Source organism: Enterobacter sp. PI-10, from assembly GCF_027947695.1.
Classification (GTDB): domain Bacteria; phylum Pseudomonadota; class Gammaproteobacteria; order Enterobacterales; family Enterobacteriaceae; genus Enterobacter; species Enterobacter vonholyi.
On sequence record NZ_JAJNOG010000005.1, the window covers coordinates 115,344 to 172,014 of the forward strand.

Consider the following 56,671-nt stretch of genomic DNA (forward strand, 5'->3'; position numbering starts at 1 on the left):
GTCCGGCGTCGTAAATCATCTGGCGCAGGGACTCGACTTTGCCGTCCTGCAGGCGTTGCAGCATGTTCTGCTGGAGGGTTTGCCAGTTGTTGGTCCGTCCCGGCGTCGGGCGTTCCAGCAGCGGTTTGACCTGGCCGATCGGGACGCCTTTTTTGACCCAGTCGAGGATTTTGAGCGCCTGCTGGACGTCCTCATCGCTGTACTGGCGGTGGCCGCCTTCCGTGCGCTGTGGCTTGAGTAAACCGTAGCGACGCTGCCACGCCCGCAGGGTGGTGGCGGTGATGCCGCTGAGTCTGGCGAATTCGCCGATGGAGTAAGCCATGTCCGTGTCCAGAGTGGAGGAATACTCTCAATATACTACGAATTTTCCCGAACGGGATGAAGCGCCGAAACGGTGCACTACACTTAACATCCAACCGCGCAAATGAAAGGAATTCTCATGAAGCTATGGCCTGTTGTGACCGGTGTTGCGATTGCTTTGACGCTGGTCGCCTGTAAATCCCCCACGCCGCCGAAAGGCGTGCAGCCTATTACCAACTTCGAAGCCAGCCGCTATCTCGGCAAATGGTACGAAGTCGCCCGTCTGGAAAACCGCTTCGAACGCGGGCTGGAGCAGGTGACGGCGACCTACGGCGAGCGCAGCGACGGCGGCATCAGCGTGCTTAATCGGGGCTACGATCCGGTGAAGAACAAGTGGAATGAGAGCGAAGGCAAAGCGTACTTCACCGGCGAGCCGACCACGGCCGCGCTGAAGGTGTCGTTCTTCGGCCCGTTCTACGGTGGCTATAACGTCATCAGGCTGGACGATAAGTACCAGTACGCGCTGGTGAGCGGCCCGAACCGCGATTACCTGTGGATCCTGTCGCGCACGCCAACCATCCCGGATGCGGTGAAGCAGGATTACCTGAACACCGCGCGCAGTCTGGGCTTCCGGGTTGACCAGCTGGTGTGGGTGAAGCAGTAGCCCCTACTGGTAGGAAAACGTAATGCTGGCCAGCGCGTTGGCCGAGCCGGGGACCAGTTCACCGGTTCGGATGTACCGCGCCTGGAACGGTAACGTGAGCGTTTGTGCCGCCGTGGTACTCTGGATAAAGAACTGGCCGGTCGCACCCGCGGCCGAGCTGTCCGGCCCCATCATCAGCGGCCCGCTGCCGTTGTAGAAAAACTGCACCCCAACGCCGGACGCCGTGGAGTCTCCGGTCAGCGTCACCACCGACGAGGTGTTCGACGGCGTGGTCTGATCGGTCATCACCGCGTGAACCGCCACGTTCGCGTCGCAGGTCAGGCCGACGGTAAACGTCCCTGATGGCGACGTGCTTCCTACCGTGGGCAGGGTGCGAATATCAATGGTGCCCAGCGCCACGCTGGCGTTTTTGCTGCCGACCGTACACCCGCTGGCGGTCACCGTGATGGTGGTCGGGCTGATAATCACCTGCGCCGTTTTTGTCTCGTTGTTATAGGCGGTGAGCACCGCGGCGTTGATGGTCGGGATTTGATAGACGCCGGATTTAAGGGCGGCACCGGTTTTAATAAAGGTGACCTTTGCTGACCATCCCAGATCCTGGGCAAACCCACTGGTGCCCTCTGCCGGGTAGCTTTGCGTGATACCGGTCTGCAGGGGAATATATTGTGTACTCTTAAAATCCTTCAGCCCGATGATATATCCCACGCCCGGTACGCCGGTCTCAAAAATGGTGTAATTCGCGCCGTCGACGGTGACCGTCGCACCGCTTGAGATGGCGCTGCTGCTGGGCTGCAGCGTGCCTTTGCTGCAGGTAAAAATAAGCCCGCACCAGAACACCTGCTGCACGCTGGCGGTGGCGCTCCAGGTTGAGCCGATAATGCTTCCCGGCACCACGGAGTCCGCTGGCCCGCTGTAGGTCATCGGCTGAGGGGAGAGCGTAATATCCGATTTCCAGTCCAGCGCCTGTACGCTGGTGCAGAAAAGTAATCCGCTGAGAAGAAACGCTAAACGCATCATAGATACTCCGTTGTCCAGGTGGCGAGGGCTGACACATCACCGGCGCTCACCGGCGTAGCGGTGGCAACCAGCTGCGCGTAGAAGGTCATCTGTACGCTGTCATCCCCCGCGGTTCCGTATGCGGTGGTCTTTGTATTCAGGGGAATGAGTACGCTCTCTTTATCGAGGATTTGCACCGCCACGCCGGTAGCGCCACCGTCGGCAATTTTCAGCAGCTGCGGGTTGGCATCATCCGGCGTTCCGCTGAAGCGAATTTTTACGCCAGCAAAGGTTGGCCCGCACGCTTCAAGCCTGAGCGTGAAGGGCGTTTTGATATTGCTGACGGCCCCGGCACGGCTGAACTGTTTAATACCAATAGTGCCCAGCGGCACGTTCTGCTCCCCGGAGTCCTGCGCCACCACGCAGGTGTTGCCGATCAAATTGCCGGTGACGGAGACCAGCACGTCGTAGCCGCGAACGGGGAGCGTGAAAACCAGCAGCAGCGCAATGCAGCCGATCCGAAGCGTTACTGACATACCACCTCCTGAGAATAAAGACCGGTGCGGGCGCTATAGTTCTGCTTGTTTAAGGCATAGGTAACGGCGCAGCGCTGGCGGTTGCCGCGACCCCACACGGCGTTCAGCGTGCCCTTCTCTGACAAACCGGAGAGATACAGGCTGCCGCCATCGCCGACGATGCCGCTGGTTTTGTCATCATCGAGCGAGACCAGCGTGCCGAAGGGGAGTACGTCGTTGCCGTGACGCACGATAAACATCGCTTTTGCCCCCTGGTGCGTAGCGAAGGTGGCGCGAACCAGGGCGCCATCGGTAGGCGTTTTGTTGGCGATGGCGTTTTCCAGCTCCACGTCGTTGCCAGCGGTCGTCACGTCCAGCGCGACCTGGTTAACGCGGTACGGCGTGGCGTACGGGATCACCGCGTAGCCACGGCTGTCCGTTTTGATGCCCTTATGGTTAAGCACGGCAACGTTGCTGGCCCCCGGGGCTTTCACCAGAATGTTGGTGTTCCCAAGCGGCTGGCTCAGCGTCAGGCCATCTTCATGCACTACCGCGCCGCCGCTGATGCCGTAGCTAAGGTTGCGGGAGTCGCTGGTGTAGCTGTAGCCCAGGTTGTAATCTCCCCACGCGCCTTCGTATTGCAGAGTGGCATCGCCGCCGTAGTGCTGCTGCGCGCTGTAGCGCTGGTTGACGCTATAGAACAGGTTTTCCTGGCCCGGCAGGTAGCCGCTCACGCCCGTGCTGGCGGTTGTGCCGGTGGAGTCCGCATGGGTCGTGGTAAAGCGCGCACGGGTCGACAGCGTCGGGTTGCCCAGCGGGACCGAAATCGACATCGACAGGATGTTATCTTTCTTGTCATCGTACAGGCTCGAGCTTCGCTGGACGCTGACGCCAAGAGACACATTACGAAACGTGGCGTTCCACGCAAACTGCAGGCTTTGCGTGGTATTTGATGTGTTCCAGTAGGTCTGCTGATCCCACGAAAGTGACAGCGAGCCGTATTCTCCCATCGGCTGCGACAGCAGCAGCTGGTTTTTTGCCTTACGCGACATGCGCAGGTTGTACACAGTGTCGTATTGGGTGGTGACGGTGCCATCGTCTTCCACCGTCTGCTTTGGCGATCCGCCCGACATGCCTTTGTACGTGGTGTCGCTGAGGGTATAAAACCCTTTCGTGGAGTAGCGCAGCGAGAAGAAGTTAACCCGCGTGCCAATGTCGTTCAGCAGCTTGCTGTAGCGCAGGCGCACCGAATCACCGGTATAGTGCCGATCGTCCGCCAGCTGGCTGCGGGCGTGGGTCAGGTCGATGGAGTAGGCGCCAAAGCGGCCGAGGTTTTGCCCAAACCCGAGGGCCAGGCCGTTATAGCGATCGGCAAACTGCGCCCCACCGTAAAACGTCAGGCCGTATCGCCAGCCGTAGAACAGCTCGCCCTGCGCGAAAGAGGGCGCGTCCTGATTGCCCGTCGGACGGTATTTCCCGGCGCCCAGGGCATATTTCACCTGTCCGTTACGCACCAGGTTCGGCACGCTGGCAAAGGGAAGCGTGTATTGCGTTTTGCTGCCGTCGTTCTCCTGAATGGTGACCGCCAGATCGCCTCCCGAGGAGGTCGGGTAGAGATCTTTCAGCACGAACGCCCCCGGCGGAACGGAGGTTTGATAGATGATGTTGCCGTTCTGGCGAACCGTGACCGTGGCGTTGCTGCGCGCAATGCCCCGGACTTCAGGAGCATAGCCGCTGAGGCTGGCGGGCAGCATGTTGTCATCGGTTTTCAGGGCGATACCGCGCAGGCCCACGGAGTCGAAAACCTGCGCCGAGGTGTACGTTTCCCCGGCGTACACCTGCGCGCGCAGGGCGTGAATATCGCGCTGCAGCCAGGTCTGCACGTGGGCAAGTTCATTGCTGTCTTTGGTCCACGTGGTGAAATCACGCAGCCGCCACGCGCCCAGGTTGACGCCGCTGTTGAGGCTTGCAAACAGCTGCTGTTCCCGTGTGCGCGTCTCGCCGCGATATTCATTATTCGAACCATTGACCACGTAATTCAGCCACGCGGCAGGAATGCCCGCCTCCCAGCTTTCCGGGCTGACATATCCGCGCGGCAAATTGCGCATCGCACTTTGCGGTACGGTGAAGCTCAGGGTGAGCGTCTTCTGGTCCAGATCAAACTGCGTATCCGCAAACGCCTTCGTTAAGACGATGCAGCGTTGCGCCAGCGGCAGCACTCCGCCCTTCGCCTGATGGCTATCGATGCCCAGCGCGTCGAATTGCTCGGGCGTGAGGCAGGGCAGTGCTTCACCCGTACTGTCTTCAGCAAGGCGGAACGTGACGTTACCTGTGAACGCGTAGTTGGTATTGATATACACGTTGAGGTTGTAATCACCCGGCGGCAACGCGCTCCCGGCGTTGACCCAGGCGAGATCGGCGCTGTTCGCGCTCTCGCCGTTGAGGAATGCGGGGTTAAATTGCAGCTCGCTTTCAGCAGCCACGGCTTGCCGAATCACCAGGGAGATCACCGTGGCGCACAGGATTTTTATTTTCACGTGGTCACGCCTTACTTTTTTTATTGGGATAACGACGCGCGCGTGGCGGGAGTCCATGCCCCGTAATCGTTAATGGTCTGATAGCTCATGCTGCCCGCATGGCTGAAGGTTTCGGCCAGCGTCACGCTGCCTTTCGGGGGCACCATCACCGGCTGCACCGGCATGCCGTCAATTTTCACGTTGATGGTGGTGAGGTAGTACGGCGTGGGGTTGCTGAGCGTAACCTTTCCGGCACGGTAGACACCGGCCAGTTTTTTCCATGCCTCTGCCGGGCTCTCACTGAGTCCTTCTGGGCGATAAAAGACCTTGATGCGGTTAGCCGACGCAAACTGCAGCGTGTTCCCGGAGCCGCTTTTAGCCTGCTGGGGGATGGCTTTGACGGTCATCCAGTAGAGCGTCTCCCGATCCTCTGGCAGGGCTTTGCCGTTAAACATGATTTTTACCGCGCTTTCGCTGGCCGGTTTCATGACGTACAGCGGTGGCGTGATCACGAAGTCGTTGGTGCGTTCGCCTTTCTCATTCTCCATCCAGGACTGGATGAGGAACGTGGCCTCGGGATGGGTGTTTCTCACCTGCATCATGGCCTGGCTGGTGGCGCTGGAGTAGACCATTCGCGTTGCGCCCAATCCCACGCCACCGGCATAGACGGCGGATGAACATAACGCGCCCGCCAGGCAAATCCATGTATTTACGCGCATAGTGTTTCTCCTGAAAGCTAAGACAGGCCCGGCTCGCAGACCGGGCCTGAAGATTACGAATAGGTCACGGTGTAAGTCGCGACGGCGCTGGCATCGCCCGCGGTGGCGCCGCCCTTCGGCGAGTAATATTTCGCGCTGAAGTTCAGTGTGTTGGCACCCTTACGCAGAGGGATGGCCGATGCCGGTTCACCCAGCTTCACCACGTTGCCTTGCTCGTCATAAAGGCGAATAGCCACGTTTTGCGCAGAGTTGGCGCTGCCGTTTGCACCGACGGACAAGCTATTGACATCGGAACCGTCCGGCGTACCGGTGAAGGTGACGGCCACTGTGGTCGCAGCAATCGGGTTCTCTGCCGTTGAGGCTGAGGTATCGGCGATTTCACAATCTTCCAGGGTGATGGCAAACGCTTTTGCCGTGCTGGCTTCACTGCCTGCCGTCTTCAGCGTTGCGGTCCGCACTTCACCCATATCCACGTCAATGTTGGCGCTTCCTGCGCTGATGGCGCAGGCGGAGGTCACCACTTTGCCGCTAAAGTTCACCGTGCCGCCGCTGGTGCCGGCAGCCAGCGCCGAGCCCACTGGCAGTACTGCCGCAATAGCGATCGCAAGCAGCGTTTTATTATTGAATTGAGCTTTCATTGTCCTGATTCCATTATGGTGTTATGTCGAGATTTGCTCTGAAAGCAGCAGGTCTAACTGGTTAAAAAGACCAGCAAATCTGTCTTGTTCCTGAGCCCTAGTTTTCTTATCGCTGAGCTTTTTAACGCGCTGACACGACGGTAAGAAAGCTGCTCTGTTTCGGCGATGTAACGCATATCCAGACCCTTTCGTAGTTCCTTCAATACCCTCCATTCACCCGGCGTCAGCGATAACGCCGTGGGTTTTTTTATTGGGCGATAACGGCTATCGACCATTTTTAATACGCTGGCTCGCCAGTGATAAAGCGGGTCCTGTAGCGAGATATAGGCGTCTATTTCACCGCGTATCCACAGCCAGGAATTTGCCGGTGCGGAATACATGCAAATAAGTACGTCGGGATAGAGGACTTTCATCTTCCTGATATATTTCAGGCAATCATATCCCGCGTGATATTTCTCCGTACCGGATAAAAAAATTAAGTCTACCGGTGCGGCCGCGAGTATTGTTTCGATCTCCGCATAATTATCGATCGATGCTGTTATCTGCATGGTCGGGGTGATATTTTTTAATAACGCGGCGATCCCCTGACGCGCAAAGTGATCTCCACCCAATAGCGCGATATTTAAATGACGTGTGTTGTTGAGTTTATTCGCCATGTCATTCCCTCGATTTATAATTGTAATGAGACTCCTCTGTCGGGCAGAGCGATGCCTGTATTTTCGAAGCAATTAAGCATTGCACGGTGTGAGCCCACTATACTCAGGGCGTTAAATAGGTAACCTGAATTAATCTTAATTTGTTTTAAGTACAGTTTAGGTGTGGCATCAATTTCTCCTCGCTAAACCGGCTTTTGCTTATCTGCCTGTAAATAATCATACCGGTAGTTTTTATTGAAAAGTTAGCTTTAATAAATGTTTTGTAAGGAAATAGTCTGCTGACGTCATGTGATGAGGGTAGTTACTGACGGTAGCTAACAGTTTCGTGGCGAAATTGTTAATTAAGACGACAGCTTTCGAACTGGTTGTAATTTCGAAACCCGCTGGCAGAGAGCGTCCCCTCTGCTTTTTATCAAAAAAACAAATTAAGCACGCTGAATAATTCAGACAACAATGGCTAAAGCGTTCAACGGGCGCCTTTGTCGAGTTTTGTCAGTGTCAAGACGGCTTTAAATGGCGGTTAAGAAAACTTCAGACCGGTCAGATAAAGAGAAAGGAAAAATAAGATTTTTCGCCAGGTGCCAGGATATACAGTTGCGCAATTATCCGTCACATTAAGCCTTACACAGGCGAGGGATACGCAGGTTAACCGTGAAGGGAATCTACTGGAGCAACAGGCGTTGACCGGAGGTATTTAGCCTATTCTATGCATAAGCATTACATTATTAATGGCCTGGTAGAGTTTCACCCAGCCGCCAGCACATTACGCGATCTCAACAATCCTGACCGGGTGGTGGTATTAAATTCCCCGGCGGGCCGCTGTTTGTTGTTATTAATAGAAAGAGTCGGAAGTATTGTGACTCAACAGGAGTGCATGGATATTGTCTGGCAGCGCCGGGGGATGCTGGTTTCGCCTAATACCTATTACCAGAACATTTCTATTCTGCGCAAAGGTCTGAAGAAGGTGGGTTTCGAAACCGATCCAATTGTCACTATCCCGCGCATAGGGCTGACGCTCGCAAGCGATACGCAAATCACTATTAAAGAGATGCAGCCGCAGGCTGAAGAGGAAGAATGTGCTGCTCCGGATGTCTACGAAGAGACCGTCGCCCCGACGGTCTCAAGAAACCGCTTCTGGCTGTCGGGCGCGCTGGGGCTATTGCTGATGCTGGCTGGCGTGAGCGTTATCAGCCATAACCTGCTGCATGACAGCTATTTCGTAGACGGGTACCGCTTCGCGATGAAGATGGGCGAGTGTCAGCTCTATTTTTCTCGCGATATTGAAACGCAGCGCGACAGGGATAAAGCCCTGGCCTATGCCGCCCCGTTTAAGGACCAGTGCGCGAACTATCCCTGGGTGTACGTCAGCGGTTACATCCTGCTGCCCCGTGCATCGGTCATTCGCTGTGACAGACCGATGACGGAACCCAACCGCTGTATGTCCGATTATTTTATAGAGGATCGCTAGTATGGTTCGCTACCGTCAAACGCTTGTTGTGCTCTGCCTGTGCCTGCTGATAGGGGCTGTCGTGGCGACGTATTACCTCTTGCATCGCCATTACATCAAGCCCTTTTCCTGCCAGGCGAACTTTATTCAGCATCACCGTGATGAGACGCTCTCTCTGTGGCTGAATTACACCGTGGAGGGTAACAGCGGAATACTCAGCATGAATGGCCGGTTGAAAAGCGATCCTACGAAGACCCTGAATCGCAAAGTTTTCTTTCAGATTGAGCGCAAAGACAGCGTCTATAATCTGACGTCCATACGCAATATGAAATTTCCGGACGACAACATCAGCGACAGCTGGCTGGAGAAGTACGAGCCCTTATTTTTTATCTATCCGAATAAGAATATTTATATGCGTATTAAGAAACAGCAGAATGAGAATTATTTATTTATTCTGGGAACGCTGCCGACCTATGTGTGCCACACGTCAAAAAACGGATAGCGACAGGGAGAAATGTTTTTAAGTTTTTGCAACCATCATTTATGTTTGATTTAACAGCCAGGACCTATCTTAGGAAAATATAACAGCAACAACAATGTTGCGATAATGTAATTATTCTTCGGCAAGTTAATGAAAAATATAATTGATGATAGCGTCAGAATGACGCCTGCGCGGAAAAAATCCCTGCATATGGGGTTACTCCTGTGGCCTCATTTCTCGCTTTTCGCATATTCAGGATTGATAGAGGCGTTACGTATTGCTTCCAGCGTCCAGAAGCGTAGCCAGAAAATACGCTTTAAACTCAGCCTGATAAGCACTTACCCCGACTTACCGGTAGTGAGCAGCTCAGGGCTCAGCGTGCGGCCCGAGGCCGCCCATGCGCCGCCCGGCGACTTCGACTATATTGCGGCGATCGGCGGAAGTCTTGCTCATCTTCACCTGGGACACCGTGGCGACAGAGCGTTTCTCACGGATGCTCATCACAACAACGTTCCCCTGATTGGTATTGGTACCGGCAGCTTTATTCTGGCGGAGGAAGGCTTACTGAACGAGCGCCGCGCCTCGATTCATCCGCATCACCATGACGTTTTCACGCAACGTTTTCCGCAGGTTTATGCTGAGCAAAGCCTCGATTTTATCGACGAAGGCGATGTGCTGACCTGCCCGGGGGGGATCTCAACGCTCACCCTGATAACGGCGCTGATCCGCGCCCACGGGGGAGACGACATTGCGGCCACCACCTCCCAGCGGCTGTCCCTTCCTCCGCATGATGCCGCCACGCCGCGGCCCGCGAATATCGCCATGATCCCTGATTCGCGGCTGCGCAGGGCGGTGACGATCGTCGAACAGTATCTGACTCACCCGCTGAACGCCGCCAGGCTCGCGCAGGACGTTAAGCTGAGCGAACGTCAGCTTAATCGCCTGTTTCACGCCGAGTTTGGCAAAACGGCGCGGGAGTTTATTCGCAGCGCCAGGCTGCGCTATGCCTGCTGGCTGCTGAAAAACTCTCAGCAAAGCGTTACGGATATCGCGCGACGGATGCGGTTTAGCGACTGCGCCCACTTTATTCGTCATTTTCAGAGCGAGTACGGCTGCACGCCGGGGGTATGGCGCATGTCGCAGAACTGATGCACCTATTTCGTGCTTTCTTCGTAGGGTTTTACTGGCTCGCCTGGATAGACTTCCGTTAAAAGCCTAACGGAGGGAAGACGACATGAACTGGCAGCCTTTTCGCGGCGATGCGCCGGAAAATATGACGATTTTCAGCGCGTCATTTCCCGACGTCAGCGACCAGTGGCCGCTGAAAGACGACGCTGCCCGTGAGATCGCCTCCCTTGACCGCGCCCTGAAAGCCGAGCCAGCGCTCCGGCCTCCGAAGGTAGAATACGACGAAGGGGGGCTGGCCGTGCTTGTCACCCAGAACCGCTATTCCGAACAGGCCTTCCGCAACCGCCCGGCGCTCACCGCGTGGCGCACCCGGCTGGTCCCCTCCGCGCTGGCGCTGTTTGTGGTGCAAAACCCGCTGGAGGACCGCCTGCCCGACGGCGCGAAAATGGACAGCGACAGCCGCCAGTGGTTTATCCACGCTAACGATGCGGTTGGCGTGCGTTCCCGCGCCCGGGTGCTGGCCGCGCTGGTGGATAAGTACATTCACAATGAGAGCGAGAACAACTGGGTCAGCCTCGCGAGCGGCGCCGCCATCCCGGTGCTGGAGGCGCTGCGTGAAGCAAAGCTTGATGGCCAGCAGGTCTATCTCACGCTGGTGGACAAAGACCCGGTGGCGCTGAGCTGGGCGGAAACCATGGCGGCGCAGGAAGGCATTGTGGTGGGCGAACAGCTGACGCTGCTCAGGCGCAACCTGCTCCATACGCTGGTGCGTAACGAGGACCTGCTGCTGGAGCTGGGCGAGCATCAGGCCGAACTGGTCGACGCGCTGGGGATATTTGAATACTTCAACGACGTCGATGCGGTGACTTTCCTCCAGCGCGCGCTGCGGCTGGTCAAGCCCGGCGGGGCGGTGATTGTGTCGAACATGCTCACCAGCAGCCCGCACATTGACTTTGTGCTGCGCGGTATCGGCTGGGAGGATATTCACCCGAGGACGCTGCAGCAGCTGCAGGATATTCACCTCGCGGCGGGCGTGCCGGTGGAAAACGTCACCGTGATCGTGCCGAAGGACGGGGTGTATGCGGTGATGGAGATTAGGGGTTAGCGCGATCTTTTCCCTCTCCCTGAGGGAGAAGGTTAGGGTGAGGGGGGAACAGGGCGCACGGAGTTACTTGAATTAACGTCCTAAACCGCACATGATCCGCCCCATGAAAATTGAAACCGCACTCCCCACACACTTCGAACGTCTGGTCGCGATCTGGGAATCCTCCGTCCGCGCCACCCATCACTTTTTACAGGAAAGCGATATTGCGGCGCTGCGTCCGTTATTGCTTAACGCCTATCTGCCTAACCTCAACGTTTTCATTGCCCGTGATGAAACAGGCGTTATTCACGGCTTTTTAGGCGTGGATGAAAACCGCATTGAAATGCTGTTTGTTGACGACGCGAGCCGCGGGAAGGGCGTCGGGAAATTGCTGCTGAAATACGCCATCGCCGAGTTTGGCGTAAACGAGGTGGATGTGAATGAGCAGAATCCGCAGGGCGTCGCGTTTTATCGCCATATGGGATTTGAGCAGGTCGGACGCTCGGAACTGGACGGGCAGGGGAATCCGTTTCCGTTGCTGCATATGAAGCTGAGCAGGAATACCGGGATTAGCGCTTAGCCTGCTTATCCCATCTTAATAAGCCGACGATATCTTTCTCACCTTCGGCTTCTTTCAGCAGGCGCTGCTTTTTTTCAAACTCAATGAATTCTGAGCACGCCTTTTCATCAGCCGCTTTCTTGCTGACCTTTCCTGCTCCTTCTAAAACGTCCCGGTCGTTAAATTGCAGAAACTGATCGAGCTTGGTTTGCCAGTCTCGTAAAAATACCTGCTTCCGGCGTTTGGCCTGATCTTCGGCAAAATCGAGCCACATATTAACGACGCGATTAAGTTCGCTCACCTCATCCTGAGACAGATAATTTTTTGCAGTGGTGACATCGCTTTTACGGACTTCTTCGCCTTTATAGCTTGTCAGCTCCATATGCGGTTGAGTGGCGTCCGCACGCTGGTGAATCAACTCTGCAGCGGTGTGGCCCGTGCAGGCAAAATGCAGTTTATTCTGGATGGTCTGGAAGAATTGCGTGGTTTCTTTGAGCGACGGCTGATAGTCAGCGGCTAATGCAAAAATCTCCCTCACGCGGAGATAGAGCCGGCGTTCGCTGGCCCGTATATCGCGAATGCGTTCCAGCATTTCATCAAAATAGTCAGGTACGGCGGATGATCCGACAGGCGGGTTTTTCAGGCGCTCGTCATCCATAACGAAGCCTTTTACCAGATATTCCTGCAGCGTTTGGGTGGCCCACTGGCGGAACTGTGTCCCACGCGTGGAGCGGACGCGATAGCCGATGGCGAGAATGACGGGCAGGCTATAGTGAAGCGTGTTGCGATTAACCTTGCGCTGACCTTCTTGCTGAACTTGTAAGTAAGCCTTACAAGTTGCTTTTTGTTCAAGCTCACCCTCTTCGTAAATCGCTTTAATATGCTGAGTAATGGCTTGAGGAGTGACCTGATAAAGCGCCGCTATGGCTGCTTGCGACAGCCAGAGCGTTTCATGTTCAAAGCGACATGTGATGCGAACGGTTCCATCATCGCTGGCAAACATAATAAATTCGCTAGCCGGAGAGTGGATTACGTTTTGATCTGCCATGTCGCCTCCCTCTTTCGAGTGATTAACCTTACCAGCGTGTAGTATGCCAGAAACAGCCGCTAAGCCAGGTGGTTTGTATTTGATTTTGCGAGGCGCTTTCCAGGACGTGGAGTTTGAATCGCCGCAAGCGCGTTCTCTATCTCAATAAGCTTTGCTTTCGTCCGTTTATAATCATCCTGCAACCTCTGCTCCAGCTCGTTATACGCCACCAGAACGATGCATCCCTTCATCACCTTTACCGTGACCTGCTGCCCGGTATCAAAACCCGCCGCGCGTAGCCACTTGCCGGAAAGGATGATTTTCGGCGTGGATTTGTCGAAAAAATTCGGGCGGTATCCCACAATTAACGAACGCTCGGTTCCGGATTGGTCGGAGTCTGGGGTAGAATGCGAATCAGCCATAATCAACTCCTTGATAGTTGGTGAGGTTAGCTCTCGTCCGGTATTGCGAGTACCTTGCGAGGGCGTTTCAATTTGAGGTTTTTGTATGTTAAGGTACGTACCTCAGTGAAGATATCTTGCTCTTGTAGGTACGTACATGTCAACTGTTAAACGTGACCCAAATCAGTCAAAAACCGGAAAAGCACCGACTTTTCAAATGCGGATTACTCCTGAGTTAAAAGAGCAGTTCGAGGCCGCAGCTAAAGCTGAAGGGATGAGTTTAGGTAATTGGCTCAAGACCCTTGGAAGAAAGGAACTTGATGCCCAGCGAGCTAAAACCAAACATCATAACTATTAAAATGGTATGTTTAATTAAGCCTAACTGTTAAATAAGAATAAATATGCTAATAGATGAAAAATATCAAAATATTCTACCTAATGACGTTTTTATAACTGACGATGTCATCCTGGTTAATGCATGGAAAAAATCCCAACAGTATATTAGGAGTATTAGTTGGTATGTTGACTATTTAGATTTGGATAGATCTTCAGTTGAATTAAAAAAAAGAATTAGCCATTTAAAAAAACAACTTTTAAATAAAAATTACACCCCTAAAGAGTTGAGGCTGATTCCTGCACCTAAGTCGAGCAAATGGATATTCTATAACGATCCAAATTTTCCAATCGAAAGCAATAAATGGAGACCAGAGGAATTTATTCAGAAAGGTGATTCATCTGAGATAACACAACCACTCCGACCGCTAGCTCAGGTTTCAATTGACGACCAAACATTATACACTGCTTTAATGATGCTGATAGCAAATGAAGTTGAAACTTTGCAGGGTGATCCTTCACTAAGTTATGAGAAGGTGCATAAGTCAAATTTGGTTAATTACGGTAATAGACTCCATTGCTCTTATGAAGATTCAATTGCCAAATACTCTTGGGGTAATAGCAATGTTTATAGTAAGTTTTTTAGGGATTATCAACGTTTTTTAAATCGACCAAAATTTTTTGGAAAAAAAGCAGTTGGTTTAAAAAAAGATGATGAACAAATTTATGAAATTCAACTCGACTTTTCAAAATTTTACGACTCAATTAATAGAGTAAAACTAATTAGCAAAATTAAAAGGATAATTAAAAATATAACTTCAGGAAAAACAATAGATCCAACTATTAATCATATTCTAGAACAATTTAAAGATTGGCAATGGGATTCAAGTTCAAAAAATTTATATAAAAAAACCTGTTCAAATGCAATTGTACCACAATTGAGAAAAGGTAAAGGCATTCCACAAGGATTAGTTGCTGGAGGTTTTTTTGCAAATATATATATGTTGGATTTTGATTCATTTATATCAGGTTTGATAAATAAAGGTTTAGACGAGGACAATAACATTGTTTTGATCGATGCTTGTAGATATGTCGATGATTTAAGATTGATAATAAAGACTAAAAAGGTATTTAAGGACGACAGTGAAATTTTGGAAGTGGTGAATAGTAAATTAAGTGCTATCACACATGACTTATCATTGCACTTTCAACCAAAGAAAACCAAAATCAAGATCTTTAAGCATAAAGTCGATGCTATTTCTACAAAATTATCTGATATACAAGATAAAGTAAGCGGCCCGCTGACAATGAGCGAGCTTGACGAGCAGCTTGGTCATCTGGAAGGTTTGGTTGAGTTATCAGATAATCTCATATTTGAAGTCAATGATAAGGAAAATGATAAACTAAATTCTCTTGAACAAATTGATAGAACATTCATTGATCTTAGAAAAGACTCGTTATTACGATTTAGCGCCAATAAAATACATACATTGCTCTCACAAAAAAGACATTTGATTGCGCAGGAAGTTAATTTTAATGGTGACCCAATCCCAGGATCATGGGATTATTTGCAAGAAAGAATGGCTAGGAAACTCTTAGCAAAGTGGAGTAGTGATCCTTCACTTGTTTTGTTATTAAAGAAAAGTTTAGAAATGTTTCCACATTCAAGCTTATTGAATCCAATCTTAAAAAACATCAGCGAATTAATGAGTTTGGAAAATTCAAAAGATCTTGTTTTACTTGCTGAATATTGCTTGTGCGAAATATTAAGACATTCTGCAACAGAAATTCATAGTAAAAACAAATGGGCATTTCCTGCACATTCGGATATAAATGGATATTTTGATATTTTATCAAACTTTGCATTGTCTTTGTTTAAAGAAAGAAGAAAATTAAGTGCTCATTTGCAAGAGCAAATATTATTTTATTGTTTAGTTATTAATGACTCACCTTTAAAAATAGAAGCAGGAAACGAACTATTTGATCTCATTACGCAACTTATAAATGGGTTTAGAAATATTAATGAAAAATTAACTGGGTATGACTATCTTACAGCTATAATATTAGCAAACCAATTTTCTAAAGATCCAGATAAAGTTACAAGGTCAGTAAATTGTTTTTTTGAAGATCTTAATAATAAGAAGGGACAGAGAAAGCATTTATCTGCAGTAGTATCTGAAAGTTCAATTGAGAATTTATGTAAATCGATTTTAATTGAAGATTATGATTTATTTGAGAGAATATACTTAGCTGCTAAGAAACAAAAGCTTAAATGGATCCATAAAATAAAAGATATTAGTAAGTATTTATCTTTGGAATCAAATATAGGATTTAAAGGTAGTCTAAATATATATAATAATACTGAAATTTCTTTGCTGTCTGTACTTCGTTCAGAATCTAATCCATTCATGCATGAAAATGCAACACTCAAATTAATAGAAACAGTCTTTAAATCACTAGATAATTCCGAATTAAAATACCCAATTGATATATCACGATGTGGTATAACATGTTCTAATTGGGATGGGCTATTGAAGCTTGACGATTCTTGCACCCTTAATCTAAACCTTGCTTTTTATAGAGGGAATGGATTTGATTTGCATCAACCTCCGAAATGGGTAACTAAAACTCATAGGCCATTATATTTTTTAGGCATGTTTATTAGGAGCTGCTTGTTAGGTCGATTAGATTGGAGTTATACACCGAAATTTGATAAAAAAAATAATTCATATAAAGGTATTACTACCAATTTATTAAAAAAACAAGTTGGTATGATAAACACCCCAGAAATATTTGGTGGGTATAAATCCTGTATTACAGGATGGTTATCATCATTAATTTTTAACCTTTTACAATGGCCGGGGCTTGATATCAAAAATGATGATCTGAATCTAGAGAAAGAATTGGCCTTTAGTAATGTAAGAAGCCTTGTTCATAACAGAATTATCGAACAAAGAAAAAATTATTGTCATTTGGCTAACATACCATCTTATATTGAAAAGGTTAACTTGGATTGGTCTAATGACAAAAAGGATTTGTCTATTATTATGGTTCAGTCTTTATTGCCAAAAGTCGAAGACTTTGAACTATATGGACTTGAGCTCAATGATATTAGGTATCGTTCTAAACATCGTCGCCATATTGCAGCAGTATCAGAATTAATACTACACAATATTGCCGCGATGGATAGCAAAAATGACTACCCTAAACTGAAAGGCAAAGTTGATCTTATAATATGGCCTGAGTTGTCCATATCTAAAGATGATGTCGATATTTTACAGCGCTTGTGTGATAAAACTGGTGCAATGGTGTTTTCCGGCATGGTTTTCGACAAAATTACAAATGCTAAAGAATTAAACAATGCAGCTCTATGGTTAATACCGAATAAATCAGGATCAGGCCGGCGTTTTATAAAAAGATATCAAGGTAAATGGAATATGACTGAAAGTGAAAAAGGGTTCATTACTCCTTGGAGACCATATCAACTTTTCATTGAATTGATTCATCCGCTCTTTCCAGATAGCGAAGGATTCCGATTAACAGGTTCAATCTGTTACGATGCAACTGATATAAAATTAAATGCCGACCTAAAAGACAAATCAAATGCCTATATAATATCTGCGATGAATAAAGATGTTTCAACTTTTGATAACATGGTAAACGCATTATTTTATCATATGTATCAACATGTTGTTTTGGTTAATAGCGGTGAGTTTGGTGGCTCAGTTGCAAAAGCGCCATACAAAGAATCTTATGATAGATTGATAACTCATGTGCATGGAGTTAATCAGGTGTCACTTTCTTTCTTTGAAATGAATATGTTTGATTTTAGAGATGATTATATTATTATGAAGTCTAAAAAAATAGTTAAAACTAAACCAGCAGGAGAGAAATAATGATTTGCTTCAGTAATGATATTGGCTATTATTTGACTTTTGATTTTTGGAATAAAAGAGCGGATATCATAGTTGCCGTCGTCGCTGTAATTGCTTTATTATTTACAGTGATTCAAATAAAAATTAATAAAATGGAAGCGAGAAGAGCCACTGCTCTAACTGCTTATAACGAATACTTAAAATTAAGTTTCGATTTCCCTGAATATTCTTATGGATATGAGCAATATATAACAAATAATTGCTCTGCTTTTGACAAATACCCTTGGTTTGTGTCGAAAATGCTTTTTTGTTTTGAGCAAATACTTTCTGTTGAGAAAAATAATAAAGAGTGGAAAATCGCTTTAGAGTCGCAATTATCAAAACATTCATGGTTTTTGAAGAAATCTAAGTCGGTGAGAAGAAAGGAATGGAGTAATGATTTGCAGGAAATTATAAATAAAGTAATTTGACTAAATAAAATGATATATTTTTATCTGGTATAATGTTTTCAGAAGCTTTGGCGGAAGATCACAGGAGTCGAACCTGCCCGGGAACGCTGGCGTCCCCAACTGGATTTGAAGTCCAGCCACCTCACCGGAGATGACGATCTTCCGCGCCTCGATTGCTACATGGAGGCGGGGCGCATTATAGCTACTTTCAGGCATTTACCACATACCCCGACACACTTTTTTCACTTCTCTTTTGACCTGTACCCCCCTGTTTCAGCTAATTCCTAAGAAAATCCTCAGGTTAGCCTTTTGTGCTCTCCAACATTTATCGCGATCACAAAAAACAAGAAACGTAATCTCCTAACCAGAAAACGCAATACCCGCTCCTGAAACAATGGTTTAAAACTCTGTAACCGGTCTCAGCGCCCCCTACAGCGTGAAGGATAAAAAAAGATGAGCGAAGTATTGTCAGTAAAAGAGAAGATTGGCTACGGCATGGGAGACGCCGCCAGCCACATCATTTTTGATAACGTCATGTTGTACATGATGTTTTTCTACACCGATATTTTCGGCATTCCTGCCGGGTTTGTCGGCACCATGTTCCTGCTGGCGCGCGCGCTGGATGCGATCTCCGACCCGTGCATGGGGCTGATTGCCGACCGCACCCGCAGCCGCTGGGGCAAGTTCCGCCCGTGGATTTTGTTCGGCGCGATCCCGTTCGGCATCGTCTGCGTGCTGGCCTACACCACGCCGGACCTCAGCCTCAACGGCAAAATGGTTTACGCCGCCGTTACCTACACCCTGCTGACCCTGCTCTATACCGTAGTGAACATCCCGTACTGCGCGCTGGGCGGCGTGATCACCAACGACCCGACGCAGCGTATCTCCCTTCAGTCCTGGCGCTTTGTGCTGGCGACCGCGGGCGGCATGCTCTCCACGGTGCTGATGATGCCGCTGGTGAACCTGATTGGCGGCGACGATAAGGCGTTCGGCTTCCAGGGCGGGATCGCCGTGCTGTCTGTGGTCGCGTTCCTGATGCTGGCATTCTGCTTCTTCACCACCAAAGAGCGCATCCAGGTGCCGCCGAGCACCACCTCCATGCGGGAAGACCTGAGCGACATCTGGCACAACGACCAGTGGCGCATCGTCGGGGTGCTCACCATCCTCAACATCCTCGCCGTCTGCGTGCGCGGCGGCGCGATGATGTACTACTGCACCTGGATCATGGGCTCGCCGGAGGTGTTCGTCGCCTTCCTCACCACCTACTGCGTCGGCAACCTCATTGGCTCCGCGCTGGCGAAACCGCTCACCGACTGGAAGTGCAAGGTCAGCATCTTCTGGTGGACCAACGCCGCGCTGGCGGTGGTCAGCGTGGCGATGTTCTTCGTCCCGATGCACTCCACGGTGCTGATGTTCGCCTTTATCTTCGTCATCGGCGTGCTGCACCAGCTGGTGACGCCGATCCAGTGGGTGATGATGTCCGATACCGTCGACTACGGCGAATGGACCAACGGCAAGCGCCTGACCGGCATCAGCTTTGCGGGCACGCTGTTCGTGCTGAAGCTCGGCCTGGCGCTGGGCGGGGCAATGATCGGCTGGATGCTGGCAGGCGGCGGCTACGACGCGACGGCCAAAACTCAGAACAGCGCGACCATCAGCATCATTATCGGCCTGTTTACCCTGGCCCCGGCTGTCTGCTACGTGCTGAGCGCCATTATCGCCAAACGCTACTACACGCTGAAAACCCCCTTCCTGACCAAAATCCTGGGTGAACTGGCGCAGGGCGCGCGCCGCAATCAGCAGGAATTTGAAAACCTGCCGGTCAGCAAAGAATTACAGAACTAAGAGGACGAGAGCATGAAAATCAGTGATGGAAACTGGCTTATTCAACCGGGCCTGAACGTGACCTATCCGGTTCAGGTGTTCGACGTGGAGCAGCAGGGCAACGACCTGGTGGTGTTTGTTGCGCCGCGCGACGTGCGCGAACGCACCTGGCAGCTCGACACGTTGATGTTCACGGTGCGCCTGTTTGCCCCACAGGAAGGGATTATCGGGGTGCGCATCGAACATTTCCAGGGCGCGCTGAATAACGGCCCGCACTATCCGCTGAACATTCTGAAAGACGTGAAGGTAGAGATTGAAAACAACGCCGATTTTGCCGAGCTGAAAAGCGGCAGTATCAGCGTGCGCGTCACCAAAGGCGAGTTCTGGGCGCTGGATTTCCTGCGTAACGGCCAGCGCATTACCGGCAGCCAGCTGAAAAACAACGGCTACGTGCAGGACAGCAATACCGATCGCAATTACGTGTTCGAGCGTCTGGATCTGGGCGTGGGCGAAACGGTCTACGGCCTGGGCGAGCGCTTTACCGCGCTGGTGCGCAACGGCCAGACGGTCGAAACCTGGAACCGCGACGGGGGCACCAGCACCGAGCAGTCCTACAAAAATATCCCGTTCTACCTGACCAACCGCGGCTACGGCGTGCTGGTGAATCATCCCGAGAACGTCTCGTTTGAAGTCGGCTCCGAGAAGGTCTCCAGGGTGCAGTTCAGCGTGGAAGGGGAATATCTGGAATACTTCGTGATCGACGGCCCGACGCCAAAAGAGGTATTAAACCGCTATACGCAGTTCACCGGGCGTCCGGCGCTGCCGCCTGCGTGGTCGTTCGGCCTGTGGCTGACCACCTCGTTCACCACCAACTACGACGAAGCGACGGTGAACAGCTTTATCGACGGCATGGCCGAGCGCGACCTGCCGCTGCACGTGTTCCACTTCGACTGCTTCTGGATGAAGGCCTTCCAGTGGTGCGACTTCGAGTGGGACCCGGTGACCTTCCCGGATCCGGAAGGGATGATCCGCCGCCTGAAAGAGAAAGGGCTGAAGGTCTGCGTGTGGATCAACCCGTACATCGGCCAGAAATCCCCCATCTTCCGGGAGCTGAAAGAGAAGGGCTACCTGCTCAGGCGCCCGGATGGCTCCCTGTGGCAGTGGGACAAATGGCAGCCGGGGTTGGCGATTTATGACTTCACCAATCCGGACGCGTGCCGGTGGTATGCCGACAGGCTGAAAGACCTGGTAGATATCGGCGTCGACTGCTTCAAGACCGACTTTGGCGAGCGTATCCCGACCGACGTCCAGTGGTTTGACGGATCCGATCCGCAGAAGATGCACAACCACTACGCCTACATCTACAACGAACTGGTGTGGAGCGTGCTGAAAGAGACGGTGGGTGAAGAAGAGGCGGTGCTGTTTGCACGCTCCGCGTCCGTGGGTGCGCAGCAGTTCCCGGTTCACTGGGGCGGCGACTGCTACGCCAACTATGAGTCGATGGCCGAAAGCCTGCGCGGCGGGCTGTCGATTGGCCTGTCCGGCTTTGGGTTCTGGAGCCACGATATCGGCGGGTTCGAAAACACGGCCTCGGCGCACGTCTACAAGCGCTGGTGTGCGTTCGGGCTGTTCTCCAGCCACAGCCGCCTGCACGGCAGCAAATCCTACCGCGTGCCGTGGGCATACGATGACGAGTCCTGCGACGTGGTGCGCCACTTCACCCAGCTGAAGTGCAGGCTGATGCCGTACCTGTATCGTCAGGCGGCGCTGGCCCGCGAGTTCGGCACGCCGATGCTGCGCGCGATGATGCTGGAATTTCCGGACGATCCGGCGTGCGATTACCTCGACCGCCAGTACATGCTGGGGGATTCGGTGATGGTCGCGCCGGTGTTCTCCGAGGCGGGGGACGTGCAGTTCTACCTGCCTGAAGGACGCTGGACGCACCTGTGGCACAACGACGAAATCCAGGGCAGCCGCTGGCATAAGCAGCAGCATGATTTCATGAGCCTGCCGGTCTACGTGCGCGACAACACGCTGCTGGCGCTAGGCAACAACAACCAGAAGCCGGACTACGCGTGGCACGAGGGAACGACCTTCCAGCTGTTTAACCTGGACGACGGTGCAACGGCGGTGAGCGAGGTGCCTGCGGCGGACGGCGCGGTGGCGTTTACGCTGAAGGCGTCACGTCGGGGCGACATCGTGACCTTTACCGGCGCGGGAGACGCGCAAAACTGGTCGGTGTGCTTGCGCAACGTGCAGAAGGTGAGCGGCGTGAAGGGCGGCTCGCGCGCGGGCAGCGAGTGGGGCGTGGTGGTGAAAGCGGAGGGCGATGAGGTGGTGGTTCACCTTTAATTCCCCTAACCCTCCCCCCAAAGGGGCGAGGGAATGGTTTGCTTCCTCTCCCTTTCAGGGAGAGGGCTGGGGTGAGGGTGGTGTTGAAACCACCCCGCCCGTCATCGTCTGCTGCACCTGCTGTTTATCCATATTCACCGCGCTCAGCTTCCCATTCACCGTCGGCTTCAGCGGGGCATTCGCCTGCACGCTGCCGCTGGCGATGAGCTGAATATTGCCGTCGCCCGTAATCGGCAGAGCAGGCCAGCCCCACTGCTGCAGCACGTTGAGCGGTACGCCGCGCCCGTTCAGGCTTACCGTGGTCTGCCGCTGCGGGAGTTGTGAAACGGTCGCCGTGGCTTCCAGAATGCCTTTTTCGGTAAACGCGCTGAGGTCGGTAATATTCACCGTGGCGGCGTTGGCATTCAGCGCCAGCGACGGACGACGTACGTCGACGCGGTTAAAGGTCGCCGCCGCGCCGTTCAGGGCCGCGCTGCCGCCCCAGACGCCCCACTGGCGATCTTTCACCAGCTGCAGATTTGCGCCATAGCCGTCCAGAGAGGTGATCTGCCAGGGGAAGGCGGGATCGATGTCGATCACCAGGTTACGGCTCAGGCCGAATTTTTGCAGCGTGACGCTGTTCAGCCATTCCGGCAGAGGCTCCATCCACAATGTTTTCCAGTTCTGCGGCAGGGTGTACTCCAGTCCGGCGATGGCGACATCGTCCAGCACCAGCGCTTTACCGTCGCGTAGCCAGTTGCCCGAGGTGCGTACCATGCCGCCCTCCCAGCGGGAGGTGAACTGACGCAGCGCCATGCCCTGCGGGGAAAACTCCGCATTCAGGATCGGGTCGAAAAGATGCAGCGAGCCGTAGATAAACTCGCTGGCGTTCATGGACAGACGACCTTCCTGGCTCTGCCAGTCACCTTTGCTTAGCGTCAGGTTGCGCAGGCTTAAGTCGAGATCGGTCACCGCCCAGTCCGGACCCTGAAGCCGGGCGTCGGTCACGTCCAGACGACCAATCTGCAAAGAGGGAATGGTGGCCAGCGGCGCGAAGAACGCCGTTAGCGTTTTATCGCTCTGCAGGCGGATCTCGTTCAGGCGCATCGTATCGATAATCCAGCTCCCGTCGGCGTTGCGCAGGGCGGAGCCGGTGAGTGAGCCACGAGCCATGTCGGCGCCAATCGTTTTCAGCACCACCTCCTTGCCGTTAAGCTGGCCCTCGATCAGCACGTTGGTGGCCGGTACGCCGTTCAGGGTCAGCGATCCTGCGCTCATCTGGATTTGCGCATTATGCCCCAGCACGTTGCCGGCTTCCGGCTGCCATGGGCTGACGCCGCCCGTGACCTTCTGCGCGCTCAAATCCCATTCGGTATTCGGGCTGTTAAACGCCATGTTGTTCAACTGCAGGCGATCCGCCTGGAAAGGCAGCGGTGCCGTCTGGGGCGAGAGATTCAGCGTGCCGTCGAAGAGGGTGATGGTGTCCATGTGCAGCGGATCGGTTATCTGACGGCTGCTCAGGCCAATATCGACTTTTTTGGCTACCAGCGTGGCGGGTTTACCGTCCCGACCAAAGGTGACGTTTTCCAGAATGATGTGGGAAGGCGACGAAAAGCGGTGATTCATCTTGTCGAAACTGAGTTCGTAGTCGGTATTCACCGTTACCCAGCTGCTGACCTGAGACGCGCCCCAGCGGGTCTGGAGCAAAATGTAGAACGCCAGCAGCACAATGAGCAGGGCTACCAGAAGATAGATGAGGAGCTTTCCAATAAATTTCATGGTCTTCCATCCCGCAAAACGCACATAAGGGAGTTATGCACGATTTATGCGCAATCCTCAAGGCGGGAATGGTGTAATTCGATGTCACGGCAGGCATTGACTGCCTGCCGTGAGAGAAATCAATTTTTCTCAGGCGGGAAAACGAGGTTCAACACGATAGCGGTGATACCGCCCGCAGCAATGCCGGAAGAGAGCAGGTTTTTCACCCAGTCAGGGGCAAACTGCAGGATCAGCGGCTGCTGGGAAACGCCCAGACCAACGGCCAGCGACAGCGCGATAATCATGATCGCGCGGCGGTTCAGCGGCTCGCGGGAAACGATACGCACGCCGGAAGCTGCGATAGTCCCGAACATTACCAGCGTTGCGCCGCCCAGCACCGGCTCAGGGATGTGCTGCACAAAGCCGCTTACCGCCGGGAACAGGCCGAGGACGATCAGCATCAGCGCTACTACAAAACCGACGTAGCGGCTGGCCACGCCGGTCAGCTGGATGACGCCGTTGTTTTGACCGAAGCAAGAGTTCGGGAAGGTGTTGAATACCGCAGAGACAAACGAGTTCAGACCGTTCGCCAGCACGCCGCCTTTCAGTCGCTTCATGTACAGCGGGCCGGACACCGGCTGCTCGGAGACGTCTGAGGTAGCGGTGATGTCGCCGATGGTTTCCAGAGAGGTGATCATAAAGACCAGCATCAGCGGCAGGAGCAGACCCCAGTCAATGCCCAGACCGTAGTACAAAGGCGTGGGGACGACGATCAGCGCGCTGTTGGTCGGCGCGGTGTTCTCCGGCAGCATGCCCAGCGCCCAGGCCAGCAGGTAACCCGCCGCCATGGCGATCACCAGCGAGGCGACGCGCAGGTAAGGGTTACGCTGACGGTTAAGCAGAATAATGATCGCCAGCACGACGCCTGCCAGCAGCAGGTTTTTCGGCGCGCCGAAGGTATGGTCGCTCATCGCGGCATAGCCGCCACCGATGGAGGTAAGGCCCACCTGAATCAGCGACAGGCCGATAATCATAACGACGACGCCGGAAACCAGCGGGGTGATGACGCGGCGAGCCAGATGCAGAACGCGGGAGATCACCATCTCCGTACAGCTGGCCAGCATCAGCGTGCCGAACAGCGCCGCCATCATGGTCGGAACATCCGCACCGCCGGTTTTCAGCGCCGTACCGCCCATGATCAGCGGTGCCACGAAGTTAAAGCTGGTGCCCTGAATCGACAACAAACCCGACCCCACCGGACCCCACGCTTTAATTTGAATAATCGAGGCCACGCCGGAGGCGAAAAGAGACATGCTGATAATGTGCTGCGTGTCCTGCGCCGGTAAGCCGAGCGCCTGGCAAATCAGCAGCGCCGGAGTGATCACCGCAACAAACATAGCCAGAAGATGCTGGCAGGCAGCGAAAAGCGTTTGCGGCAGCGGCGGGCGGTCTTCAAGGCGGTAAATCAGTTCGCTATTTTGCTTCTGCGCAATCGGTTGCGCATCAGGCGACTCTATGGTGTTAACGGACATCGGCGGCAATCCCACGGTGGAAAAGCGGGCATTTTATCTGACCACCTGGTAAAAGCAAACGATTGCCAGCAAAAAAAGGCAAGAAATTCTGCCGCTGTGAGCAGGTTTTCTACAACGCATCGGGAAAAAAAATTACACTTTTTGCGCCGGGGGCTCATGAAGAGCGCAAACCGGCCCAGGATAACGCCGCGTGTGTATGGAACACGCGCAAAAAAGGAGCCTTCTATGATTCATCTCGATACGTTGTCGACCCTTGTTGCCGCAACGCTGGTCTTACTGCTTGGTCGTAAGCTGGTACATAGCGTTTCCCTTCTGAAAAAGTACACCATTCCTGAACCCGTCGCCGGCGGCCTGCTGGTAGCGCTGGCCCTGCTGGTGCTGAAAAAAAGCCTGGGCTGGGAAATAGATTTTGATATGTCTCTGAAAGACCCGCTGATGCTGGCCTTCTTTGCCACCATTGGCCTGAATGCCAACCTGGCGAGCCTGCGCTCGGGCGGTAAGGTGCTCGGCGTATTCCTGATTGTGGTGGTGGGGCTGCTGCTGATGCAAAACGCCATAGGCATCGGCATGGCGACGCTGCTGGGGCTGGATCCGCTGATGGGGCTGCTGGCGGGGTCGATTACCCTTTCGGGCGGTCACGGAACCGGGGCCGCGTGGAGCAAGCTATTCATCGAACGCTACGGCTTTGAAAACGCGACGGAAGTGGCGATGGCCTGTGCCACCTTTGGCCTGGTGCTGGGTGGCCTGATTGGCGGCCCGGTGGCACGTTATCTTGTGAAGCACTCCACCACGCCGGACGGCAGGCCGGACGATGAACTGGTGCCTACCGCCTTTGAAAAGCCGGACGTTGGGCGCAGTATCACCTCGCTGGTGCTGATTGAAACCATCGCGACGATCGCCATCTGCCTGACCGTGGGCAAAGTGGTTGCGCAATGGCTGGCGGGCTCCGCGTTTGAGCTGCCGACGTTTGTTTGCGTGCTGTTTATCGGGGTGATCCTGAGCAACGGTCTGGCGCTGATGGGCTTCTACCGCGTGTTTGTAAGGGCGGTGTCGGTGCTCGGCAACGTCTGCCTGTCGCTGTTCCTGGCGATGGCGCTGATGAGCCTCAAGCTATGGGAGCTGGCCTCGCTGGCGCTGCCGATGGTGGCGATTCTGGCAGTGCAAACCCTGTTTATGGCGCTGTACGCTATGTTCGTCACCTGGCGCATGATGGGCAAAAACTACGATGCGGCAGTGCTGGCGGCGGGTCACTGCGGGTTTGGTCTGGGGGCAACCCCAACGGCTATCGCTAACATGCAGGCGATCACAGAACGGTTCGGGCCATCGCACATGGCGTTTCTGGTGGTCCCGATGGTCGGGGCGTTCTTTATTGATATCGTCAACGCGCTGGTGATCAAGCTATACCTGATGCTGCCGATGTTTGCGTGAAATCAGGCGTTGGAATACCGCTCGGTTTCCGGCATCCAGCGCTCAATTAACGCTGCCGCCTGTTCGGGGTAGCGTTCATGAATGTGGCGCGCAAGGCGCTGAACTTCCGGGATCATAGCCTGATCGCGCAGCAAATCCGCCACTTTGAATTCGGCGTTCCCCGTCTGGCGCGTGCCCAGCAGTTCACCCGGGCCGCGGATCTCCAGGTCTTTTTGCGCAATCACAAAACCGTCGTTGCTGTCGCGCAGCACCTGCAACCGCATCTGGGCGGTTTTCGAGAGCGGGGCTTTGTAGAGCAGGACGCAGTGTGAGGCTACCGCGCCGCGGCCAACGCGCCCGCGCAGCTGGTGGAGCTGGGCGAGGCCCAGGCGCTCCGGGTTTTCGATAATCATCAGGCTGGAGTTCGGGACGTCCACGCCCACTTCAATGACCGTCGTGGCGACCAGCAAATGCAGCTCGCCCTGCTTAAACGACTGCATCACCGACTGTTTTTCAGCGGGCTTCATGCGTCCGTGAACCAGACCCACGTTCAGCTCCGGCAGCGCCAGCTTGAGTTCTTCCCACGTGGCTTCGGCAGCCTGCGCTTCCAGCAGTTCAGACTCCTCGATCAGCGTACAGACCCAGTAGGCCTGACGTCCTTCGTGGGTGCAGGCGTTGCGCACGCGGTCAATAATATCGCTGCGACGCGTGTCAGGAATCGCGACCGTCGTCACCGGCGTCCGCCCCGGCGGCAGTTCGTCGATAGTGGAGGTATCCAGATCGGCGTAGGCGGTCATTGCCAGGGTGCGCGGGATCGGCGTGGCGGTCATGATCAGCTGATGCGGGTGGAAGCCCTGTTGAAGGCCTTTTTCCCACAGAGCCAGACGCTGATGGACGCCAAAGCGGTGTTGTTCATCGATAATCACCAGCGCAAGGCCGTTGAACTGCACCTGCTCCTGGAAGATAGCGTGCGTGCCGACAATCATCTGCACCTGCCCGCTGGCGATGGCTTCCTGCTGCGCAAGTCGCGCTTTGCCTTTTTGCTTCCCGGCAAGCCAGCCCACTTCAATCCCCAGCGGCGCGAACCAGGCGCGGAAATTGTTGGCGTGCTGTTCAGCCAGCAGCTCGGTCGGCGCCATAAGCGCGACCTGTTTACCGTGGGCAATCGCGCGCAGGGCTGCCAGCGCGGCAACCAGCGTTTTACCGGACCCTACATCGCCCTGCACCAGGCGCATCATCGGCACGTCGAGCGCCATATCGCGTTCAATCTCAGCGGTGACGTGCGCCTGCGCGCCGGTGGGTTTAAACGGCAGAGAGGCCAGCAGCTTATCTTTGAGCGCATCATTCTGGCTTAAGGGCTGAGCGTGGAAGCGCTGCGCGCCCGCACGAAGCGCCAGCATGCTCAGGTTATGCGCAAGTAATTCCTCAAGGATAAGACGCTGTTGGGCGGGGTGTTTGCCGCTTTCTAAATCGCTGAGCTGCAGCGTTGGCGGCGGACGGTGCAGGGTTCGCAGCGCCTCGGGCAGGCTCATCATGCCCTGCGCCAGCTCGGGCGGCAGCAGCTCGGTAATGGCGCAGGTATCCAGTAGCTCCAGCGCCTGATCGGTGAGCTTACGCAGCGTCGCCTGCTTGATGCCTTCGGTCGTCGGGTAAACCGGGGTGAGCGTCTCCTGCAGCTCTGGCGTGCTGAGATCGCCCTGCACGCGGTACTCCGGGTGGATCATCTCTGCGCCGTATTTCCCGCGTTTGGCTTCACCATAGGCCAGCACCCTGCGGCCCGTCGCCAGGCTGTTTTTCATCGCCGCGCTGAAGTTGAAAAAACGCATGGTAAGAATGCCGGTGCCGTCGCTGATCTGGCAGGTCATCATCCGGCGTCCGCCGAAGGTGATATTGCAGTTCAGTACTTCGCCTTCAACGGTGGCGTAAATGGCGGGAAGGAGATCGCCAATCTTATAGAGCTGGGTGCGGTCTTCGTAACGCAGGGGGAGGTGAAGCAGGAGATCCTGCACGGTGTGCAGGCCAATTTTCGCCAGCTTATTGCTTTGCGCCGCGCCCACGCCCGTCAGGCTGTTAAGCGGGATGGCATCCAGCAGGCGGCCTTTCATCGCTTACCCGGCGTACTGCATGGTGGCCCACCACTCGGCATCGGCTTCAATTTCGCCCTGCGCGTTGACGTGGGGGTAAGGCAATTTTTTCTGCTTCGCAACGCGAGCCAGCACCGGATAACCACCTTCAAACAGCAGGCGCTGCTGTTCATCTTCCGGCAGCATGCTGTTGCTGCGCTCGTACATCCCCGCGTTCTGACGCTGGCGCTGCGCTTCATAAAGAATGAGCGCGGACGCCACGGAGACGTTGAGAGACTGGACCATGCCGATCATCGGAATGATGATGTCCCGATCCGCCAGATCCAGCGCTTCCTGGGAGATCCCGGTTTTCTCCTGACCCATTAAAATGCAGGTCGGGCGGGTGTAGTCGATCTCGCGGAAATCTACGGCTTTAGCGGACAGGTTAGTGGCAAGGATCTGCATCCCGCGCCCTTTCAGGTGCGATACGGCTTCGCCAATGGTGTGATGATTTTTGACGGACACCCAGCTGTTGCTGCCTGCCGCCGCTGAGACCGTATTTCGCATACGGCCGTCCGGCCAGACGGCGTGCACTTCATGCACACCGACAGCATCTGCGGTACGGACGATGGCAGAGACGTTATGAGGTTTATGCACCTGCTCCATGCAGACCGTCAGGTCAGGCTGACGTCTGGCGAGCATTTCGCAGATACGTGCATAACGTTGTGAATTCATAAACCTAGTTTCGGTTTCGGGTGACTTTAATTACGTCCGGCATGACGCGGATCTTGCGCATAATATTCGCCAGATGTACGCGGTCGCGGGCGGTCAGACGAATAAAGGCACTATAAACGCGGCCATCTTTTTCTTCCGTATTCAGACTCTGAATGTTGGAAGAGGCCGTGTTGATCGCTGCCGTCAGGTTCGCCAGGGCACCCTGGTGGTTGAACATATCCACCTTAATTTCGGTGATAAATTCCTGCGCGGTCTCTTTATCCCACTCGACCGCCATAAACTTCTCGGCTTCTTTCTGGTAGCCGCGAATGTTACGACAGGATTCATGGTGGATAACCAGCCCTTTGCCCGGGCTGACGTGCGCAATAATCGGGTCGCCAGGAATTGGGCGGCAACATTTTGCGAAGGTGATCAGTACCCCGTCCGCGCCTTTAATCGGCAAATGAGCATGGCCAGATGCGCCTGGAGCAGAAGGTGTCGCTTCGCCCTGCTGCAAGTTTTTCGCTACTACGACGCTCATCGCGTTGCCCAGACCAATTTCCGCCAGCAGATCGTCCAGAGACGTGAGCTTCATTCGGTCGAGTTCGCGCTGGATATGCTCCGGTGGGATCTCAGCCAGCTTACGGCTACCGCCCAACGCGTGGTTGAGCAGCCGACGTCCCAGACTGACGGAATCATCACGCTTGAGGTTTTTCAGCAGCTGGCGAATTTTGGCGCGTGCTTTGGAGCTTACGACAAAGTTCAACCAGGCCGCGTTCGGACGTGCGCCCGGCGCGGTAATAATTTCTACCGTCTGGCCGCTGGAGAGCGGCTGAGACAGCGGATAAGGCTGCCTGTCGACGCGCGCGCCGACGCAGGCATGCCCAATATCGGTATGCACGGCGTAAGCGAAATCGACCGGCGTTGCGCCCGCAGGCAGTTCGACAATGCGACCTTCTGGGGTGAAAACGTAAATCTCATCCGGGAAGAGATCGGATTTAACGCTCTCGATAAATTCAAACGAGCTGCCCGCACTCTGCTGAAGTTCCAGCAGGCTCTGCATCCAGCGCTGGGCGCGGATTTGTGCGGTCGTACTGCTTTCGCCGCCGTGCTCTTTATAGGCCCAGTGTGCGGCTACACCCATCTCTGCCATCTGGTCCATGTCTTCGGTGCGAATTTGCACCTCAACAGGCACGCCGTGCGGCCCGATCATCGAGGTGTGCAAAGATTGATAGCCGTTCGCTTTTGGAATGGCGATATAATCTTTCATGCGCCCCGGACGCGGCTTGTAGAGGCTGTGCATCTGCCCCAGCACGCGATAACAGGTGTCCGAGTCATGGACGATCACGCGGAAGGCGTAGATATCCATGATCGAGTGAAAACGTTGCTCTTTGAGCACCATTTTGCAGTAGATGGAGTACAGGTGTTTCTCGCGACCGCTAACGCGGCACGGAATTCCCGCTTCCTGCAAGCGCCCTTCGATTTCAGAGAGGATTTTTTGAATCATCTCTTTACGGTTACCGCGTGCGGCTTTCACCACCTCTTTAATGACGCGATAACGGTTCGGGTACAATGCTTCAAAACCCAGCTCTTCCAGCTCGGTTTTAATGTGGTGAATACCTAAACGGTGCGCCAGCGGGCTGTAAATTTCGAGGGTTTCACGGGCAATGCGGCGACGTTTATCCGGACGAAGTGAGCCCAGCGTGCGCATGTTGTGGGTACGGTCAGCGAGTTTGATGAGAATGACGCGGATATCCTGCACCATCGCCATAATCATCTTGCGGAAGTTTTCGGCTTGCGCCTCTTTCTTATCGCGGAAATTCAGCTTATCAAGCTTAGAGACCCCTTCCACCAGTTCGGCAACGCTTTTGCCAAACAGCTGTTCCATGTCCTGATAAGTGGCAGGGGTATCTTCGATCACGTCGTGCAGCAGAGCGGCCATGAGCGTTTCGTAGTCGAGTTTCATCTCGGCCAGAATACAGGCCACCGCTACCGGGTGCGTGATATAGGGTTCACCGCTTGAACGTGTCTGGCCCTCGTGAGCGTCACGTGCAACGAGATACGCCTGCTGAAGACGCTTAATCTGGTCTTCAGGCAGGTAGGTTTGAATCAGTTGATTCAGGCTTTCAAACAGATACAAGGGCGACCCGCAGGTTTAATTAACGACGACCTTCAGCAATAGCGGTTACGGCCTGCAGTTCTGCGGCTTCCTGCTCTTGCTGCTCCTGGCGCTCACGCACGTCGAGGATCTGGTTGTTGATCAGACCTTCTTCGATTTCGCGAAGTGCAATAACGGTGGTTTTATCGTTTTCTTCCGGTACCAGCGGATCTTTACCGCCTACCTGCATCTGACGAGCGCGACGCGCGGCGACCAGCACCAGGTCAAAACGGTTACCAATTTTCTCTACAGCGTCCTGAACAGTTACGCGTGCCATACTTAAAATGCTCCACAGGTGAAGAAATGACTGGGCATAATACTGAAAGTGGGTTCAGTCTGCCAACAGTTTGGTGATTAATGCGTCATGTCGCTGCTTCTGGCGGCTCATACGCAGACGTTCTGCACGAAGAATGGTTTTGAGATCGCTCAGCGCGGCATCAAAATCATCATTCACAATTAGGTAATCATATTCCGCGTAATGGCTCATTTCTGCAACAGCCTGTTCCATACGCTTTGCGATCACTTCTTCGCTGTCCTGGCCGCGCCCACGCAGGCGGCGATCCAGCTCATCTTTCGATGGCGGTAAAATAAAGATACTGCGGGAGTCAGGCATTTTCTTGCGAATTTGCTGCGCGCCCTGCCAGTCGATATCCAGGAACACATTCACGCCCGTGGCCAGAACCTGCTCAATGGTTTCACGCGAGGTACCGTAGTAATTACCAAATACTTCAGCGTGTTCAAGAAACGCGTCTCTGCCGATCATCGCTCTGAATTCGTCGTGATCCACAAAGAAATAGTGTTCACCGTGCACTTCACCCGGACGCGGCGCTCGCGTGGTATGAGAAACAGAAACCTGTGTGTCGTACAACGGTTGGGTTTTTAACAGTGCCTGAATAAGGCTGGATTTACCCGCGCCGCTAGGGGCAGAAACAATATAAAGCGTGCCTTGAGCCATGAGAGTCTTTTGTATGTGTTAACGAAGAAGTCCTACATACGGGCTTATTATACACGTCACCGCCGTGTGACGTAGTCTTTGTCACACTTTTTCCCTCGGATTATTGAATTTTGCGTGCCGTTTTCAGGTTTTATCTGGGGTTTTCAGCAACCAAAAGAAACACCGGATAGCGTCTCGCATTGTGAAACGTTGCCGTTAGCCTTGTTTCAGGCATCAGGGTATACCTCCTGCAATGCAAAGGAGGGGTAGCGATGTGGCGATGGATAAGCGGGGTAATGTTGTTGTGGTGTGGCTATGGCGCGGCGGTTTGCCCAGTGTGGTCGCAGGCAAAAGCAGAGAAAGAGATGGCGTCGTTAAGCGCGCAAATCAAACGCTGGGATAACGCTTACTGGAAGGAGGGGGTGAGCGAGGTCAACGACGAAGTTTACGACCAGCTTCACGGGCGGTTAACGCAGTGGCAGCACTGTTTCGGCAGCGAGCCTTCAGAAGAGAAACTCCCTAATCTGACGGGGAGCGTAAAACATCCTGTCGCCCATACGGGCGTACATAAAGTGGCCAGCAAAGAGACTCTGAGACAGTGGATGCTCGCTCGGCAACATCTGTGGATGCAGCCCAAAGTTGACGGTGTGGCGGTAACGCTGGTCTATCGTGACGGAAAGTTGACCCAGGCCATCAGTCGAGGTGATGGCCTGAAAGGGGAAGACTGGACCGATAAGGTACGTTTAATCCCGTCTGTTCCGCAAAAGCTCACCGGCAAGTTGGCAAATAGCGTCTTACAGGGCGAGCTTTTCTGGTTAAGCGACAATCACGTTCAGCGGCAGATGGGCGGGATGAATGCTCGCGCAAAAGTTGCGGGTGCGATGATGCGGCAAAAGGATAACGCGCTATCGAATAAGCTCGGCGTATTCATCTGGGCCTGGCCGGACGGACCGAAAGAGATGCATACATCTCTAGCTGAACTGTCTCAGGCTGGTTTTACGCTGTCGGCACGGTATACGTTACCCGCCGATTCTGTTGATGCCGTCGAGAAACAGCGCGCGGCCTGGCACGTAACCGCATTACCCTTTGCCACGGATGGCATTGTGGTGCGTTCGGAGAATGAACCCGCGGGCGAAGATTGGTTACCGGGAGAAGGCAGCTGGGTCGTCGCGTGGAAATATCCTCCTGCAGCCCAGGTCGCCGAGGTGAGTGATATTCATTTTTCCGTGGGACGAACGGGCAAAATTTCCGTTGTAGCAGCGCTGGAACCCGTGCAACTGGATGATAAACAGGTGCAGCGGGTGAGTCTGGGCTCGGTTGAGCGCTGGCAGGGGCTGGATATTGCCCCGGGGGATCAGATCCAGATCAGCCTGGCCGGGCAAGGTATCCCCCGGTTTGATAAGGTGCTCTGGCGTGGAACGGACAGACATAAACCAGAGCCTCCGGCCCCACGTTATCATGCTCTTAGCTGTTTCTATGCTTCACCGGAGTGTATGGAACAGTTCTTTGCCCGGCTGACCTGGCTTAGTTCAAAGCAGGTACTTGATATTGATGGATTAGGCGAGTCAGGCTGGCGAACCCTCTGGCAGGCGCATCATTTTGAACATCTCTTTTCGTGGCTGTTATTAACGCAGGCGCAGCTGCAGGCTGTACCGGGGTTTTCCTCTGCGCGCGGGTTGGTGCTCTGGCACCGATTTAATCTGGTGCGCGAGAAGCCTTTTATCCGCTGGCTCATGGCATTGGGTGTGCCAATGTCGCAGTCTTCGCTGAAGGCAATGGGAGACATATCGTGGCAGAAGATGAGCGGGCGCAACGCAAAGGATTGGCAGACCCTGCCGGGAACGGGAGAGGAGAAAGCGCGACAAATCATTAACTGGCTGCACGCGCCTCAAATTGATGTGCTGGCGAAATGGCTCGCTGAACAGCACATCAATGGGTTCTGAAGCTAGTGTGCGCTGTGTTTGTAATGAAAAACGGGCAGCCCGAGCTTCAGACGCAGCGCCAGCATGCGGGCCGTAAAGCCAAACAGCAGCGTCGAGATGACCACCACGTCATGGTTAGAAATATAATGCTGCAGAGCGATATAAAGCACCGCTGCCGCAAAGGAAATGCCAGCATACAGCTCTTTTTGAAAGACCAGGGGGATGCGTTTGCAGAACATATCTCGCAGCACGCCGCCGAATACGCCCGTGACCACGGCAGCAATGGTGGCGATTACCGGGCCTTCCCCCATATCGAGCGCGATTTGCGCACCGATGATCGAAAAAACGATCAGCCCCAGCGCATCAAGCACCAGGAACAGGCGGCGAAGATGGGGCATAACGGGCGCCACGATGGTGGTTAACACGGCGGCCGTTGCCACGATAATCACGTACTCTGGGTGTTTAACCCAGCCGAGCGGGTAATGGCCAAGCAGAATATCGCGCACGGAACCGCCGCCCAGTGCGGTCGCTGTAGCAATAATGATTACGCCGAAGGTGTCCATACGGCGACGTCCGGCGGCAAGTGCGCCGGTCATGGCTTCTGCGGTGATGCCAATGAGATAAAGGATGTGAAGCAGCATATACCCTCCGGTGTGAACGCGTGGGAGGTTAGCGATTTGTGCGCAAGATCACGATTGAGATTTTCTAAGGCGAGCTGGTTTGCCCTATAAATTTTTATCAGGATAGGTTGAATGGGCTTGATGAGCAGCGGTAAAAAACAAAAATAGGCGCTGAGATGGATTAGAAATAGTAATGGGTGGCACCATCGACACCACCCGAAATGCATTACTCGATATTCTGGATCTGCTCGCGCATCTGCTCAATCAGCACTTTCAGCTCAATCGCTGAATTCGTCACTTCTGCATTGATTGACTTAGACGCCAGGGTGTTCGACTCGCGGTTGAACTCCTGCATCATAAAGTCCAGACGGCGGCCCACAGCTTCTTTCTTCTTCAGAATGTTGTAGGTTTCTTTAACGTGCGCTTCCAGACGGTCCAGCTCTTCAGCGACATCGATACGCTGCGCCATCAGCACCAGCTCTTGTTCCAGACGGGTGTTTTCCAGCTGAACTTCCGCTTCTTCCAGTTTGGCGACAAGACGCTCGCGCTGCCATTGCAGCACTTCTGGCATATGGGCGCGGACTTTGGCTACTTCGGTGCTCACGCCTTCAAGGCGCTGCTCAATCATCGCTTTCAGCGCCTGGCCTTCGGTTTCACGGGCAACGATAAAGTCGTCCAGCGTGCCGTCGAGGGCTGCCAGGATTTCAGCGGCAATGGCATCCAGGTCCTGTTCACCGGCGGCCATGACGCCAGGCCAGCGCAGAATATCAACCGGGTTGATTTCGCCTTCATCGCTCTGCATTTTGACCCAGTTCGCCGCATTCACGAGCTGTTTCGCCAGTTTTTCGTTGAGGATCAGTTCGCCCTGAGCGCTGGCATCAGGCTCAAAGCGCAGGTTACATTCCACTTTCCCGCGCGTCAGACGCGTACGGATACGTTCACGTACGACAGGCTCAAGGCTGCGGAACTGCTCCGGCATACGGAAATACGTTTCCAGGTAACGCTGGTTTACCGAGCGCATTTCCCATGTGGCGCTACCCCAGCTACCCTTGATTTCACGCCGGGCGTAGGCGGTCATACTGCGGATCATAGACATTCCCGTTTTTAAAGGAGAGATGGGGGGATTATAGCTTTCGGGGGCTTCTCAGGATAGGAATAAGCGTCCTTTATCCGTATAATGCGCAGCCACATTCGTTTCAAGCCGGAGAATCCATCATGCGTCCATCAGGTCGTAGCGCCAATCAGGTGCGTCCCGTCACCCTGACCCGTAACTATACAAAACACGCTGAAGGCTCCGTGCTGGTTGAGTTTGGTGACACGAAGGTTCTGTGCACCGCGTCCATTGAAGAAGGCGTTCCGCGTTTCCTGAAAGGTCAGGGCCAGGGCTGGATCACCGCAGAGTACGGCATGCTGCCGCGTGCGACCCATACCCGAAACGCCCGCGAAGCGGCAAAGGGCAAGCAGGGCGGTCGTACCATGGAAATTCAGCGTCTGATCGCGCGTGCGCTGCGTGCAGCCGTTGATCTGAAAATCCTCGGCGAATTCACCATTACGCTGGACTGCGACGTTATTCAGGCAGACGGCGGTACGCGTACGGCGTCCATTACTGGCGCATGCGTGGCGCTGGCGGATGCCCTTAACAAGCTGGTTGCGGCCGGTAAGCTGAAAACCAACCCAATGAAAGGTATGGTTGCGGCGGTGTCCGTGGGTATCGTTAACGGTGAAGCGCTTTGCGATCTGGAATACATTGAAGATTCTGCCGCCGAGACCGACATGAACGTGGTGATGACCGAAGACGGTCGCATCATTGAAGTACAGGGCACGGCGGAAGGCGAGCCGTTCACCCACGACGAGCTTCTCTCCCTGCTGGCGTTGGCCCGAGGGGGAATCGAATCCATTGTAACGACGCAGAAAGCGGCGTTAGAAAATTGATTTTAAAGGCGACCAATGAGTCGCCTTTTTTTTGCCTGTAAGACAGAAAAACCAAAGGAGCAAATCCATGAAATCGTATCAGCGCCAGTTTATTGAGTTTGCGCTTAACAAGCAGGTACTTAAGTTTGGCGAGTTTACGCTGAAATCCGGGCGTAAGAGTCCCTATTTCTTCAACGCCGGGCTGTTTAATACCGGGCGCGATCTGGCACTGTTAGGCCGTTTCTATGCCGAAGCGCTGGTGGATTCCGGGATTGATTTTGACCTGCTTTTTGGCCCAGCCTATAAAGGCATTCCGATTGCGACCACCACCGCGGTGGCGCTGGCGGAACACCATGACCGCGACGTGCCGTACTGCTTTAACCGCAAAGAGGCTAAAACCCACGGTGAAGGCGGAAATCTGGTCGGCAGCACACTGCAGGGCCGCGTCATGCTGGTCGATGACGTGATCACCGCGGGTACGGCGATCCGCGAATCGATGGAGATTATCCAGGCCAACGGTGCGACGCTTGCTGGCGTGCTGATTTCTCTGGATCGTCAGGAGCGTGGTCGCGGTGAAATTTCCGCTATTCAGGAAGTTGAGCGCGATTACAGCTGTAAAGTGACGTCGATTATCACCCTAAAAGAGCTGATTGCGTATCTGGAAGAGAAGCCTGAGATGGCGGACCATCTGGCGGCGGTACGTGCGTACCGGGAAGAGTTCGGGGTGTAGTAAAATTGCCCGGTGGCGCGACGCTTACCGGGCTTACGGATTACTGCAGCTGAGCAGCCACTAACGGCCAGCGGGCATCAAAATCGTCCGTTGGACGGTATTTGAATTCGCTACGCACAAAGCGGGAGAGCATTCCTTCACAAAACGCCAGAATCTGGCTCGCCAGCAGCGTTTCATCAATGCTGTAACCCTCGCCCTCACGCATTTTCTTTTCGCGCAGTACCTGGCGCAGCTGCGCTTCAATTCGCTCGAAAAGCTGGTTAATGCGGCCCTGCAGTCTGTCCTGTTCAAACATCAGCGCGTGGCCGGTGAGGATACGGGTTAAGCCCGGATTGCGTTCACCGAAGCCCAGGATTAACAGCACAATCAGACGCAGACGCGCGGTCGTGTCTTTTTCATCTTTCAGAATCAGGTTGATGCGCGTGATCAGGCTGTCTTCAATGAATTCGATCAGGCTGTCGAACATCCGGGTTTTGCTCGGAAAATGACGGTACAGCGCCGCCTCAGACACGCCCACAGAGGCGGCCAGTTTAGCGGTGGTGATGCGTTGACTGCCATCGCTGGATTCAAGCATCAGAGCCAGAGATTGAAGTATTTCTTCGCGACGATTCCTTTTCGCGGTTTGTTTTTCTGCCATGTTACAAAATACCCCTGAAAATAAGCACTTGCCAGGCTGGCATCCACACAGCGACCGCAAACTGGCGTTTGCGGTTTGTTATTGCATTATGACGCTGTGAGATACGTGTCTTTCGGGCCGTTATTTGCGCCCGGAATGGCCGAAGCCGCCTTCGCCACGGTCGGTGGCGTCAAAGTCTGCCACCAGGTTAAATTCTGCCTGTACCACCGGTACAAAGACCATCTGTGCGATACGCTCGCCTGGTTCAATGGTGAAGCTGTCCTGACCACGGTTCCAGACGGAGACCATCAGTTGACCCTGATAGTCGGAGTCAATCAGACCCACCAGGTTACCCAGCACAACGCCGTGCTTATGGCCCAGACCAGAACGCGGCAGGATCACCGCTGCCAGAGACGGGTCAGCAATGTGAATCGCCAGGCCAGTTGGAACCAGGGTAGTGGCACCCGGAGCCAGTTCTACGGCGTCATCGAGACAGGCGCGCAGGTCAAGACCGGCAGAGCCGGAGGTGGCATAGGTTGGCAGCGGGAATTGCTCGCCAACACGCGGGTCCAGAATCTTAACGTCGATTTTTTTCATCATAACGGGTAACGATCTCGTCCAGTAATTGTTGGCCCAGGAGTTCCTTGCGCTCAAGCGGTAAGACTTTATCTCCATCCTGCCAGAAAAGGTGCAGTGCGTTGCTGTCGCTGTTAAATCCCTGTGTGGCCAGCGATACGTCGTTCGCGCAAATCAAATCGAGGTTTTTGCGGGTACGTTTTTGCCGGGCATATTCTTCCACATTATTCGTTTCTGCGGCAAACCCAACAACGTATGGACGATGGCTTTTTAGTGCGGCGACACCGGCAACGATGTCCGGGTTTTTCACCATTTTTATTGTTAATTCATCGCCTTGCTTTTTAATTTTAGCCTCGGCGATCGTCTCGGCACGATAGTCTGCAACGGCTGCACAGCCGATAAAAATCTGCTGGCTTTGAGCATGTGCCTGCACGGCGGCTTCCATCTCCAGCGCGGTGGTAACGTCAATTCGCTTCACAAACGCAGGGGTAGGCAGCGATACCGGGCCGCTCACCAGCGTGACGTTCGCGCCGCGCTTCGCCGCTGCGGCGGCAATGGCAAAACCCATCTTACCGGAGCTGTGATTGGTGATATAGCGCACCGGGTCCAGCGGCTCGCGCGTAGGGCCCGCGGTAATCATGATGTTGAGATGTTGCAGATCGTTGACAGGCGAAAAATGGGCGGCGGCCATATCAACAATCGTCAGCGGATCAAGCATGCGACCCGGGCCAACGTCGCCGCAGGCCTGGCTGCCGCTGTCCGGTCCCCAGATAAGCAGTCTGCGTGAGGCCAGCGTCTCAAGATTGTGCTGGGTGGCCGCATTACGGTACATCTGCTGGTTCATAGCAGGAACGACGGCAACAGGCGCAGGCGTGGCCAGACAAATGGTGGAAACCAGGTCGTTTGCCATACCGGCCGCCACCCGAGCGATTAAATCGGCCGTGGCGGGGGCGAGGATAACCAGGTCTGCCCATTTACCCAGTTCAATATGGCCCATCGCGGCTTCGGCGGCCGGATCGAGCAGGCTGTCAGAAACCGGGTATCCTGAAACGGCCTGCAGGCTCAGGGGAGTGATAAAGGCTTTACCGCCTTCGGTTATCGCGACCCGCACGTCAGCCCCTCGCTCGCGCAGGCGACGCACGAGGTCCGGCGCTTTATAAGCAGCAATGCCGCCGCTCACGCCAAGAACGATTTTTTTACCGGCCAGGCTCATCATGATTCTTTCCTGTTGGGTTTCACCAGAGAGCAGGCATTTTATCACAATCCCCAAAGCGGGGTGATTTTGTCCTTCGGCCACTTTGCGAGGCGCCACGCAAGAACGCAATGTGGTCGTCGAGGGACGGATTGGCCTGTGGCAGCATGAGGTTAAAAAGGGGAGAAAGGGCATGGAAGAAAAGGATGAGGAGCTGCTGCCGCGCGAAAAACTGCTGCGCTATGGTGTCACCCTGTTAAAAGACGATGAACTATTGGCGCTCTTTTTACGTACCGGAACGCCCGGAAAAACGGTATTTACGCTGGCAAAAGAGCTGATAGCACATTTCGGTTCGCTGTACGGTTTATTGACCGCCGATCTGGCGCAGTTTAAGCACGTTGAGGGAATTGGCGTGGCGAAATATGCCCAGCTGAGGGGCATAGCTGAACTTGCCCGCCGTTTTTATAATGTCCGCATGGAGAAGGAAGATCCGATCCTGACGCCAGAAATGACGCGTGAATTCCTGCAAAGTCAGTTAACCGATATTGAACGCGAGATCTTTATGGTGATCTTTGTCGATAACAGAAATCGAGTGCTTAAACATAGCTGTCTCTTTGCGGGCACATTGAGCCACGTTGAGGTGCATCCGCGTGAAATTGTGCGGGAAGCGATAAAAGTGAATGCAGCGGGCGTGATCCTCGCGCATAATCACCCCTCTGGCTGTGCAGAACCGAGCAGAGCTGACAAAGAAATCACCGAGCGCATTATCAAATGCTGTCAATTCATGGACATTCGTGTGCTGGACCATCTGATAATTGGCCGCGGTGAGTACATTTCTTTCGCAGAACGTGGCTGGATTTAGGCTATTTCTCGCGATCCATCGGGATCTTTGTCTGTTCGGGACTTGAGCACACCGCCGAGTCAGCGTATACTACGCCACCTTTGAGAATCTCGGGTTTGGCATTTGGGCCTGGCAATCGAGAGTTCACTTAGAACTATGCGATGACCGGGCTGTAAAGCCTGACGAGGCGCCGATACCCCATACGAAGCTCGAGCTAATTTGATTTTTGGAGAATAGACATGTCCCGAGTCTGCCAAGTTACTGGCAAGCGTCCGGTGACCGGTAACAACCGTTCCCACGCACTGAACGCGACTAAACGCCGTTTCCTGCCGAACCTGCACTCTCACCGTTTCTGGGTTGAGAGCGAGAAGCGTTTTGTCACCCTGCGCGTATCTGCTAAAGGTATGCGTGTAATCGATAAGAAAGGCATCGATACAGTTCTGTCCGAACTGCGTGCCCGTGGCGAAAAGTACTAAGTACTTAAAGAGGAAATAAATCATGGCTAAAGGTATTCGCGAGAAAATCAAGCTGGTTTCTTCTGCTGGTACAGGTCACTTCTACACCACCACGAAGAACAAACGTACTAAGCCGGAAAAACTGGAATTGAAAAAATTCGATCCAGTTGTACGCCAGCACGTACTGTACAAAGAAGCTAAAATCAAATAATTTTAGTCTCCTTGTAACGAAAAACCCCGCAACTGCGGGGTTTTTTGCATTCTGTATCTCAACGGAGGAACCATGCCTGAATTACCTGAGGTAGAAACCAGCCGCCGCGGTATTGAGCCCCATCTGGTCGGCGCGACGATTCTTCACGCGGTGATCCGCAATGGACGTCTGCGCTGGCCGGTGTCCGATGAGATCCACGCGTTAAGTGACAAACCCGTCCTGAGCGTACAGCGTCGCGCGAAATACCTGCTGCTGGAGCTGCCCGACGGCTGGATCATTATCCACCTGGGGATGTCCGGAAGCCTGCGCATTCTTACCGAAGAACTGCCTGCGGAAAAGCACGACCACGTCGATCTGGTGATGAGCAACGGCAAAGTGCTCCGTTATACCGACCCACGGCGCTTTGGCGCGTGGCTGTGGACGAAAGAGCTGGAAGGGCATAACGTGCTCGCGCATCTGGGCCCTGAGCCGCTCTCAGACGCGTTTAACGCGGAATACCTGAAAGCGAAGTGCGCGAAAAAGAAAAGCCCGATTAAGCCGTGGCTGATGGATAACAAGCTGGTGGTCGGCGTGGGGAATATCTATGCCAGCGAATCGCTGTTTGCCGCCGGGATCCATCCCGATCGGCTAGCCTCTTCGCTGTCGGCGGAGGAGTGTGAGCTGCTGGTCCGCGTGATTAAAGCCGTATTGCTGCGCTCGATTGAACAGGGGGGAACAACGCTGAAGGACTTCCTGCAAAGTGACGGCAAGCCGGGCTATTTTGCCCAGGAGCTGCAGGTGTATGGCCGTAAAGGCGAACCGTGCAGAGTCTGCGGCACGCCAGTGATTGCCACGAAGCACGCCCAGCGCGCCACGTTCTACTGCCGTCAGTGCCAGAAATAGCGCTACTTGAGCTTTTCCATCAACGCCTGGTGGACGTTAACCGGCAGGAAATGGGTAACGTCCCCATGATGGCGCGCCACCTCTTTTACCAGCGTGGACGAGATAAACGACCACTCTTTGGAGGGCATCAGGAACACGCTTTCCAGCTCCGGCATCAGGTGGCGGTTCATGTGCGCCAGCTGCATCTCATACTCGAAGTCTGCTACCGCGCGTAAACCTCGGATCAGAATATTGGCCTGCTGAGCGCGGGCGAAGTTAGCCATCAGATCGCTAAACCCGACCACCTCAACATTCGGTAGGTGCGAAATGGCATCGGTGGCGAGCTGCACGCGCTCGTTGAGATCAAACATCGGCTTTTTGCTGGGGCTGGCGGCAATGGCCAGGATCACCTTATCGAACATGCTCGCCGCACGGGTGATGATATCAAGATGACCGTTGGTGATCGGATCGAAGGTACCCGGATAAATCGCTTTTGTGCTCATGGCTCACGTTTTCTCTGAGTAGCCGCGGCAGAGCGCCCACAGCTCGGTGTATTTGTTGAAAGTATACTGGGCATTTACTACCGCGAGTAACCAGCCCTGCTTACCGTCCAGCACGCCACCACGTAGCAGCAGCGTTTTCAGAAACGCGCCCAGCGTGTGGGTGAAGATACCCGTCAGCGAGGCCTTCTTGCCGCGCTGGTGACGCTCCTGCGCCCATGCGGTGGCATAGTTGAGCTGTTTACGCTGGAAGCTCGCGAAATCACGGCAGGTCAGATGCAGCAAATCGCCCCTCAGGGGGATGACCTGGGCGCTATCGCAGCTCAGGGATTCATGAACCAGATTGTCATTGTACTGATACCGCTCGCGCTCGTAGAGGCGCATGACGCGATCGGGATACCAGCCGCTGTGGCGCATAAAACGACCAAGGAAGTAGTTGCGGCGGGCAATGCTGTATACGGCGCCAGGCTGGGGCGAGGAAAGCACCGCCTGAATGGCCTGCTGAAGTTCTGGCGTAATGCGCTCGTCAGTATCGAGCATCAGGACATAATCACCTGTGGCATACCCCTGCGCGCGCTGGCGCTGGATGCCATAGCCCTGCCAGTCAACGTTGACAAAGACTTTTGCGCCCGCTGCCCGGGCAACGTCCACCGTGTTGTCCGTACTTCCGGAGTCAAGAATGACTATCTCGTCAGCCCAGGCAACCGACGCCAGGCAGTCCGGAAGCAGGTCGGCGGCGTTTTTGGCGATCATCACGACCGACAGACGCGTTGACATTAGTGGCTCCGCTGAGGCAGATAAGGTTGCAGAAGCTGCAGCAGACGGGTCAGTGCGCCCTGGTTCTGGTGCAGCACTTCGACGGCATGGCGGCCGTACCACAGGCGATAATCTTCGTCAGTCAGAAGGGTCGATACCTCTTTGACCACCGAATCCGCATCGGTCACGGTAATTAAACCATCGGCCTGCTGTAATTTCGCGCAGATGTCTTTAAAGTTAAACGTGTGCGGTCCCATCAGCACCGGAATGGCGTGGGCTGCCGGCTCCAGCGGATTATGGCCTCCGCGCTCGACCAGGCTACCACCGACAAACGCGAGGTCAGCAATGCCGTACAGCAGCATCAGCTCGCCCATCGTATCGCCAATCACCACCTGGGTGCTGCCGGAAGGGATTTCACCGCTGCTGCGCAGCGTGAAGCTGAAGCCGCCTTTCTGGACCATTTCACGGGCATCTTTAAAACGCTCCGGATGGCGAGGCACGAGGATCAGCAGTAAATCAGGGAATTTTTCCAGCAGCTTGCGGTGAGCCTGCAGGATGATCTCTTCTTCGCCATCATGGGTACTGGTTGCAATCCAGACCTGACGACGTGGGGCCCACTGGCGACGCAGCGTGATGGCGCGAGCGGCGAGTTCAGGGGTTACAGAAATATCAAATTTCAGGCTTCCCGTTACCGCAAGCTGGTTGCGTTTCAGGCCCAAAGAGATAAAGCGTGCTGCATCTTCTTCATTCTGCGCGGCAATCAGCGTGATCTTACTGAGCAGGCGGCGCATAAATTTACCCAGCTTGCCGTAACCTTTCGCCGAGCGCTCTGAGAGGCGCGCGTTGGCAATGACCAGCGGGATTTTACGGGCATGCAGGGCGGAAATCATGTTCGGCCACAGTTCGGTTTCCATCACGATCACCAGCTTCGGGCGCACGGTGTTGAGGAAACGATTCATGGCGCAGGGCAGATCGTAAGGCAGATAAACATGCTGCACGTCTTTACCGAAAGCGGATAACGCGCGCTCCGAGCCGGTTGGCGTCATCGTCGTGACGGTGATTGGCAGTGAAGGGTAGCGGTGACGCAGGGCGCGAACCAGCGGGATCGCCGCCAGCGTTTCACCAACAGAAACGGAATGCAGCAAAATACCGTCCGGTACGACTTTATTGCGGCAGAAGCCATAGCGTTCAGCCCAGCGTTTACGATACGCAGGCGCTTTCCGGCTACGAAGCAACAGTCTCAGCCACACCAGTGGCTGAATGATGTAGAGCAGAGCGGTATACAACAATTCCAAGCGATTATCCGTTTTTTTAGTTTCGGCGGGCAAATTCTAAGCATTTAGGCCAGGTAAAGCTATCTCTTATGCCAGATACCGTTTCAAACGGAAATAACGTCTACCCAGCCGCCAGCGCAGACGCGGACTTTTTGCACTTTTCCAGATGAGTTTCCAGATGCCTGTTTCGAAGAACTCTTTAATAATCATTGATTTCTTCTTCTCATCCTTCATGTTGTCGAAGGTGTGAATAATTCCCAGCCCCTCTTTGGCAATTTGCCAGTGGCAGGCAGGGATCCCTTTTACCTTATCCGGGTAACGCTGATTAATGGCGTCGAGCATCTGCAGGATTTTCATGTAGTGACGCGCGGAACGAATCAGCGTGTCGTCATTGTCCGGCATATGGGACACCGATGCAGAGTGAATGTAGTAGTCGTAATAACGTTCACTGGTGTACTGAACCCGCTCTGCCGCGAGCAGCACTTCGGTGGTCCACGGAATATCCTGATGGCGCAGGCCGGGTTCAAAATGGAAGCTGTGTTTACGGATAAAGTCGTGGCGATAGATGTTCAGCCAGGTGACGTGAAGGAATTTGCGAGAATCCAACGCCATTTTTAACCACGCAGGGCCAGCCATGACCCCTGTCGAAGCCAGTTTGTCTTCAGGAAAAATCGGGCGCGAGGGTTTCTTGTTATTCTCCCAGACGTAGTTCCCGTTACAGGTGGCGACATCCAGATCCTGCGTGACGGCCATATCCAGCAGGCGCTGGTACATGCCTGGTTTAAAGACATCATCAATATCCGGGAAAGAGAGATATTGACCCGTCGCAACGGCCAGACCGGTATTACGCGCGATGGATACACCCTGGTTTTGCTGTTCTATGACCTGCATCTGCGGCAGTTTTTCTCGCCATTTCTCGACGATCTCCATCGAGCGGTCAGTAGAGCCGTCATTAACAATGATGACTTCCATGCTGTCGATGCGTTGATGGACAAGGCAGGTAAAGAACTGATCCAGGAAAGCTTCACCGTTATAAACGGCAACCACCACGCTTAACAATGGGGCTGAATTTTGCATAAGAAACCTGATTATTTTTGATTGTCGACCAGAGCAATATATTGTTGGCAAATGGCATTGATACCGAACGACGCGATGGTTGCATCGCCAACGACCGGCGGGGTGGTATAAATATCCGCCAGCGTTTTTGCCAGTGACTCGTCATTTAACTCTGCCAGGCCGCGCGCTAAAGCCCCGGTAAGGATTTCGGCAGGGCCTCCTGGGCAATTTGTACTGACCGGTGGCGTCTGGCAGATAATGGCTTCGACCAGCACATTACCAAAACCTTCGCAGTCAGAACTTAACACTAAAAGGCGTGCCCCTTTAATCCAGGGATAGGGATTGGACTCGAACGGGCGGAAAACCGTTTTGTTTTCAATGCCCAAATCGCGGGCAAGCTGCTTGAGTTTTTGAATTTGAGCGTCAGATCCATTGCCCATCATGACCAGCGTTGTGTCAATTTTACTCAGAGCGAACGCACGTAAGAGACGGTCGTGGCGTTTGTGCTCATGGAAGCGGCCAACATGAATGATGTAATCCTTTCCCTGCATCTCGAAGGGCGCATCCGCCAGACGCTGAATTTCAGGAATATCGAAAGGATTATGGATAACCGCTTTGCGTCGAAGATTGAGTGCCAGCGTCTCGGAAAGATCGTTCAACACGGCGCCTGAGACGGCGACGACGTTGCGGTTTTCGTAGGTATGACGAATTTTAAGATGTTTAAACCAGCGCGAAAGCCCGCTGCGATGGCGAAGATAGGAGAACGAGAACATGCCATGCACGCAGAACCAAACTTTGTTACGTTCAAGGGCGCGGCAGTGCGCCACAATCCGGTCTGTTTTGTGCAGATGAGAGAACACCACATCAAATTTGCCGCTGCGTTCAGCCCGCTCAATAGCTTGATCCAGCAATTGGGCGCGGCGTGGAATTTCCGTCAGCTTTCGCCACGGTTTTTTACATGTGTCCTGAACAACCTGATAATCGATGCCCTCCGGGATGGCGTAGTCGCACACTTTCCGCAGAGAGAATAGAGAGACCTGATGCCCCATATCTATTAATCCGCGGGAGAGTGTAAGAACCGTTTTTTCAGCTCCTCCACCGGGTAAACCATCAATAATCATTAGGATGCGCATTTTTAATCCAGTAATTTTTGATAAAGCGTAATAAGCTGACTTGACAGTTTTTCGGGAGTGGCGTCTTTTACACGTTCACGTGCCGCTCGTCCCATATTGTTATTTTTTTCCAGTGAAGGGATAGCGGCTACCGCTTCCTTCAATGTACTGATATCAAGCGCGTCACAATAAAATCCGTTCTGGCCTTGTTGAATAAACTCTGCACCACCGCAACTCTCTGAAGTAATGACGGGCAAGCCGCAGGCCATCGCTTCAAGAATAACGTTAGGAAAGGGATCATACAGCGTTGGTAACAGTAAACCATCGGATAGCTGATAAAAAGGCAGAGTTTCTTTTTGCACCCCCAGGAAACGGATTTGCCCCTCGCAGCCTAACGAACGGGCGAGGTCGCGATAACGATTTTCTGCTTTATCTTGTCCAACCACAATCAGCCAGGCTGATGTTCCAGCAATAGCGCGTATGGCGCTCGCCAAGCCTTTTCGTTCAAACCCTGATCCTACAAAACAGAACACCACCGCATTGACCGGCAAACCAAATTGTTGGCGCAAAATCGCACGTTGCGCCGCCTGAGCCGGAATGAATCGGCTGGAATCAATAGAATTATAAATCACATGAATTTTATTTGCGTCAATATCAAAGTCTTCAACGATTTCGCGTTTGATCATCTCCGCATTACAAATTACGGCTTTTAACTCAGGTGCCTGATACATGTCCCGTTCCGCGCGCATCACGTAGCGGTGATAGCGGTCATACATCAGCATTTGCGCACGCCAGGCAGGTAAAATGCGCGCGCGCTGAAGCAGCCAGCGGCGATGCACTCCATCACCCGCGCGATAGATATCACAACCCGGGATGCGCTCATGGCTTTGAACAATATCAAACTGCTGTTGCTGCCACAGCGCGCGCGCGGCTTGTGCAAACCCGCGTTCTCGACTGATGCGGCCCCATTTTTGAGGGTTGCAAATGTGGATATGCCAGTCGTCTTGCTTCTCTCCCTGCCACTCACGCGTGATGACGTTGAGTTCAAGGTTCTGATTGCTCAATGCGGTGAGAGCTCGCGAAACGAAGCGCTCTGCCCCGCCATCAGGGCGATATTTTTGGCGAACAATGGCCAGACGATGGTTTTTCATGACAGATATCTCCTTGCAGCGGAGACGACTGCATCAACAGGAATGGCATCGAGATAGCGTTCTTTCGTTTTAGTATCAATGGCATCCGGATCGGGCAGCGGGCCGTAATCGCCGGCCCAGATCACTTCCCCTTTAACCTGCCACGGTGACCAGAATGTCAGTTTTGATGGACCAAACAATGCCACGCAGGGCGTTTGCAGCGCGGCGGCCATATGCATTGGAACGGAGTCAACGCCAATAAACAGAGAGGCATGATCGATAAGCGATGCCAGTTGACGCAGCGTCAACTGGCCTGCCAGCGAAACCACGCCGGTTTTGGGTGCGGCAGCGAGAATGCGATCGATCATCGCCAGCTCTTTTTTATCCGGCCCCGCGGTGAGCACAATCGTATGACCATCCTGCTGCAGAGCAGTCATGGTTTGCGCCATCTTGTCTTCGCTCCAGCATTTAAAGAACCAGCGGGACGTCGGTTGGATCACGATATAGCTGTCGCCCACACCTTTCTGCGTCAATCTTTGACGGGCATGATCCCAGTCTTCTTCGGTGTAGGCCATGGTTACGGCAGGCTGTGGCGCGATCGGCAATGGTGCCAAAATGGAGAGATTCTGTTCGACCGTATGCAGGGATTTATGGCCGTCGACAGAGACCAGATCGGTATGACAAAAACGCCAGAACGCACTATTGCGTTTGTTAAACGCAAATCCGAGGCGAACGGGGGCACCGGTGAAACGGGTAACGATCGCGCTACGCCATTGATCGGCAAGGTTAATTACCAGATGATAATGCTGATTTCTTAACGCACACAACAACTGCCACTCTTTTTGAAGATGCTTCAGCGTGCCCAGCTGTTTCCATTTGCGATCAATTCCATAAATTGTACCGATCGCTGGATGCGCGGCGAGCATATCGCGGGTTTCTTCATACAGCAGGACATCAATCTGCGCCTGCGGCCATTTTTGACGTAACGAATCAATGACGGGAGTGGTCAGCAACATGTCGCCATGATGGCGGAGTTTGATAAGTAAAATGCGCAAATCAGGTGTGTCAGGTAAGTTATTCATCATCATCTTATCGGCGTTGTACTGATGGCAATTCTAATAGACCTGTTAGCGACTTGCACTCTTTCTCCATAATCTCAGTAATTTCCCTGGAAGGGTTTACTCATGCTTTGGAGAGTGCGTAACATAGCGCTAACTTTCCTGTCTTGCGGACTCATTATGAACAAACCAGCGTTTATCATCACAATTGATACTGAGGGCGATAATCTCTGGCAAAATCACCGCGTCATTAAAACGGAAAATGCGCGCTATCTGGCGCGTTTCCAGACGCTTTGCGAGCGTTTCGGCTTTAAGCCCGTGTGGCTGACCAATTACGAGATGGCGATCGAGCCCGTTTTCATCGAATTCGCAAGGGACGCGATCGCCCGCGGTCAGGGGGAGGTGGGAATGCACCTCCACGCATGGAATAGCCCGCCGGAACACGATCTCACGGGAGATGACTGGCGCTGGCAGCCTTATCTGATTGAATTTTCCGATGAGATGATGCGCGAGAAAGTGCTGTTCATGACCCGACTGCTGGAAGAGACCTTCCAGACCAAAATGTTAAGCCACCGTGCCGGACGTTGGGCATTTGACAGTCGCTATGCAAAATTGCTCGTTGAACTGGGTTACCAGGTTGATTGCTCCGTGACGCCACGCGTGAACTGGCGCAATGCGAAAGGCGCCCCGCAGGGCAATGGCGGAACGGATTACCAGCATTTCCCCGACCACGCCTATTTCATGGACTTAGACAATATTTCCCGGGCAGGTAATAGCCCATTACTCGAAGTGCCGATGAGCATTCAGTATAAACACCCGGCGTGGTTGAACACGATCAAACAGGGTTACGATCGGCTTCGGGGTAAATACCGTTCCCCGTCCGTCAACTGGCTAAGACCGTCCGGTGGGAATGCGGCGCAAATGATTCAGGTCGCACAGGAATGTCTGTCGCAGGGAAATGAGTACGTGGAGTTTATGCTTCATTCGTCGGAATTTATGCCAGGCGGAAGTCCTACGTTTAAAGATGAGGCAGCGATAGAAGGGTTGTATCAGGATTTAGAAACGCTCTTTGGCTGGTTATCCGATAAGACGGTAGGGATGACGCTGGCGGAGTTTTATCAATACAAGAAAAAATAATGCCCGCGAGGCGGGCACTATCATTAACGCTGCCTGGTTTGCGAAAAAGGTGTACTCAGCGCAAACACGGTGACAAAGAAAATTAAGGCCTCTGAACTCAATAGTATGACGTCCGTCATGCCGTAGAGTAATAAAAGAAGCAGGGTCGTCAGCAGCAGACCATTTTTGTTTTTTAGTGCGTAAGCGAACATCGATATATAGGCAAAGAGTAATATCGCTAGCCCGGGGATCCCTTGCAGTGAATATTTTTCAATAAACTCATTGTGCAGATGCACTTTGATAAACTCGAGTGCGGCCGCAAGATGTGGATGCCCATTTTTCACATATTGCTGTGTCCATACTTCGCGGTCTTCAACTGATTGCCCTAAAGGATGGGCAAGTCCGTTTTGAATACCCACACTCCACATAGAGAAACGTGCGCCGAGCGAGGTTGCATCATTACCTTTTTGGTAATTTTCAACTTCAATTTGTGTTTGTTGTATCTTTGGTAAAATTAATGGCTTGTAGCTAACGACAACAATGCCCGCCACAATGCATAAGAAAATCAACGTTGATTTAAGATGTATTCTTCTGAAGTGGTAGAGCGTGAGTATAATCGCCAGGAGTAAATATAATCCCATTGCGGCACGCGTGCCCGTTAGAAGAATGACAAAGTAAGAGATTAAGATGATGAATCCTGCGGCTACATACAGTTTTATATTTTTCTGTAGATAAAGGCTATATACAAACGCCAGTGACAGTACAGAGTAAACATAGGCCGACACGGTTGAACGGTTTATGGCCATCTCGATACGCCCCATACCCTGCGATGCTTGCCATAAGCCATAGCCAGTAGCAAGAATAAACCCAGCACCAGAAGCGTATAAGAAATATTTCTGGAAGGATGCTTGATCAATGTAAGACTTAAACCGGTCAAGATAGAATATAAGGATACTCGCCAGAATCAATTTTTTACTTGCACCGAGATAATCGCTATAAACGTTCAAACCCTCGCTATGATACTCATACACCATATACCAGCTAAGATTAAGCAACCCGATTAATAAAATCGGCAATGCGATAGTAAAAGGGCGCACTGTGATCTTTTTATATTCGCAAGCTAAACCGATGATGCTGGCATAAATTGCAATATAGAAAAACTCGCGCTGCTTCCCTGAACTCAGCAGCGCTAGCGCAAGCGAAATAAGGCTCAATATCAGCGTAAGCTGATAAAGCCGCAGTTTTACTTTTTCCATAATGCCTCAATGACCCTTTTTTTGTAGCTGAAACGTACATCTCTGGAGAAGAAAAAAGAGAAAGAATAAAGAGCGTTTACCCGCTGCTTAACCAGTTTGAGTTGCTGGTCAGTCAGATGCTGGCGGTGGTTACTGTAAATATCAAACCAGTGACAATTCACAAGGTGTCTAAATGATGGCGGAAATGTGTTTTCCATCTGTAGTGTGCATTCAACCAGCATAGCGATTTTACTGGCGTCGAGTCGACTCGACAAACTGTCGCCACGTTTAATGTAATAATAGTGTCCCTGACGCTGATAAACTATTTTACTCGATTGCATCAGCATGCCGGGAAATACGGCGAAATCTTCATAGCAGATCATCCAAGGAATCGGGTTGCTTGCATACAATTTTCGATGCATGAATTGCCCGATGAGATGTGCCTGAAAATCTTTGTGCTGCAGGAACCGCTTTATTGCTTCATGCTGTGACAACGCAACAGGAGAGAAACCCTGCCAGTCGGCGGTAATTTTCTTAGTGTCGCGAATTTCCAGCAGGCGCGTCAGTAACATATCAGGGCGTTCTTTTTTGAGAAACTCCACGGCGTCCCTGATGCTGCTTGGTTTCAATCGGTCATCGCTATCCAGCATGGTAATATATTCACCTGAGGCCAGCGAGAGGGCACTGTTTCGAACATGACCTACGTTACGGTACTCAACGTATCGGGACTGGGCATTTGGAAACGCTGGCAGCCAGGCTTCAATAATATCCTGCGTTGAGTCATTGGAGCTGTCGTTAAAGATAATGATCTCTACATCGTTGCCCGCACCATCAATTGCGTTTTGCAGGCTTTCCAGGGTTGCGTGAAGCGTATCTTTAGCGTTATGCGCGGCAATAATGATGCTTAGAAAAGCCATAGTAATTATTTTCCCTGAGCATCAAAGGAGTATGCGGTTGCGTTAGTTGTTGATAACTCGCAAATAAAATGTTTGAGGTCACGTAGCGATTCTTCAGTTACAGCGAAGAGTTCTTCTCTGCTCTGTGAGAAGTAATACCGTGTTTCAAAAACGTATGAGCAAATGTTGTCATCATTTCCAATTAGCAACACGTTGCCCAGCGGACGCTGTTCATAGTGGCAACAAGGCCCGAACAATAGGATAACTGGCACTCCGACGGCATCGGCGATGTAAACATTCCCCGAGTCAGAGGCGATATAACAATCCATTTTAGAAATGGCCCACGGCAGCTCTTCAAGCGAGATTTTGCCAATCAGATTAATAAAGTTGGGCAGTTCACCATAAGCGCGGGTGATATCGTCCATCCACGATTGTTCATTTGGGGCGCCAAAAACATAAAATTCGCAAGGCAGGTCAGCGAGACGATCGGCAATTTGCTTCCAGATGACCGGCGGAACGGTTTTCGCTTTATTCCCGGCGGCTACGCTGATGCCAATGCGGATCACGCCGGGTTTATCGAGGATTGCCGGATAGGTTGCGGGTTTGTAAAGTGGCTTTGTGGCGTGCTTTGGCGAGTCTTGCCAGGTTAAGGTGCGATCGGCCAGCTTGAGATAATTCGTGACCGAAAGAGTCTTCTTACCATGTTCAACAATACCGTCTGCCGTGGCATAGAAAATACCGTGATACCATCTGCGCGTGTAAGTGCTTAAAAAATGTTTGTTTTTAGCATTACACACGGAGGCGAAAAAGAGATTTACGCTGTTAGGTTGCAGGAGATAGACATTGTCATAGCGATTCATGATCCGGCAGGCAAAGACCAGTTTTCGCCACAGGTTACGCTTATGCTGCTCGATGAAAAAAATTTCATCGATCGTCTCATCATGCTTCGCCAGCGCACCCACGTTACGACTGATGAGTACGTCGCTTTTTTGAAGGTATGCCAGAAGGGGCGTTGCATTAACAAAATCGCCGATTTTAGCTGTCTGAATGACCAGGTTTTTACCTGTCTCTTTGCGGAACAGCTTCCGGATAAGCTTTACCGGAAAAAGTAAAATCAGCAGAAATACGTAACTCATGCGTTAGATATCCCTGTTGGAAAGCCAACGGCTGCCCTGTAAAAATGAAAAAATAGCATCTGCGCTGATATCCTTCGTTTGCTGGGTCGGGCTGACCATCTGATGCTGGTTCTTACCGTAACCCCCGATCAATCCGGGATCGGTCGGACCAAAAATCGTAATATTCGGACGATCCAGCGCCGCGGTTAAATGGCTTAAACCGGTATCAACGGAAACAACAGCATTCGCCCCCGCCAGCTGTGCAGCAACCTGCGCCAGTGTGAGTTTCGGCAATACCTCGACGTGCGAAAATCCTGCAGCCAGACGCTCTGCACGCTGCCGCTCATGTTCAGCGCCCCAGGGCAGTTTAATATGGATGCCGGTAGGTTGCATTAGTTCAATCAGGCTTCGCCAGTGCGTTTCCGGCCAGTGTTTATCGTCGCGAGTTGTGGCATGCAGGAACACAAGATAAGGCTGAGCACAGGGATCTGTATTGCGCAAAAAGTGCTGTGCAATGGCGTAGTCGCCCTGGGTTTCCGGTTTGGCATAGCCCAGGCTTTTTGCGAAAAGCTCGCGGGTACGTTCGACGGCATGCTGTTGCTTTGCGATGTAGTGGCGGCGGTTATAGAACAGGCTCGCCAGCGGTTCGCGGGCGGTGTGCCAGTCCATGCCGTGCTTTATGCCGCGTGCCAGACGCGTCACCAGCGCAGCGCTTTTCACCAGCCCCTGGGCGTCGATGATAGCGTCGTAATGTTGTGCCTGCACCGCCTCACGGAAGGCTTTGCGTTCGGCTTTAATTGGCGCGGAGAACCACGCTTTGCGCCAGCGGCGAATCGCCACCGGGATCACGCGGTCAACCGCTTCATGCCAGGTGGGGATCTGCGCGAAACCTTCTTCCACTACCCAGTCAAAACGAATGCCGGGAATGGCCCGCATGGCATCCGTCAGTGACGGCAGCGTATGCAGAACATCGCCCATCGAAGAGGTTTTAACGATCAGTACCCGCATTCGTTATCCTTCTTCGCTCAGCAGCAGTTCGTTAAGTTCTTCGAGAACGCGCTCTGGGGTAATGTCGATCAGGCTCTGATGGTAGCCTTCTGCGGCATCGCCTTTGCGCACTTTGTGGTAGCCGGTGATCAGGCGAATGACGCGCGCTTTATGAGAAAGCGGGGGCGTGAAGTCCGGGCTACTTGGGCCATACAGCGCCACAAGCGGGCGGTTGAGCGCGGCAGCGACGTGCATCAGGCCAGAATCGTTACTTACTACAGCCTTACAGGCGGCAATCAGAATAACCGCCTGTTCAAGCTGCGTTTCTCCCGCCAGGTTGCGGCACCAGGCCTGCTGTTCATTACTCAGCGTCGCGAGAATTTCGTTGCCTGCCTCGTGGTCCTTTGCCGAGCCGAACAGGACAATCTGGTAGCCTTCGTCAATCAGCTGTTTCGCCAGCTCCGCATAATGATAGTGCGGCCAGCGTTTTGCCGGGCCGAACTCGGCGCCAGGGCAAAAGCCAATCATCGGGCGTTCAGACGAAAGACCAAACGCGTTACAGGTCTGGGATTTTTCACCGTCGTTAACCTGAAGCTGTGGCCAGAGCAGCGGCTGCGGCAGGTCTTTCGCACTGCGCATCACGCCTTTGTCATAGGCCAAAGCCACGTAGCGTTCCACCATCAGCGGCCAGGCCTCTTTATCCAGCACCCGTGCATCGTTCAGCAGGCCGTAGCGCATTTCGCCGCGCCAGCCGGTACGGTGCGGTATCCCCGCAAAAAAGGGCACCAGGGCGGATTTAAAGGAGTTTGGCAGGACATACGCCCGATCGTAGCGCTTCTCGCGCAGGCTATGACCGAGTTTGCGGCGTTCGCCGATTTCCAGCGCCCCGTGGCCAAGCGGCATCGGGATGGCTTCATTCACTTCCGGCATACGCGACAACAGAGGACGGCACCATGCAGGTGCCATCACGTCGATTATCGCCTGGGGATAGCGCGCCTTGAGCGTGCGATAGAGACTTTGCGACATCATCATGTCGCCCACCCATGACGGGCCGATCACCAGAATCTTCATACTTACGCGTCGCGGTTCAGCCAGGCCATATATTCCGTTACGCCTTCGGCAACGGTCTTGAACGGCTTGTCATAACCCGCTGCGCGCAGGTTAGTCAGATCGGCCTGCGTGAATGCCTGATAACGGCCTTTCAGCTTGTCAGGGAACGGAATGTACTCAATGCTGCCTTTTTTGTGATACGCCAGCGTGGCGTCAGCCACTGCCTGGAAGGACTCCGCGCGGCCGGTCCCCAGGTTGAAGATGCCGGATACGCCGTTTTCCCAGAACCACAGGTTCACTGCGGCAACGTCGCCTACGTAGACGAAATCACGCTTAAAGCCGTCACTGCCTTCGAACAGTTTCGGACTTTCGCCGTTATTCAGCTGGGTGTTCAGGTGGAACGCTACGCTTGCCATACTGCCTTTGTGGCCTTCGCGCGGTCCGTAGACGTTGAAGTAACGGAAGCCGACGATCTGCGAGTTCGCTTCTGGCAGAACCTGACGCACGTACTCGTCGAACAGAAACTTAGAATAACCGTAGACGTTCAGCGGCTGTTCATACTCGCGGGACTCGATGAAGTCTGAGGTGCGGCCGCCGTAGGTTGCAGCAGAGGAGGCGTACAGGAACGGAATTTCACGCTCCAGGCAGTAGTGCAGGATCTCTTTGGAGTACTGATAGTTGTTGTCCATCATGTACTTACCGTCCCACTCGGTGGTGGAAGAACACGCACCTTCGTGGAAGATGGCTTCGATCTCGCCGAACTCTTCGCCTGCCATAATCTGGATAAGGAAGTCTTCTTTATCCATGTAGTCAGCGATGTTCAGATCCACCAGGTTAACAAACTTGGTGCCGTCTTTCAGGTTGTCAACCACCAGGATGTCGGTGATGCCTTTGTCATTGAGAGCCTTAACAATATTGCTGCCGATAAAGCCCGCGCCGCCG

At 53.3% G+C, this 56,671-nt stretch carries 54 protein-coding genes and 1 tRNA gene (2 of these 55 only partly in view); 20 read left to right on the top strand and 35 right to left on the bottom strand.

What is annotated here, in order from left to right:
• Positions 1 to 322, bottom strand: partial view of a MerR family transcriptional regulator gene (locus LRM19_RS13255; protein WP_111964278.1) — the beginning only. Its footprint begins 404 nt before the window's first position; 322 of the gene's 726 nt are visible here — the first part of the coding sequence; it begins with the start codon at positions 320 to 322; the stop codon falls past the left edge of the window.
• Positions 323 to 439: 117 nt separating this feature from the next.
• Here LRM19_RS13255 and LRM19_RS13260 point away from each other — a divergent pair, with 117 nt between their 5' ends.
• On the top strand, positions 440 to 964 hold the full coding sequence (locus LRM19_RS13260) for a lipocalin family protein (RefSeq protein WP_109845916.1): 525 nt from the start codon (positions 440 to 442) through the stop codon (positions 962 to 964).
• 3 nt (positions 965 to 967) lie between these two features.
• On the opposite strand, the gene LRM19_RS13265 is transcribed toward LRM19_RS13260, so the two are convergent.
• The 6 genes from LRM19_RS13265 to LRM19_RS13290 are packed head-to-tail and all read right to left on the bottom strand — an operon-like array spanning position 968 to position 7,004.
• Entirely contained in the window at positions 968 to 1,978 is a 1,011-nt protein-coding gene (locus LRM19_RS13265) for a fimbrial protein (RefSeq protein WP_271369171.1), read from the bottom strand.
• Positions 1,978 to 2,496, bottom strand: a complete 519-nt coding sequence (locus tag LRM19_RS13270) for a fimbrial protein (RefSeq protein WP_111964279.1) — start codon at positions 2,494 to 2,496, stop codon at positions 1,978 to 1,980. Before LRM19_RS13270 ends, LRM19_RS13265 begins: the two co-directional genes overlap by 1 nt.
• Positions 2,487 to 5,012: a fimbria/pilus outer membrane usher protein gene (locus tag LRM19_RS13275; protein WP_271369102.1), complete on the bottom strand. Its 2,526-nt coding sequence runs from the start codon at positions 5,010 to 5,012 to the stop codon at positions 2,487 to 2,489. Before LRM19_RS13275 ends, LRM19_RS13270 begins: the two co-directional genes overlap by 10 nt.
• A gap of 20 nt (positions 5,013 to 5,032) precedes the next feature.
• Positions 5,033 to 5,710: a fimbrial biogenesis chaperone gene (locus LRM19_RS13280; RefSeq protein ID WP_115876729.1), complete on the bottom strand. Its 678-nt coding sequence runs from the start codon at positions 5,708 to 5,710 to the stop codon at positions 5,033 to 5,035.
• Between the two features lie 53 nt (positions 5,711 to 5,763).
• Positions 5,764 to 6,348: a fimbrial protein gene (locus LRM19_RS13285; protein ID WP_249576480.1), complete on the bottom strand. Its 585-nt coding sequence runs from the start codon at positions 6,346 to 6,348 to the stop codon at positions 5,764 to 5,766.
• 53 nt (positions 6,349 to 6,401) lie between these two features.
• Positions 6,402 to 7,004, bottom strand: a complete 603-nt coding sequence (locus tag LRM19_RS13290) for a helix-turn-helix transcriptional regulator (RefSeq protein ID WP_115876727.1) — start codon at positions 7,002 to 7,004, stop codon at positions 6,402 to 6,404.
• A gap of 706 nt (positions 7,005 to 7,710) precedes the next feature.
• Here LRM19_RS13290 and LRM19_RS13295 point away from each other — a divergent pair.
• The 5 genes from LRM19_RS13295 (at position 7,711) to LRM19_RS13315 (ending at position 11,724) form a co-directional block, all read left to right on the top strand.
• The gene (locus LRM19_RS13295; RefSeq protein ID WP_271369106.1) at positions 7,711 to 8,472 is read left to right on the top strand and encodes a winged helix-turn-helix domain-containing protein; all 762 of its coding nucleotides are present in this window, start codon (positions 7,711 to 7,713) and stop codon (positions 8,470 to 8,472) included.
• Between the two features lies 1 nt (position 8,473).
• Positions 8,474 to 8,953, top strand: a complete 480-nt coding sequence (locus LRM19_RS13300; RefSeq protein WP_127729066.1) for a hypothetical protein — start codon at positions 8,474 to 8,476, stop codon at positions 8,951 to 8,953.
• A gap of 189 nt (positions 8,954 to 9,142) precedes the next feature.
• Entirely contained in the window at positions 9,143 to 10,081 is a 939-nt protein-coding gene (locus LRM19_RS13305; RefSeq protein ID WP_271369172.1) for a GlxA family transcriptional regulator, read from the top strand.
• Positions 10,082 to 10,166: 85 nt separating this feature from the next.
• A complete protein-coding gene (locus tag LRM19_RS13310) occupies positions 10,167 to 11,165 on the top strand; it encodes a class I SAM-dependent methyltransferase (RefSeq protein ID WP_271369108.1) in 999 nt (332 codons plus the stop codon).
• 103 nt (positions 11,166 to 11,268) lie between these two features.
• Positions 11,269 to 11,724: an acetyltransferase gene (locus LRM19_RS13315; protein ID WP_271369109.1), complete on the top strand. Its 456-nt coding sequence runs from the start codon at positions 11,269 to 11,271 to the stop codon at positions 11,722 to 11,724.
• Here the strand turns inward: LRM19_RS13315 and LRM19_RS13320 are convergent.
• Both LRM19_RS13320 and LRM19_RS13325 read right to left on the bottom strand, forming a co-directional pair.
• A complete protein-coding gene (locus LRM19_RS13320) occupies positions 11,714 to 12,751 on the bottom strand; it encodes a virulence RhuM family protein (protein ID WP_271369110.1) in 1,038 nt (345 codons plus the stop codon). The two genes, LRM19_RS13315 and LRM19_RS13320, sit on opposite strands and share 11 nt — an antisense overlap.
• Positions 12,752 to 12,810: 59 nt before the next feature.
• A complete protein-coding gene (locus LRM19_RS13325) occupies positions 12,811 to 13,152 on the bottom strand; it encodes a SymE family type I addiction module toxin (protein ID WP_271369113.1) in 342 nt (113 codons plus the stop codon).
• Positions 13,153 to 13,288: 136 nt separating this feature from the next.
• Here LRM19_RS13325 and LRM19_RS13330 point away from each other — a divergent pair, with 136 nt between their 5' ends.
• Genes LRM19_RS13330 through LRM19_RS13340 form a run of 3 tightly spaced genes read left to right on the top strand, consistent with a single transcriptional unit; the run spans position 13,289 to position 17,809 of the window.
• Positions 13,289 to 13,489 carry a toxin-antitoxin system HicB family antitoxin gene (locus LRM19_RS13330; RefSeq protein ID WP_271369115.1) on the top strand — a complete coding sequence of 67 codons (201 nt, stop codon included), beginning with the start codon at positions 13,289 to 13,291 and terminating at the stop codon, positions 13,487 to 13,489.
• 43 nt (positions 13,490 to 13,532) lie between these two features.
• The gene (locus LRM19_RS13335) at positions 13,533 to 17,360 is read left to right on the top strand and encodes an RNA-directed DNA polymerase (RefSeq protein WP_271369117.1); all 3,828 of its coding nucleotides are present in this window, start codon (positions 13,533 to 13,535) and stop codon (positions 17,358 to 17,360) included.
• Positions 17,360 to 17,809 carry a hypothetical protein gene (locus LRM19_RS13340; RefSeq protein WP_271369119.1) on the top strand — a complete coding sequence of 150 codons (450 nt, stop codon included), beginning with the start codon at positions 17,360 to 17,362 and terminating at the stop codon, positions 17,807 to 17,809. The genes LRM19_RS13335 and LRM19_RS13340 overlap by 1 nt, the downstream gene beginning before the upstream one ends.
• A 48-nt stretch (positions 17,810 to 17,857) precedes the next feature.
• Here LRM19_RS13340 and LRM19_RS13345 read toward each other — a convergent pair.
• Positions 17,858 to 17,952, bottom strand: a tRNA-Sec gene (locus tag LRM19_RS13345).
• A gap of 289 nt (positions 17,953 to 18,241) precedes the next feature.
• Between LRM19_RS13345 and LRM19_RS13350 the strand changes: the two genes are divergently transcribed.
• Positions 18,242 to 19,633, top strand: coding sequence for a glycoside-pentoside-hexuronide family transporter (locus LRM19_RS13350; RefSeq protein WP_271369120.1), 1,392 nt, complete (start codon positions 18,242 to 18,244; stop codon positions 19,631 to 19,633).
• A gap of 12 nt (positions 19,634 to 19,645) precedes the next feature.
• Positions 19,646 to 21,964, top strand: coding sequence for an alpha-xylosidase (gene yicI / locus LRM19_RS13355; RefSeq protein WP_271369122.1), 2,319 nt, complete (start codon positions 19,646 to 19,648; stop codon positions 21,962 to 21,964).
• A gap of 54 nt (positions 21,965 to 22,018) precedes the next feature.
• On the opposite strand, the gene LRM19_RS13360 is transcribed toward yicI, so the two are convergent.
• Together LRM19_RS13360 and xanP are read right to left on the bottom strand one after the other, a co-directional pair.
• Positions 22,019 to 23,722, bottom strand: a complete 1,704-nt coding sequence (locus LRM19_RS13360; protein ID WP_271369124.1) for an AsmA family protein — start codon at positions 23,720 to 23,722, stop codon at positions 22,019 to 22,021.
• A 119-nt stretch (positions 23,723 to 23,841) separates the two neighbouring features.
• Positions 23,842 to 25,233, bottom strand: a complete 1,392-nt coding sequence (gene xanP, locus LRM19_RS13365; protein WP_023309879.1) for a xanthine/proton symporter XanP — start codon at positions 25,231 to 25,233, stop codon at positions 23,842 to 23,844.
• Between the two features lie 225 nt (positions 25,234 to 25,458).
• On the opposite strand from xanP, the gene gltS reads away from it, so the two are divergent.
• A complete protein-coding gene (gene gltS / locus LRM19_RS13370) occupies positions 25,459 to 26,661 on the top strand; it encodes a sodium/glutamate symporter (protein ID WP_127729086.1) in 1,203 nt (400 codons plus the stop codon).
• A 2-nt stretch (positions 26,662 to 26,663) separates the two neighbouring features.
• On the opposite strand, the gene recG is transcribed toward gltS, so the two are convergent.
• From recG to gmk, 5 genes are read right to left on the bottom strand one after another with little or no spacing between them, the layout of a single operon-like run.
• Positions 26,664 to 28,745, bottom strand: coding sequence for an ATP-dependent DNA helicase RecG (gene recG, locus LRM19_RS13375; RefSeq protein ID WP_271369126.1), 2,082 nt, complete (start codon positions 28,743 to 28,745; stop codon positions 26,664 to 26,666).
• A 3-nt stretch (positions 28,746 to 28,748) separates the two neighbouring features.
• Entirely contained in the window at positions 28,749 to 29,438 is a 690-nt protein-coding gene (gene trmH / locus LRM19_RS13380; protein WP_047059694.1) for a tRNA (guanosine(18)-2'-O)-methyltransferase TrmH, read from the bottom strand.
• A gap of 4 nt (positions 29,439 to 29,442) precedes the next feature.
• A complete protein-coding gene (spoT, locus tag LRM19_RS13385; RefSeq protein ID WP_111964293.1) occupies positions 29,443 to 31,557 on the bottom strand; it encodes a bifunctional GTP diphosphokinase/guanosine-3',5'-bis pyrophosphate 3'-pyrophosphohydrolase in 2,115 nt (704 codons plus the stop codon).
• A 19-nt stretch (positions 31,558 to 31,576) separates the two neighbouring features.
• Positions 31,577 to 31,852: a DNA-directed RNA polymerase subunit omega gene (rpoZ, locus tag LRM19_RS13390; protein ID WP_000135058.1), complete on the bottom strand. Its 276-nt coding sequence runs from the start codon at positions 31,850 to 31,852 to the stop codon at positions 31,577 to 31,579.
• 54 nt (positions 31,853 to 31,906) lie between these two features.
• A complete protein-coding gene (gene gmk / locus LRM19_RS13395) occupies positions 31,907 to 32,530 on the bottom strand; it encodes a guanylate kinase (RefSeq protein ID WP_010426438.1) in 624 nt (207 codons plus the stop codon).
• Positions 32,531 to 32,781: 251 nt separating this feature from the next.
• Between gmk and ligB the strand changes: the two genes are divergently transcribed.
• On the top strand, positions 32,782 to 34,452 hold the full coding sequence (gene ligB, locus LRM19_RS13400; protein WP_271369131.1) for an NAD-dependent DNA ligase LigB: 1,671 nt from the start codon (positions 32,782 to 32,784) through the stop codon (positions 34,450 to 34,452).
• Between the two features lie 2 nt (positions 34,453 to 34,454).
• Here ligB and LRM19_RS13405 read toward each other — a convergent pair whose 3' ends face one another.
• Positions 34,455 to 35,072 carry a trimeric intracellular cation channel family protein gene (locus LRM19_RS13405; RefSeq protein WP_271369132.1) on the bottom strand — a complete coding sequence of 206 codons (618 nt, stop codon included), beginning with the start codon at positions 35,070 to 35,072 and terminating at the stop codon, positions 34,455 to 34,457.
• 205 nt (positions 35,073 to 35,277) lie between these two features.
• Positions 35,278 to 36,141, bottom strand: coding sequence for a YicC/YloC family endoribonuclease (locus LRM19_RS13410; protein ID WP_090420358.1), 864 nt, complete (start codon positions 36,139 to 36,141; stop codon positions 35,278 to 35,280).
• A gap of 125 nt (positions 36,142 to 36,266) precedes the next feature.
• Between LRM19_RS13410 and rph the strand changes: the two genes are divergently transcribed.
• The gene (gene rph / locus LRM19_RS13415) at positions 36,267 to 36,983 is read left to right on the top strand and encodes a ribonuclease PH (protein WP_271369134.1); all 717 of its coding nucleotides are present in this window, start codon (positions 36,267 to 36,269) and stop codon (positions 36,981 to 36,983) included.
• A 67-nt stretch (positions 36,984 to 37,050) separates the two neighbouring features.
• Entirely contained in the window at positions 37,051 to 37,692 is a 642-nt protein-coding gene (gene pyrE / locus LRM19_RS13420; protein WP_111964296.1) for an orotate phosphoribosyltransferase, read from the top strand.
• Positions 37,693 to 37,732: 40 nt separating this feature from the next.
• Here pyrE and slmA read toward each other — a convergent pair whose 3' ends face one another.
• The 3 genes from slmA to coaBC form a co-directional block, all read right to left on the bottom strand.
• Complete coding sequence (slmA, locus tag LRM19_RS13425; protein WP_008502690.1) at positions 37,733 to 38,329, bottom strand: nucleoid occlusion factor SlmA; 597 nt, start codon at positions 38,327 to 38,329, stop codon at positions 37,733 to 37,735.
• A gap of 120 nt (positions 38,330 to 38,449) precedes the next feature.
• Positions 38,450 to 38,908 carry a dUTP diphosphatase gene (gene dut / locus LRM19_RS13430; protein ID WP_008502691.1) on the bottom strand — a complete coding sequence of 153 codons (459 nt, stop codon included), beginning with the start codon at positions 38,906 to 38,908 and terminating at the stop codon, positions 38,450 to 38,452.
• Positions 38,886 to 40,097: a bifunctional phosphopantothenoylcysteine decarboxylase/phosphopantothenate--cysteine ligase CoaBC gene (gene coaBC, locus LRM19_RS13435; RefSeq protein ID WP_271369173.1), complete on the bottom strand. Its 1,212-nt coding sequence runs from the start codon at positions 40,095 to 40,097 to the stop codon at positions 38,886 to 38,888. The genes dut and coaBC overlap by 23 nt, the downstream gene beginning before the upstream one ends.
• A 172-nt stretch (positions 40,098 to 40,269) precedes the next feature.
• Here coaBC and radC point away from each other — a divergent pair, with 172 nt between their 5' ends.
• The 4 genes from radC to mutM all read left to right on the top strand — a co-directional run bounded on the left by radC (position 40,270) and on the right by mutM (position 42,465).
• Positions 40,270 to 40,938 carry a RadC family protein gene (gene radC, locus LRM19_RS13440; protein ID WP_248175463.1) on the top strand — a complete coding sequence of 223 codons (669 nt, stop codon included), beginning with the start codon at positions 40,270 to 40,272 and terminating at the stop codon, positions 40,936 to 40,938.
• A 218-nt stretch (positions 40,939 to 41,156) separates the two neighbouring features.
• Positions 41,157 to 41,393, top strand: a complete 237-nt coding sequence (rpmB, locus tag LRM19_RS13445; RefSeq protein ID WP_002436699.1) for a 50S ribosomal protein L28 — start codon at positions 41,157 to 41,159, stop codon at positions 41,391 to 41,393.
• A 22-nt stretch (positions 41,394 to 41,415) separates the two neighbouring features.
• Positions 41,416 to 41,583 carry a 50S ribosomal protein L33 gene (gene rpmG, locus LRM19_RS13450; protein ID WP_003024094.1) on the top strand — a complete coding sequence of 56 codons (168 nt, stop codon included), beginning with the start codon at positions 41,416 to 41,418 and terminating at the stop codon, positions 41,581 to 41,583.
• Positions 41,584 to 41,655: 72 nt separating this feature from the next.
• Positions 41,656 to 42,465 carry a bifunctional DNA-formamidopyrimidine glycosylase/DNA-(apurinic or apyrimidinic site) lyase gene (mutM, locus tag LRM19_RS13455; RefSeq protein ID WP_111964297.1) on the top strand — a complete coding sequence of 270 codons (810 nt, stop codon included), beginning with the start codon at positions 41,656 to 41,658 and terminating at the stop codon, positions 42,463 to 42,465.
• Between the two features lie 2 nt (positions 42,466 to 42,467).
• On the opposite strand, the gene coaD is transcribed toward mutM, so the two are convergent.
• The 7 genes from coaD to rfaQ all read right to left on the bottom strand — a co-directional run bounded on the left by coaD (position 42,468) and on the right by rfaQ (position 49,360).
• Positions 42,468 to 42,947, bottom strand: a complete 480-nt coding sequence (coaD, locus tag LRM19_RS13460) for a pantetheine-phosphate adenylyltransferase (protein WP_111964298.1) — start codon at positions 42,945 to 42,947, stop codon at positions 42,468 to 42,470.
• 3 nt (positions 42,948 to 42,950) lie between these two features.
• A complete protein-coding gene (locus LRM19_RS13465) occupies positions 42,951 to 43,721 on the bottom strand; it encodes a glycosyltransferase family 2 protein (RefSeq protein WP_271369140.1) in 771 nt (256 codons plus the stop codon).
• Positions 43,721 to 44,995: a lipid IV(A) 3-deoxy-D-manno-octulosonic acid transferase gene (gene waaA, locus LRM19_RS13470; protein WP_029740803.1), complete on the bottom strand. Its 1,275-nt coding sequence runs from the start codon at positions 44,993 to 44,995 to the stop codon at positions 43,721 to 43,723. Before waaA ends, LRM19_RS13465 begins: the two co-directional genes overlap by 1 nt.
• A gap of 66 nt (positions 44,996 to 45,061) precedes the next feature.
• Entirely contained in the window at positions 45,062 to 46,051 is a 990-nt protein-coding gene (locus tag LRM19_RS13475) for a glycosyltransferase (protein WP_143344487.1), read from the bottom strand.
• Positions 46,052 to 46,062: 11 nt separating this feature from the next.
• Entirely contained in the window at positions 46,063 to 47,163 is a 1,101-nt protein-coding gene (locus LRM19_RS13480) for a glycosyltransferase (RefSeq protein WP_271369141.1), read from the bottom strand.
• A 2-nt stretch (positions 47,164 to 47,165) separates the two neighbouring features.
• A complete protein-coding gene (locus LRM19_RS13485) occupies positions 47,166 to 48,293 on the bottom strand; it encodes a glycosyltransferase family 4 protein (protein ID WP_127729119.1) in 1,128 nt (375 codons plus the stop codon).
• Positions 48,290 to 49,360, bottom strand: a complete 1,071-nt coding sequence (rfaQ, locus tag LRM19_RS13490; RefSeq protein ID WP_115876707.1) for a putative lipopolysaccharide heptosyltransferase III — start codon at positions 49,358 to 49,360, stop codon at positions 48,290 to 48,292. The genes LRM19_RS13485 and rfaQ overlap by 4 nt, the downstream gene beginning before the upstream one ends.
• Before the next feature lie 150 nt (positions 49,361 to 49,510).
• Between rfaQ and LRM19_RS13495 the strand changes: the two genes are divergently transcribed.
• Positions 49,511 to 50,467 carry a polysaccharide deacetylase family protein gene (locus LRM19_RS13495; protein WP_127729123.1) on the top strand — a complete coding sequence of 319 codons (957 nt, stop codon included), beginning with the start codon at positions 49,511 to 49,513 and terminating at the stop codon, positions 50,465 to 50,467.
• 23 nt (positions 50,468 to 50,490) lie between these two features.
• Here the strand turns inward: LRM19_RS13495 and LRM19_RS13500 are convergent, their stop codons facing one another.
• The 6 genes in view from LRM19_RS13500 to rfaD are tightly spaced (at most 5 nt apart) and all read right to left on the bottom strand, a layout consistent with a single transcriptional unit that may run on beyond the window.
• Positions 50,491 to 51,702, bottom strand: a complete 1,212-nt coding sequence (locus tag LRM19_RS13500) for an O-antigen ligase family protein (RefSeq protein WP_271369142.1) — start codon at positions 51,700 to 51,702, stop codon at positions 50,491 to 50,493.
• On the bottom strand, positions 51,690 to 52,598 hold the full coding sequence (locus LRM19_RS13505) for a glycosyltransferase family 2 protein (protein WP_271369143.1): 909 nt from the start codon (positions 52,596 to 52,598) through the stop codon (positions 51,690 to 51,692). Before LRM19_RS13505 ends, LRM19_RS13500 begins: the two co-directional genes overlap by 13 nt.
• A gap of 5 nt (positions 52,599 to 52,603) precedes the next feature.
• Positions 52,604 to 53,713: a glycosyltransferase family 9 protein gene (locus LRM19_RS13510; RefSeq protein WP_271369144.1), complete on the bottom strand. Its 1,110-nt coding sequence runs from the start codon at positions 53,711 to 53,713 to the stop codon at positions 52,604 to 52,606.
• Between the two features lie 3 nt (positions 53,714 to 53,716).
• The gene (gene rfaC / locus LRM19_RS13515) at positions 53,717 to 54,700 is read right to left on the bottom strand and encodes a lipopolysaccharide heptosyltransferase RfaC (RefSeq protein ID WP_115876702.1); all 984 of its coding nucleotides are present in this window, start codon (positions 54,698 to 54,700) and stop codon (positions 53,717 to 53,719) included.
• Positions 54,701 to 54,703: 3 nt separating this feature from the next.
• A complete protein-coding gene (rfaF, locus tag LRM19_RS13520) occupies positions 54,704 to 55,750 on the bottom strand; it encodes an ADP-heptose--LPS heptosyltransferase RfaF (RefSeq protein ID WP_032661897.1) in 1,047 nt (348 codons plus the stop codon).
• 2 nt (positions 55,751 to 55,752) lie between these two features.
• Positions 55,753 to 56,671, bottom strand: the 3' portion of a protein-coding gene (gene rfaD, locus LRM19_RS13525; RefSeq protein WP_008502707.1) for an ADP-glyceromanno-heptose 6-epimerase. Its footprint extends 14 nt past the window's final position; the window shows 919 of its 933 coding nt (coding positions 15-933); the start codon falls outside the window, past its right edge; the stop codon is at positions 55,753 to 55,755.

Coding starts and splice junctions, on each gene's coding strand:
- LRM19_RS13260 (WP_109845916.1), top strand. CDS start 440: ATGAAGCTATGGCCTGTTGTGACCGGTGTTGCGATTGCTTTGACGCTG.
- LRM19_RS13265 (WP_271369171.1), bottom strand. CDS start 1,978: ATGCGTTTAGCGTTTCTTCTCAGCGGATTACTTTTCTGCACCAGCGTA.
- LRM19_RS13270 (WP_111964279.1), bottom strand. CDS start 2,496: ATGTCAGTAACGCTTCGGATCGGCTGCATTGCGCTGCTGCTGGTTTTC.
- LRM19_RS13280 (WP_115876729.1), bottom strand. CDS start 5,710: ATGCGCGTAAATACATGGATTTGCCTGGCGGGCGCGTTATGTTCATCC.
- LRM19_RS13285 (WP_249576480.1), bottom strand. CDS start 6,348: ATGAAAGCTCAATTCAATAATAAAACGCTGCTTGCGATCGCTATTGCG.
- LRM19_RS13290 (WP_115876727.1), bottom strand. CDS start 7,004: ATGGCGAATAAACTCAACAACACACGTCATTTAAATATCGCGCTATTG.
- LRM19_RS13295 (WP_271369106.1), top strand. CDS start 7,711: ATGCATAAGCATTACATTATTAATGGCCTGGTAGAGTTTCACCCAGCC.
- LRM19_RS13300 (WP_127729066.1), top strand. CDS start 8,474: ATGGTTCGCTACCGTCAAACGCTTGTTGTGCTCTGCCTGTGCCTGCTG.
- LRM19_RS13305 (WP_271369172.1), top strand. CDS start 9,143: ATGGGGTTACTCCTGTGGCCTCATTTCTCGCTTTTCGCATATTCAGGA.
- LRM19_RS13310 (WP_271369108.1), top strand. CDS start 10,167: ATGAACTGGCAGCCTTTTCGCGGCGATGCGCCGGAAAATATGACGATT.
- LRM19_RS13315 (WP_271369109.1), top strand. CDS start 11,269: ATGAAAATTGAAACCGCACTCCCCACACACTTCGAACGTCTGGTCGCG.
- LRM19_RS13320 (WP_271369110.1), bottom strand. CDS start 12,751: ATGGCAGATCAAAACGTAATCCACTCTCCGGCTAGCGAATTTATTATG.
- LRM19_RS13325 (WP_271369113.1), bottom strand. CDS start 13,152: ATGGCTGATTCGCATTCTACCCCAGACTCCGACCAATCCGGAACCGAG.
- LRM19_RS13330 (WP_271369115.1), top strand. CDS start 13,289: ATGTCAACTGTTAAACGTGACCCAAATCAGTCAAAAACCGGAAAAGCA.
- LRM19_RS13335 (WP_271369117.1), top strand. CDS start 13,533: ATGCTAATAGATGAAAAATATCAAAATATTCTACCTAATGACGTTTTT.
- LRM19_RS13340 (WP_271369119.1), top strand. CDS start 17,360: ATGATTTGCTTCAGTAATGATATTGGCTATTATTTGACTTTTGATTTT.
- LRM19_RS13350 (WP_271369120.1), top strand. CDS start 18,242: ATGAGCGAAGTATTGTCAGTAAAAGAGAAGATTGGCTACGGCATGGGA.
- yicI (WP_271369122.1), top strand. CDS start 19,646: ATGAAAATCAGTGATGGAAACTGGCTTATTCAACCGGGCCTGAACGTG.
- LRM19_RS13360 (WP_271369124.1), bottom strand. CDS start 23,722: ATGAAATTTATTGGAAAGCTCCTCATCTATCTTCTGGTAGCCCTGCTC.
- xanP (WP_023309879.1), bottom strand. CDS start 25,233: ATGTCCGTTAACACCATAGAGTCGCCTGATGCGCAACCGATTGCGCAG.
- gltS (WP_127729086.1), top strand. CDS start 25,459: ATGATTCATCTCGATACGTTGTCGACCCTTGTTGCCGCAACGCTGGTC.
- recG (WP_271369126.1), bottom strand. CDS start 28,745: ATGAAAGGCCGCCTGCTGGATGCCATCCCGCTTAACAGCCTGACGGGC.
- trmH (WP_047059694.1), bottom strand. CDS start 29,438: ATGAATTCACAACGTTATGCACGTATCTGCGAAATGCTCGCCAGACGT.
- rpoZ (WP_000135058.1), bottom strand. CDS start 31,852: ATGGCACGCGTAACTGTTCAGGACGCTGTAGAGAAAATTGGTAACCGT.
- gmk (WP_010426438.1), bottom strand. CDS start 32,530: ATGGCTCAAGGCACGCTTTATATTGTTTCTGCCCCTAGCGGCGCGGGT.
- ligB (WP_271369131.1), top strand. CDS start 32,782: ATGTGGCGATGGATAAGCGGGGTAATGTTGTTGTGGTGTGGCTATGGC.
- LRM19_RS13405 (WP_271369132.1), bottom strand. CDS start 35,072: ATGCTGCTTCACATCCTTTATCTCATTGGCATCACCGCAGAAGCCATG.
- LRM19_RS13410 (WP_090420358.1), bottom strand. CDS start 36,141: ATGATCCGCAGTATGACCGCCTACGCCCGGCGTGAAATCAAGGGTAGC.
- rph (WP_271369134.1), top strand. CDS start 36,267: ATGCGTCCATCAGGTCGTAGCGCCAATCAGGTGCGTCCCGTCACCCTG.
- pyrE (WP_111964296.1), top strand. CDS start 37,051: ATGAAATCGTATCAGCGCCAGTTTATTGAGTTTGCGCTTAACAAGCAG.
- slmA (WP_008502690.1), bottom strand. CDS start 38,329: ATGGCAGAAAAACAAACCGCGAAAAGGAATCGTCGCGAAGAAATACTT.
- dut (WP_008502691.1), bottom strand. CDS start 38,908: ATGATGAAAAAAATCGACGTTAAGATTCTGGACCCGCGTGTTGGCGAG.
- coaBC (WP_271369173.1), bottom strand. CDS start 40,097: ATGAGCCTGGCCGGTAAAAAAATCGTTCTTGGCGTGAGCGGCGGCATT.
- radC (WP_248175463.1), top strand. CDS start 40,270: ATGGAAGAAAAGGATGAGGAGCTGCTGCCGCGCGAAAAACTGCTGCGC.
- rpmB (WP_002436699.1), top strand. CDS start 41,157: ATGTCCCGAGTCTGCCAAGTTACTGGCAAGCGTCCGGTGACCGGTAAC.
- rpmG (WP_003024094.1), top strand. CDS start 41,416: ATGGCTAAAGGTATTCGCGAGAAAATCAAGCTGGTTTCTTCTGCTGGT.
- mutM (WP_111964297.1), top strand. CDS start 41,656: ATGCCTGAATTACCTGAGGTAGAAACCAGCCGCCGCGGTATTGAGCCC.
- coaD (WP_111964298.1), bottom strand. CDS start 42,947: ATGAGCACAAAAGCGATTTATCCGGGTACCTTCGATCCGATCACCAAC.
- LRM19_RS13465 (WP_271369140.1), bottom strand. CDS start 43,721: ATGTCAACGCGTCTGTCGGTCGTGATGATCGCCAAAAACGCCGCCGAC.
- LRM19_RS13475 (WP_143344487.1), bottom strand. CDS start 46,051: ATGCAAAATTCAGCCCCATTGTTAAGCGTGGTGGTTGCCGTTTATAAC.
- LRM19_RS13480 (WP_271369141.1), bottom strand. CDS start 47,163: ATGCGCATCCTAATGATTATTGATGGTTTACCCGGTGGAGGAGCTGAA.
- LRM19_RS13485 (WP_127729119.1), bottom strand. CDS start 48,293: ATGAAAAACCATCGTCTGGCCATTGTTCGCCAAAAATATCGCCCTGAT.
- rfaQ (WP_115876707.1), bottom strand. CDS start 49,360: ATGATGATGAATAACTTACCTGACACACCTGATTTGCGCATTTTACTT.
- LRM19_RS13495 (WP_127729123.1), top strand. CDS start 49,511: ATGAACAAACCAGCGTTTATCATCACAATTGATACTGAGGGCGATAAT.
- LRM19_RS13500 (WP_271369142.1), bottom strand. CDS start 51,702: ATGGAAAAAGTAAAACTGCGGCTTTATCAGCTTACGCTGATATTGAGC.
- LRM19_RS13505 (WP_271369143.1), bottom strand. CDS start 52,598: ATGGCTTTTCTAAGCATCATTATTGCCGCGCATAACGCTAAAGATACG.
- LRM19_RS13510 (WP_271369144.1), bottom strand. CDS start 53,713: ATGAGTTACGTATTTCTGCTGATTTTACTTTTTCCGGTAAAGCTTATC.
- rfaC (WP_115876702.1), bottom strand. CDS start 54,700: ATGCGGGTACTGATCGTTAAAACCTCTTCGATGGGCGATGTTCTGCAT.
- rfaF (WP_032661897.1), bottom strand. CDS start 55,750: ATGAAGATTCTGGTGATCGGCCCGTCATGGGTGGGCGACATGATGATG.